Annotated in this window: 59 protein-coding genes (1 of these 59 cut by a window edge); 39 read left to right on the top strand and 20 right to left on the bottom strand. The window is 66.2% G+C overall.

From position 1 onward, the window contains the following. The 3 genes from HUX88_RS27175 to HUX88_RS27165 all read left to right on the top strand — a co-directional run. A protein-coding gene (locus HUX88_RS27175; protein WP_117010083.1) for an EAL domain-containing protein crosses the window boundary here: on the top strand, positions 1–1,603 show its 3' portion. The gene continues 602 nt to the left of window position 1, outside the view; only the last 1,603 of its 2,205 coding nucleotides appear in the window; the start codon falls outside the window, past its left edge; it ends in the stop codon at positions 1,601–1,603. Positions 1,604–1,626: 23 nt separating this feature from the next. Then, on the top strand, positions 1,627–3,402 hold the full coding sequence (locus HUX88_RS27170) for a DUF885 family protein (RefSeq protein WP_176363771.1): 1,776 nt from the start codon (positions 1,627–1,629) through the stop codon (positions 3,400–3,402). 104 nt (positions 3,403–3,506) lie between these two features. Then, positions 3,507–4,847: a DUF945 family protein gene (locus HUX88_RS27165; RefSeq protein ID WP_176363770.1), complete on the top strand. Its 1,341-nt coding sequence runs from the start codon at positions 3,507–3,509 to the stop codon at positions 4,845–4,847. Between the two features lie 10 nt (positions 4,848–4,857). Here the strand turns inward: HUX88_RS27165 and HUX88_RS27160 are convergent, their stop codons facing one another. From HUX88_RS27160 to HUX88_RS27150, 3 genes are all read right to left on the bottom strand, one after another. Further along, positions 4,858–6,198 (bottom strand): reverse transcriptase family protein, encoded by a 1,341-nt coding sequence (locus HUX88_RS27160; protein WP_176363769.1) that lies wholly within the window; start codon positions 6,196–6,198, stop codon positions 4,858–4,860. A gap of 210 nt (positions 6,199–6,408) precedes the next feature. Next, positions 6,409–7,293 (bottom strand): NAD-dependent epimerase/dehydratase family protein, encoded by an 885-nt coding sequence (locus HUX88_RS27155; protein ID WP_176363768.1) that lies wholly within the window; start codon positions 7,291–7,293, stop codon positions 6,409–6,411. Between the two features lie 102 nt (positions 7,294–7,395). Then, positions 7,396–8,091 (bottom strand): PEP-CTERM sorting domain-containing protein, encoded by a 696-nt coding sequence (locus HUX88_RS27150; RefSeq protein WP_176363767.1) that lies wholly within the window; start codon positions 8,089–8,091, stop codon positions 7,396–7,398. A gap of 182 nt (positions 8,092–8,273) precedes the next feature. Here HUX88_RS27150 and HUX88_RS27145 point away from each other — a divergent pair, with 182 nt between their 5' ends. From HUX88_RS27145 to HUX88_RS32795, 9 genes are read left to right on the top strand one after another with little or no spacing between them, the layout of a single operon-like run. After that, complete coding sequence (locus tag HUX88_RS27145) at positions 8,274–9,131, top strand: urease accessory protein UreD (protein ID WP_176363766.1); 858 nt, start codon at positions 8,274–8,276, stop codon at positions 9,129–9,131. A 9-nt stretch (positions 9,132–9,140) separates the two neighbouring features. Next, positions 9,141–9,443, top strand: a complete 303-nt coding sequence (locus HUX88_RS27140; protein ID WP_117010090.1) for an urease subunit gamma — start codon at positions 9,141–9,143, stop codon at positions 9,441–9,443. Positions 9,444–9,454: 11 nt separating this feature from the next. After that, positions 9,455–9,781 carry an urease subunit beta gene (locus HUX88_RS27135; protein WP_117010091.1) on the top strand — a complete coding sequence of 109 codons (327 nt, stop codon included), beginning with the start codon at positions 9,455–9,457 and terminating at the stop codon, positions 9,779–9,781. Position 9,782: 1 nt separating this feature from the next. Then, entirely contained in the window at positions 9,783–11,483 is a 1,701-nt protein-coding gene (gene ureC, locus HUX88_RS27130; protein WP_176363765.1) for an urease subunit alpha, read from the top strand. Positions 11,484–11,485: 2 nt separating this feature from the next. Then, positions 11,486–11,989, top strand: a complete 504-nt coding sequence (ureE, locus tag HUX88_RS27125) for an urease accessory protein UreE (RefSeq protein WP_161092029.1) — start codon at positions 11,486–11,488, stop codon at positions 11,987–11,989. Then, positions 11,989–12,669 (top strand): urease accessory protein UreF, encoded by a 681-nt coding sequence (locus tag HUX88_RS27120; protein WP_176363807.1) that lies wholly within the window; start codon positions 11,989–11,991, stop codon positions 12,667–12,669. The genes ureE and HUX88_RS27120 overlap by 1 nt, the downstream gene beginning before the upstream one ends. A gap of 14 nt (positions 12,670–12,683) precedes the next feature. Beyond that, entirely contained in the window at positions 12,684–13,319 is a 636-nt protein-coding gene (ureG, locus tag HUX88_RS27115; RefSeq protein ID WP_176363764.1) for an urease accessory protein UreG, read from the top strand. Further along, positions 13,316–13,666, top strand: coding sequence for a HupE/UreJ family protein (locus HUX88_RS32800; RefSeq protein WP_229219572.1), 351 nt, complete (start codon positions 13,316–13,318; stop codon positions 13,664–13,666). The genes ureG and HUX88_RS32800 overlap by 4 nt, the downstream gene beginning before the upstream one ends. A 50-nt stretch (positions 13,667–13,716) precedes the next feature. Continuing rightward, positions 13,717–13,887: a hypothetical protein gene (locus HUX88_RS32795; RefSeq protein ID WP_229219571.1), complete on the top strand. Its 171-nt coding sequence runs from the start codon at positions 13,717–13,719 to the stop codon at positions 13,885–13,887. On the opposite strand, the gene HUX88_RS27105 is transcribed toward HUX88_RS32795, so the two are convergent. Further along, positions 13,884–14,510, bottom strand: coding sequence for a 1-acyl-sn-glycerol-3-phosphate acyltransferase (locus HUX88_RS27105; RefSeq protein WP_176363763.1), 627 nt, complete (start codon positions 14,508–14,510; stop codon positions 13,884–13,886). The genes HUX88_RS32795 and HUX88_RS27105 overlap by 4 nt on opposite strands. Before the next feature lie 171 nt (positions 14,511–14,681). Here HUX88_RS27105 and HUX88_RS27100 point away from each other — a divergent pair, with 171 nt between their 5' ends. The 8 genes from HUX88_RS27100 (at position 14,682) to HUX88_RS27070 (ending at position 21,739) form a co-directional block, all read left to right on the top strand. Next, a complete protein-coding gene (locus HUX88_RS27100; protein ID WP_176363762.1) occupies positions 14,682–16,055 on the top strand; it encodes a sigma-54 dependent transcriptional regulator in 1,374 nt (457 codons plus the stop codon). Between the two features lie 247 nt (positions 16,056–16,302). Then, positions 16,303–17,580, top strand: coding sequence for a hypothetical protein (locus HUX88_RS27095; protein ID WP_229219579.1), 1,278 nt, complete (start codon positions 16,303–16,305; stop codon positions 17,578–17,580). Then, positions 17,580–18,023: a hypothetical protein gene (locus HUX88_RS32790; protein ID WP_308937147.1), complete on the top strand. Its 444-nt coding sequence runs from the start codon at positions 17,580–17,582 to the stop codon at positions 18,021–18,023. Before HUX88_RS27095 ends, HUX88_RS32790 begins: the two co-directional genes overlap by 1 nt. Positions 18,024–18,071: 48 nt before the next feature. Next, positions 18,072–18,473, top strand: a complete 402-nt coding sequence (locus HUX88_RS27090) for a hypothetical protein (protein WP_117010099.1) — start codon at positions 18,072–18,074, stop codon at positions 18,471–18,473. After that, positions 18,470–19,147 (top strand): C39 family peptidase, encoded by a 678-nt coding sequence (locus HUX88_RS27085; RefSeq protein WP_117010100.1) that lies wholly within the window; start codon positions 18,470–18,472, stop codon positions 19,145–19,147. The genes HUX88_RS27090 and HUX88_RS27085 overlap by 4 nt, the downstream gene beginning before the upstream one ends. Before the next feature lie 12 nt (positions 19,148–19,159). Further along, a complete protein-coding gene (locus HUX88_RS27080) occupies positions 19,160–19,651 on the top strand; it encodes a hypothetical protein (RefSeq protein WP_117010101.1) in 492 nt (163 codons plus the stop codon). Between the two features lie 21 nt (positions 19,652–19,672). After that, positions 19,673–20,716, top strand: coding sequence for an acetate kinase (locus HUX88_RS27075; RefSeq protein ID WP_176363761.1), 1,044 nt, complete (start codon positions 19,673–19,675; stop codon positions 20,714–20,716). A 66-nt stretch (positions 20,717–20,782) separates the two neighbouring features. Continuing rightward, the gene (locus HUX88_RS27070; protein WP_117010103.1) at positions 20,783–21,739 is read left to right on the top strand and encodes an MBL fold metallo-hydrolase; all 957 of its coding nucleotides are present in this window, start codon (positions 20,783–20,785) and stop codon (positions 21,737–21,739) included. A 98-nt stretch (positions 21,740–21,837) separates the two neighbouring features. Here the strand turns inward: HUX88_RS27070 and HUX88_RS27065 are convergent, their stop codons facing one another. Both HUX88_RS27065 and HUX88_RS27060 read right to left on the bottom strand, forming a co-directional pair. Further along, on the bottom strand, positions 21,838–22,893 hold the full coding sequence (locus HUX88_RS27065) for an alkene reductase (protein WP_117010104.1): 1,056 nt from the start codon (positions 22,891–22,893) through the stop codon (positions 21,838–21,840). Positions 22,894–22,903: 10 nt separating this feature from the next. After that, complete coding sequence (locus HUX88_RS27060) at positions 22,904–23,200, bottom strand: helix-turn-helix transcriptional regulator (RefSeq protein ID WP_117010105.1); 297 nt, start codon at positions 23,198–23,200, stop codon at positions 22,904–22,906. A gap of 128 nt (positions 23,201–23,328) precedes the next feature. Between HUX88_RS27060 and HUX88_RS27055 the strand changes: the two genes are divergently transcribed. Next, positions 23,329–24,390, top strand: coding sequence for a hypothetical protein (locus HUX88_RS27055; protein WP_176363760.1), 1,062 nt, complete (start codon positions 23,329–23,331; stop codon positions 24,388–24,390). A 3-nt stretch (positions 24,391–24,393) separates the two neighbouring features. On the opposite strand, the gene HUX88_RS27050 is transcribed toward HUX88_RS27055, so the two are convergent. Continuing rightward, positions 24,394–24,750, bottom strand: coding sequence for a DUF1304 domain-containing protein (locus HUX88_RS27050; protein ID WP_117010107.1), 357 nt, complete (start codon positions 24,748–24,750; stop codon positions 24,394–24,396). Between the two features lie 115 nt (positions 24,751–24,865). Between HUX88_RS27050 and sugE the strand changes: the two genes are divergently transcribed. Further along, positions 24,866–25,183 (top strand): quaternary ammonium compound efflux SMR transporter SugE, encoded by a 318-nt coding sequence (sugE, locus tag HUX88_RS27045; protein WP_117010108.1) that lies wholly within the window; start codon positions 24,866–24,868, stop codon positions 25,181–25,183. Here the strand turns inward: sugE and HUX88_RS27040 are convergent, their stop codons facing one another. From HUX88_RS27040 to HUX88_RS27030, 3 genes are all read right to left on the bottom strand, one after another. Continuing rightward, complete coding sequence (locus tag HUX88_RS27040) at positions 25,184–26,143, bottom strand: succinylglutamate desuccinylase/aspartoacylase family protein (protein ID WP_176363759.1); 960 nt, start codon at positions 26,141–26,143, stop codon at positions 25,184–25,186. Positions 26,144–26,270: 127 nt separating this feature from the next. After that, on the bottom strand, positions 26,271–26,645 hold the full coding sequence (locus HUX88_RS27035; RefSeq protein WP_176363758.1) for a hypothetical protein: 375 nt from the start codon (positions 26,643–26,645) through the stop codon (positions 26,271–26,273). Beyond that, complete coding sequence (locus HUX88_RS27030; protein WP_176363757.1) at positions 26,642–29,914, bottom strand: winged helix-turn-helix domain-containing protein; 3,273 nt, start codon at positions 29,912–29,914, stop codon at positions 26,642–26,644. Before HUX88_RS27030 ends, HUX88_RS27035 begins: the two co-directional genes overlap by 4 nt. Positions 29,915–30,084: 170 nt before the next feature. On the opposite strand from HUX88_RS27030, the gene HUX88_RS27025 reads away from it, so the two are divergent. The 3 genes from HUX88_RS27025 to HUX88_RS27015 are packed head-to-tail and all read left to right on the top strand — an operon-like array spanning position 30,085 to position 32,191. Then, entirely contained in the window at positions 30,085–30,723 is a 639-nt protein-coding gene (locus HUX88_RS27025) for a DUF1906 domain-containing protein (RefSeq protein WP_176363756.1), read from the top strand. Next, the gene (locus HUX88_RS27020) at positions 30,723–31,013 is read left to right on the top strand and encodes a hypothetical protein (protein WP_117010113.1); all 291 of its coding nucleotides are present in this window, start codon (positions 30,723–30,725) and stop codon (positions 31,011–31,013) included. The genes HUX88_RS27025 and HUX88_RS27020 overlap by 1 nt, the downstream gene beginning before the upstream one ends. A 17-nt stretch (positions 31,014–31,030) precedes the next feature. Beyond that, positions 31,031–32,191 (top strand): acyltransferase, encoded by a 1,161-nt coding sequence (locus HUX88_RS27015; protein ID WP_176363755.1) that lies wholly within the window; start codon positions 31,031–31,033, stop codon positions 32,189–32,191. Here HUX88_RS27015 and HUX88_RS27010 read toward each other — a convergent pair. From HUX88_RS27010 to HUX88_RS27000, 3 genes are all read right to left on the bottom strand, one after another. Beyond that, positions 32,188–32,652, bottom strand: coding sequence for a hypothetical protein (locus tag HUX88_RS27010; protein ID WP_117010115.1), 465 nt, complete (start codon positions 32,650–32,652; stop codon positions 32,188–32,190). The two genes, HUX88_RS27015 and HUX88_RS27010, sit on opposite strands and share 4 nt — an antisense overlap. Before the next feature lie 80 nt (positions 32,653–32,732). Next, on the bottom strand, positions 32,733–33,602 hold the full coding sequence (locus HUX88_RS27005; RefSeq protein ID WP_176363754.1) for a pirin family protein: 870 nt from the start codon (positions 33,600–33,602) through the stop codon (positions 32,733–32,735). A 17-nt stretch (positions 33,603–33,619) separates the two neighbouring features. Continuing rightward, positions 33,620–34,219 (bottom strand): FMN-dependent NADH-azoreductase, encoded by a 600-nt coding sequence (locus tag HUX88_RS27000; protein WP_117010117.1) that lies wholly within the window; start codon positions 34,217–34,219, stop codon positions 33,620–33,622. A 112-nt stretch (positions 34,220–34,331) separates the two neighbouring features. Between HUX88_RS27000 and HUX88_RS26995 the strand changes: the two genes are divergently transcribed. After that, on the top strand, positions 34,332–35,243 hold the full coding sequence (locus tag HUX88_RS26995; RefSeq protein ID WP_117010118.1) for a LysR family transcriptional regulator: 912 nt from the start codon (positions 34,332–34,334) through the stop codon (positions 35,241–35,243). A gap of 3 nt (positions 35,244–35,246) precedes the next feature. Here HUX88_RS26995 and asd read toward each other — a convergent pair whose 3' ends face one another. Next, the gene (gene asd, locus HUX88_RS26990; protein ID WP_176363806.1) at positions 35,247–36,095 is read right to left on the bottom strand and encodes an archaetidylserine decarboxylase; all 849 of its coding nucleotides are present in this window, start codon (positions 36,093–36,095) and stop codon (positions 35,247–35,249) included. A 157-nt stretch (positions 36,096–36,252) separates the two neighbouring features. Here asd and HUX88_RS26985 point away from each other — a divergent pair, with 157 nt between their 5' ends. From HUX88_RS26985 to HUX88_RS26955, 7 genes are all read left to right on the top strand, one after another. Then, entirely contained in the window at positions 36,253–38,484 is a 2,232-nt protein-coding gene (locus HUX88_RS26985; protein WP_229219570.1) for a TonB-dependent siderophore receptor, read from the top strand. Between the two features lie 126 nt (positions 38,485–38,610). Next, complete coding sequence (locus HUX88_RS26980; RefSeq protein WP_373886850.1) at positions 38,611–38,886, top strand: hypothetical protein; 276 nt, start codon at positions 38,611–38,613, stop codon at positions 38,884–38,886. After that, positions 38,883–41,207, top strand: coding sequence for an adenylate/guanylate cyclase domain-containing protein (locus HUX88_RS26975; RefSeq protein WP_176363753.1), 2,325 nt, complete (start codon positions 38,883–38,885; stop codon positions 41,205–41,207). The genes HUX88_RS26980 and HUX88_RS26975 overlap by 4 nt, the downstream gene beginning before the upstream one ends. Continuing rightward, the gene (locus HUX88_RS26970; protein ID WP_117010120.1) at positions 41,204–42,118 is read left to right on the top strand and encodes a LysR family transcriptional regulator; all 915 of its coding nucleotides are present in this window, start codon (positions 41,204–41,206) and stop codon (positions 42,116–42,118) included. The genes HUX88_RS26975 and HUX88_RS26970 overlap by 4 nt, the downstream gene beginning before the upstream one ends. 210 nt (positions 42,119–42,328) lie before the next feature. Continuing rightward, entirely contained in the window at positions 42,329–42,661 is a 333-nt protein-coding gene (locus HUX88_RS26965; RefSeq protein ID WP_373886849.1) for an H-NS family nucleoid-associated regulatory protein, read from the top strand. A gap of 269 nt (positions 42,662–42,930) precedes the next feature. Next, positions 42,931–43,545 carry an LON peptidase substrate-binding domain-containing protein gene (locus tag HUX88_RS26960; protein ID WP_176363752.1) on the top strand — a complete coding sequence of 205 codons (615 nt, stop codon included), beginning with the start codon at positions 42,931–42,933 and terminating at the stop codon, positions 43,543–43,545. 89 nt (positions 43,546–43,634) lie between these two features. After that, the gene (locus tag HUX88_RS26955; protein ID WP_117010123.1) at positions 43,635–44,264 is read left to right on the top strand and encodes an FMN-binding negative transcriptional regulator; all 630 of its coding nucleotides are present in this window, start codon (positions 43,635–43,637) and stop codon (positions 44,262–44,264) included. Positions 44,265–44,281: 17 nt separating this feature from the next. Here the strand turns inward: HUX88_RS26955 and HUX88_RS26950 are convergent, their stop codons facing one another. Beyond that, positions 44,282–45,241, bottom strand: coding sequence for a DMT family transporter (locus HUX88_RS26950; RefSeq protein ID WP_117010124.1), 960 nt, complete (start codon positions 45,239–45,241; stop codon positions 44,282–44,284). A gap of 81 nt (positions 45,242–45,322) precedes the next feature. Here HUX88_RS26950 and HUX88_RS26945 point away from each other — a divergent pair, with 81 nt between their 5' ends. Further along, on the top strand, positions 45,323–46,678 hold the full coding sequence (locus HUX88_RS26945) for an erythromycin esterase family protein (protein ID WP_176363751.1): 1,356 nt from the start codon (positions 45,323–45,325) through the stop codon (positions 46,676–46,678). Between the two features lie 7 nt (positions 46,679–46,685). Here HUX88_RS26945 and HUX88_RS26940 read toward each other — a convergent pair whose 3' ends face one another. Next, the gene (locus HUX88_RS26940; protein WP_229219569.1) at positions 46,686–46,949 is read right to left on the bottom strand and encodes a DUF1294 domain-containing protein; all 264 of its coding nucleotides are present in this window, start codon (positions 46,947–46,949) and stop codon (positions 46,686–46,688) included. Positions 46,950–46,984: 35 nt separating this feature from the next. After that, positions 46,985–48,037 carry a tryptophan--tRNA ligase gene (gene trpS / locus HUX88_RS26935; RefSeq protein ID WP_176363750.1) on the bottom strand — a complete coding sequence of 351 codons (1,053 nt, stop codon included), beginning with the start codon at positions 48,035–48,037 and terminating at the stop codon, positions 46,985–46,987. A 307-nt stretch (positions 48,038–48,344) separates the two neighbouring features. On the opposite strand from trpS, the gene HUX88_RS26930 reads away from it, so the two are divergent. After that, positions 48,345–48,554 (top strand): hypothetical protein, encoded by a 210-nt coding sequence (locus HUX88_RS26930; protein WP_217916466.1) that lies wholly within the window; start codon positions 48,345–48,347, stop codon positions 48,552–48,554. Between the two features lie 56 nt (positions 48,555–48,610). Then, a complete protein-coding gene (locus HUX88_RS26925; RefSeq protein WP_117010129.1) occupies positions 48,611–50,524 on the top strand; it encodes a CocE/NonD family hydrolase in 1,914 nt (637 codons plus the stop codon). 19 nt (positions 50,525–50,543) lie between these two features. Here the strand turns inward: HUX88_RS26925 and HUX88_RS26920 are convergent, their stop codons facing one another. From HUX88_RS26920 to HUX88_RS26910, 3 genes are read right to left on the bottom strand one after another with little or no spacing between them, the layout of a single operon-like run. Then, on the bottom strand, positions 50,544–51,344 hold the full coding sequence (locus HUX88_RS26920) for a transporter substrate-binding domain-containing protein (protein WP_176363748.1): 801 nt from the start codon (positions 51,342–51,344) through the stop codon (positions 50,544–50,546). After that, positions 51,341–52,600, bottom strand: coding sequence for a TCR/Tet family MFS transporter (locus HUX88_RS26915; RefSeq protein ID WP_176363747.1), 1,260 nt, complete (start codon positions 52,598–52,600; stop codon positions 51,341–51,343). The genes HUX88_RS26920 and HUX88_RS26915 overlap by 4 nt, the downstream gene beginning before the upstream one ends. Positions 52,601–52,621: 21 nt before the next feature. After that, entirely contained in the window at positions 52,622–53,281 is a 660-nt protein-coding gene (locus tag HUX88_RS26910) for an HD domain-containing protein (RefSeq protein WP_117010132.1), read from the bottom strand. 158 nt (positions 53,282–53,439) lie between these two features. Between HUX88_RS26910 and HUX88_RS26905 the strand changes: the two genes are divergently transcribed. The 3 genes from HUX88_RS26905 to HUX88_RS26895 all read left to right on the top strand — a co-directional run. Further along, positions 53,440–53,754 (top strand): hypothetical protein, encoded by a 315-nt coding sequence (locus HUX88_RS26905; protein WP_117010133.1) that lies wholly within the window; start codon positions 53,440–53,442, stop codon positions 53,752–53,754. 93 nt (positions 53,755–53,847) lie between these two features. Beyond that, positions 53,848–54,339 carry a chemotaxis protein CheW gene (locus HUX88_RS26900; protein WP_117010134.1) on the top strand — a complete coding sequence of 164 codons (492 nt, stop codon included), beginning with the start codon at positions 53,848–53,850 and terminating at the stop codon, positions 54,337–54,339. After that, the coding region (locus HUX88_RS26895; protein WP_176363746.1) for an MCP four helix bundle domain-containing protein at positions 54,339–54,628 on the top strand (290 nt) is incomplete at its 3' end. The genes HUX88_RS26900 and HUX88_RS26895, both read left to right, overlap by 1 nt.

Below are 54,628 nucleotides of genomic sequence, written 5' to 3'. Positions count from 1 at the left end.
CGCCACCAATCCCGCCTTCACGCAGATCTCCGGCTACAGCGCGGACGAAGTGGTGGGACAGAGCGTGGCCCTGCTGCACGCCGGCGAGCCGGACGCCAAGTCCTTCGAGCTGATGGCGCAGTCCATCGTCAAGACCGGCCACTGGTCGGGCGAGGTGCTGGCGCGCCGCAAGAGCGGCGACACCTATCCCGGCCTGCTGAGCGCCTCGGTGGTCAGGGACGAACAGGGCCAGGTGATCAACCACGTGGCGGTGTTCATGGACCTGACCGAGCGCAAGGCCGAGCAGCACCTGATCGACTTCCTGTCCAACCACGACGCGCTGACCGGCCTGCCGAACCGCCTGCTGGCGCGCCAGCGCTTCGAGCAGACGCTGGCCACGGCCAAGCGCGAGCACCGCTGCGTGGCCGTCATGTGCCTGGACCTGGACCGCTTCAAGAGCATCAACGACTCCTACGGCCACGACGTCGGCGACAAGGCGCTGCAGGTGGTGTCGAAGTTCCTCAACGAGACCGTGCGCGAGGGCGACATTGTCACCCGCCAGGGCGGCGACGAATTCCAGATCATCGTGCCGGACGACGTCCAATTGGGCGCGACGATGGCGCTGGCGCAGAAGATCCTGGGCGGCCTGCGCAAGGAGCTGATGATCGACGGCCAGCAGATCACCGTCACCTCCAGCATCGGCATCGCCGTGAGCCTGACCGACGGCGACAGCTTCGATGAGCTGGTGCGCAACGGCGACACGGCGCTGTTCCGCGCCAAGGAGATCGGCCGCGACAACTACGCCTTCTTCACCGAGCGCATGGACGCGGAAATCCGCGACAAGCTGGCGATCCAGGGACAGCTGCGCGGCGCCATCGCGCGCGACGAGTTCGAGGTGCACTACCAGCCGCAAATGTGCCTGAAGACCGGCGCCATGCTGGGCGCGGAGGCGCTGCTGCGCTGGGATAACGTCGTGCTGGGCAAGGTGCCGCCGAACCGCTTCATCCCGCTGGCCGAGGAATACGGCCTGGTGAACTCGATCGGCGAATGGGTGCTGGAGAGCGTGTGCGCGCAGATCAAGGTGTGGCACGACCAGGGGCTGGGCGACATCAAGGTGTCGGTCAACCTGGCGGCAGGCCAGTTCGCCAACGACGCCACCGTGCCGTATGTGGAGAGCACGCTGCGCAAGTTCGGCATCGCGCCCGAGTACCTGGGCCTGGAGATCACCGAGGGCACGGTGATGGGCGATCCGGACAAGGCGGTGGCCGCGCTGCGCCGGCTGAAGGACATCGGCGTCAGCATCTCGCTGGACGATTTCGGCACCGGCTATTCGAGCCTGAGCTACCTGAAGCGCTTCCCGATCGACGTGCTGAAGATCGACAAATCCTTCGTCGACGACGTGACCACCGACGCCAACGACGCGGCCATCGCGCTGTCGGTGATCTCGCTGGCGCACAACCTCAACATGCGGGTGATCGCGGAGGGCGTCGAAACCCGCGAGCAGGTGCGCTTCCTCACCGAGCGCGGTTGCGACGAGATGCAGGGCTACTTCTTCAGCCGCCCCCTCAACGGCGAGGCCTTCACCGCGCTGTTGCGCGAACACCGTAATCTGCTGGACATGTAATCAACCCTTCCCACTGGAGTGTTATGGAAAAGAAGTTCAGCGCCGCCATCGCCGGCGCATGCATGCTGTTAGCCGTCTCCGCCACCCAAGCCGCTCCGGCGCCGGCCGTCAAGCCCGGCCCCGCCGACGCGCAGTTCAAAGCCATCTACACCCAGGAGTGGAAGTGGCGCATCAGCCAGAAACAGGAAGAGGACGAGGACGACGACAACGGCGTGTCCTCATCGCTGCCGCGCATCGACGCCGCCACCCAGAAGCAGCGGCTGGCGTACTGGCAGGGCGTGATGAAAAAGCTAGACGGCATTTCGCAGGACAAGCTGTCGGCATCGGAGCGCATCAACTACCAGGTCTACAAGGCGCAGATCGCCGCGCTGATCGCCGGCCAGGTGTTCCGCGAATACGAGAAGCCGCTCAATGCCGATACGGCCTTCTGGTCCAACATGGCGTCCGGCGCGCGCAAGCCGCTGACCGATGAAAAGCAGTACCGCGACTATCTCAAGCAGCTGGCGGACACCCCGCGCTACTTCGACGAGGAGATGGACAATATGCGCGCCGGCCTGGCGCGCGGCTTCACGCCGCCCAAGGTCACGCTGATTGGCCGCGATTCGTCGATCACCTCCGTCACCGACGCCAAGACCCCGCAGGACACGGTGTTCTACCTGCCGTTCAAGACCATGCCGGCCACCATGCCGGCGGCGCAGCAGGAGGCGCTGCGCGCCGAGGGCGTGAAGGCGATCCAGGCCTGGGTGCTGCCGTCGTACGCCAAGCTGCTCAAGTTCATGCGCGAGGAGTACGTGCCGAAGGCGCGCACCGACCTGGCGGCCGAGAGCCTGCCGGACGGGAAGGCCTACTACCAGTCGAAGATCGTCGAATTCACCACCACCTCGATGAGCGCGGACCAGATCCACAAGATCGGCCTGAGCGAGATGGCCAAGATCCGCGGCGAGATGCAGGACGTGATCAAGCAGACCGGCTTCGAAGGCGACCTGCCGGCCTTCCTGCAGTTCCTGCGCACCGATCCGCGCTTCTACGCCAAGACGCCGGAAGAGCTGCTGATGCGCTCCGCCTGGGTGGCCAAGAAGTTCGACGCCAAGGTCGGCCAGTACTTCGGCTACCTGCCGCGCCGCCGCTTCGCCGTGATCCCGGTGCCGGACGACCAGGCGCCGTTCTACACCTCGGGCCGTGGTGGTCCGGGCGTCTACCTGGTCAACACCTACAACCTGCCGGCGCGCGCGCTGTACTCGATGCCGGCGCTGACGCTGCACGAATCGGCGCCGGGCCACGCCTTCCAGATGCCGGTGGCGATGGAGCAGAAGGGCCGTCCACCGTTCCGCAACGCCTACATCTCGGCCTATGGCGAGGGCTGGGCGCTGTACTCGGAGCGCTTGGGCGTGGAGATGGGCATGTACGAAACGCCGTACGAGGTGTTCGGCATGTTGAGCTACCAGGCGTGGCGCGCGTCGCGGCTGGTGGTCGACACGGGCATCCACAGCAAGGGCTGGACCCGCAAACAGGCGCAGGACTACCTGCACGACAACACCGCGCTGTCGGACCACGAGATCGAGACGGAGGTGGACCGCTACATTTCGTGGCCGGGCCAGGCGCTGTCCTACTACCTGGGCGAGATGAGCATCATCAACGCGCGCAAGAAGGCCGAGGCGGCGCTGGGATCGAAGTTCGACATCCGCGCCTTCCACGACACGGTGCTGCAACTGGGCTCCGTGCCGCTGCCGGTGCTGGAGGCGCGCATCGACACCTTCATCGCCGAAGGCGGCAAGAGCCCTTATCCCAACCTGGACTAAGCTCTCCCAGATGTAATGGGGGCCGTGACAAAGTGTGTATTTCCGAACCGAGGTGGTTAGGTAGAATCGCGGCCCTACCATAACCACTTTCTTCGGGCAGCACGTTGAAAAAATCGATACTCGCAGTAGCCATCGCCGGCGCCTTGCTGGCGCATACCTCCATCCAGGCCATCGAGCAGATGCCGCCGGCCGTCGTACCGGCGCCGGTCGCGCAGGCTGCCCGGGTCAAGTCCTCCTTCATCGAAGCCGTCGCCGCCGCCGGCAAGGAAATCAGCGCGGCCGTGGGTGCTCAGACGGACACCGTGAAGCGGCTGGAGATTTTTTCGAAACTCGAATTTTCGCCGGCGCTGCGCCCCAAGCTGAAAGAGGTGTTCGGCAACGAGCATATATTCGCGATGCAGCGCGCCGCCGGCCCGAAAGGACAGGTCGCTTACGTGGCGAAGCTGGCGCCGCACACCTATCTGGACGAAAATGCGGTGGCGTTTTCGTGGGCCGAACTCAATGCCAGGAGCGTCGTCAACAAAGCCGGCACCACGATGGGCACCATTGCGACGTGGCCCTCGTTGTCCATCCTCGGCACTGCGACCAGCGGCACGCTTGAAAAGATGTCGATGGACTTCAAGCAGTCGCGCGTGAAGGACGGCCTTTGGTACGGCAACGGCGTGATGAAAGTGGGCTCGGTGGTGGTACGCGGAACGGCGCCGGGAAGTTCGGAATTCAAGGAGACCTTGCGGCTGGACGACATGTCCGCGGCCTTCGGCGTTGCGCTCCACGGCAAGAAGGCCGATGTGAACTACGGTTTCTCGATCAAGTCGATCTTGTTTGGCGGCGCGCCCATCGAGCACGCCAATATCGGCCTGCGCGTGGTGAATTTGCCGGCGCAGGCGCTGGAGGACGTCGATCGCGAATTGAAAAAGGTGCAGGGCAGCGGCCTGCCGGAAGATGCCCAGACAGAGCTGATGCTGAGGACCATGAAGGCCTTCGGCAAGAACATGGTGACGAGCGGCGCCAGCGTGGTGATCGACGATATCAGCGCCAGCTATCGCGGCAATACGGCGTCGATCAAGGGCCGCATCGATTTCGACAAGGTGGTGGACGCCGATTTCAGCTCGCCGGTGGGTTTTGGCAGGAAGATCATCGCGCGCCTTGACGTACGCCTGCCGGTTGCCATGGTCAACGACGTGTCGCGCCTGATGGGCGCCAAGCAGGTGGATGCGTCGGCGCCGAATGCCGCCGAACAGATCGAGGCGGCGGGCAAGAACATCGCCGCCGTTGTGATCGGAAAACTGGTGAACGAAGGCTTCGCGGTGATGGACAAGGGGGAACTGCGCTCGGCCATCGAAATCCGTCAGGGCAAGCTGACCTTCAACGGCAAGGCCGTTCCGCTGCCGGGCATGCCCGACGGCGACCTGGTAAAGGCCTTCGACGCCACGCAGAAAAAGTGAGCGGACGCGCTCAGGCCGGCCACGCGATGGCGTCGAACAGGCGCCTCAATTTAAGCGCCCGGTTCGCGTTGACCATCCCCACGTAGGAAATCCTGCCGGCCAGGTAGGCGCGGAAGTTGGGATGGCTGTCGCGGTTCTGGGTGGCCTGACCATGCCGCGCGCAGTTGGTCAGCGTGGCTTTGAGCCTGTCGTATTCGTCGCGCGCGATGTTGGGATGGGTGTTGACGACCACGCCCGTCACCTGCTGGCGCGTCCCTTCGCGCATCAGCCGCGTTTTGCGCGGGTGAACGCGGAAGCCTTCTTCGAGCGTGATCGCGGCGACCTGGATATGGAACCGCTCCGCGGTGCGCGCAAAATCCTGATCTCCCGAAAACGCCAGGTCGTCGGCATAGCGGCTGTACGACGCGCCCAGCGACTGCGCCAGCGCTTGCAGGCGCATGTCGAGCCGGTAGGCGCACAGGTTGGCCAGCGCGGGCGAGCAAGGGGAGCCTTGCGGCAGATGGTGCGACTTCAGGGCCTGGCGCTCGGCCCACGGCAGCGAGCCGCCTTCCATCGGATCGCTGAACACGCCGCGCGGCGCGCGGTTGACGCAGATCCGCGCCAGCGTTCCGGCGACGGTCGGCGAGTAGCCCAGCTTTTCAAACAGCGCGTGGATGCGTGAGTATTGAATGCTCGGGAAAAAATCCTTCAGGTCCATGCGGATGACGATGCGCCGGCCCGCGTGCAGCGCGGCGTGCGTGACGCAGGAGCGTCCGCGCCGGAAGCCGTGTGCGGCCGGATGTGGCGGCAAGCGGTCCAGAAGCTGACGGAGGATTTTCTGCTGGATGCGCCGCAGCCGCGCCTTGGGGATCTCGATCAGGCGCAGGCCGCCGCTGCGCTTCGGCACCCAGCGATAGCGGTAGTGTTGCAGGCGCGATTGCTGGCCGCTCTCAACGCGCCATTGGTCGGCGAACCAGTCCAGCGCGCCCACCGGTTCGTCCAGCCAGGCGGCCAGCGCGCCCACCGTGGGCAGTTCCGGCAGCGCCAGCGCGGCGGACCACTCGGCCTGCGGCGGGCGTATCGGCGGGTCGATGCAATAGCGCCGCACCGCTGGCAGTGCGATGACGGGCCGCTCTTCTTCGTCGTTGTAGTCGTGGCCGAGAAGGTGCAGCAGGATGTCCGCGATCTCGCGCCGGCTGAAGTAATGGAAGTTGTCGCCGGTCCGTTCGCTGAGCGCCGCGCATAGCTTCGGTGCCCACGGCTGCGGTGCGCCGAATACGCGGCCGCATGCCGCAATCAGCTTTTCCACGCTGCCGTCCGAAGCCAGCATCGTGTCGGCCAGCGCCAACGCGGTAAGTTTTGCAATCGTCATGCGTAGTGAAAGGAGCGGAGAGCCTTCAACGAGTCTCGTGATGCGTGAGCTGTCTTGCGCGGTAGCGCAACGGCGCTCATGCGGCGAAGTGCTGAACATTAAACATCCCACGGGGTAGCCCCGTAGAGGCTGTCCCTGCCGAAGCAAAGACAGGCCGGCTTGAAGGATCCGCCCCGCCCACACGGTAGCGGAATTTTATTTAAAAAGCAATCACTGCTTGGCGATCCAGTCGAACACCGACGGGCCATGCGGCTTCCAGCCCAACTGGGTGCGCGCCCGCTGCCCCCGCACGCGGCTGTTGGAGCCCAGGCCATAGGAGGCCATCTCGTAGCCCCATTCCTCCTTGGCCTGTTCCAGCGGCCAGTCCTGCGGTTCGCCCAGACCCAGCGCGCGGGCGATGGCCGCGCTCATGTCGCGGAACGACGCCTCGCCGCTTTCGACGAAGTAGAACGCGCCGGCCTCGGTCTTTTCCAACGCCAGCAGATACAGGTCGACCACGTCGTCGATGTGGACGTTGGACCAGATGTTCAGGCCTCGTCCCACGTGGCGCACGATGCCGCTCTTGCGGGCCTGCTTGATCAGGCGTGGCAGCTGCACGCTGTCGCGCGGCAGCGCGCCGTCGCCGTAGATCAGCGTATTGCACAGCACCGCCGAGCGCACGCCCTTGCCGGCGGCGGCCAGCACCAGGTCGTCGATGGCGACGCGCGCGGCCTTGTCGGCGGTGGGGGCGGGGAGTTGGTCTTCGAAATAGATGCGGTCCGTGGCCTCGCCGCCGGAGGCGTCGCCGACGATGCTGGAACCGCTGGTGTGCAGGAACACCTTGCCGCTGCCGGCCAGCGCGTCGACGAAGGCTTCGACGGCGGCGCGGTTGTCGCTGCTGGCGGCGTTGATGACGGCGTCCGCCGCCCTGGCCTGGGCGATCAACAGGTCGCGGTCGTCGAGGGTGCCGACCACGCCGGTCACGCCGATCGAGGCCAGTTCCTCCAGCTGTTCCGGCTTGCGTACCAGGCCGACCACCTGATGGCCCGCGCGCACCAGGCCCGCTGCGATGGAACCGCCGATAAAGCCCGCCGCGCCGGTGACGAATATTTTCATACTGTGCTCACTTAATCAAATAGGGGAGCAAACAGTATGGGGACGGGTACCGCGCGCAAACAGGCCGCGCGGCGCAAAGCTCCCTTGATTACGGCGCAATGATCAGGCTTGAGCCTTGCGCTGTTTGCGCTTGGCGACCACGCCCAGCAAGGCCAGGCCGCCCAACAGCATGGCGTAGGCGTCGGCTTCCGGCACCGGCGCGGCGGCCACCGCGAAGGACAGGTTGTCGGCGTAGCCGTCGTTGTACGAGCCGGCTTCGCGGGTCATGGTCAGCGTGATGCCGACATTGAGCGCACCGACCGGGATGTAGCCTTGCGTGTCGCGCAGCAGCAGGCCGGTTTGGTTGCCGCGTTCCGAATTGGAGACGGGACCCAGGCTGGCGCTGGACAGCACGGCGCCGCCGCTGCCGAAGAAGGTGGCGGTCAGCTTGGCGTTGTCGTTCTGCGACGAGTAGCCGCCCAGCCAGGCCGACAGATCGTAGCGCGAGGCGCCGGTGTTGATCGCTGCGCTCAGCGAAGACAGGTCGATGGTCTGGGTGGCGGTGGACTTGGCGTTGCTGTCGCCGCCGGCGAAGAAGTAGGTGCCGCGGTCGGACGGACCTGGATCGGCCGGGAAGGGGAAGCCGCCGCTGGCGCCGTACTGCACCACGGTGAATGCCGACGTGGTGTTCCAGCCGGTGGTGTTGCCGGTTTCGGCGTTACCGTTGGCGATCAGGTTGGAGCCGAAGCCGGTGGCGTGTGCGGCCGGGGCCAGTGCCAGGGCAACCGCCGCAGCGGCTGCAAAAGTCGGGAAGCGCATTGCTAGTCCTTGGTCGGAAATGAAAAATGGTGCTTATTTTACAAGCAAAAAAGACAAAAGTAAAACTTGATGCATCAGACGTGCACCATCATGGTGCGCAAGACTCGCTTTGGTGCGAAATAAGTCTTTACATCGCCTGTGGCGCGCGATTCGGCTGGCATGACGATTGCATTACGTTAGCCATGCCCGATACCACCGCATCCAGAGAACTCGCCGCCGGCCCTGGCGCATGGCAGGCCAGCCTCACGCTCGGTTTTGCCGACGATGGCGGCACCACGCGCCTGTTCGACAACCGGCACTATGGCCCGCTGCGCGTGCAGAAGGCGCTGTACCCGGAGGACGCCAAGGTGTGCCACGCCATCGTGGTCCATCCGCCGGGCGGCGTGGTGGGCGGCGACCAGTTGGCGATCGACGTCGGCGTGGGCGCGCAGGCGCATGCCTTCATCACCACGCCGGGCGCCGCCAAGTGGTACAAGGCCAACGGCAAGGTCTCGCGCCAGCACGTGCGCCTGGCCGTGGGCGCGGGCGCCGCACTCGAATGGCTGCCGCAAGAGACCATCTTTTTTGATACCGCTAACGTGGTGCTGGACCAGCACATCGAACTGGCCGAAGGCGCCACGTACATCGGCTGCGAGATCCTTTGCATGGGCCGGCGCGGCTCGGGCGAAAGCTTCAACACCGGCACCGTGGCCCAGCGCAGCAGCATCCGCCGCGACGGCAAATTGATCTGGTGGGAGCAAGGCGCGATGTTGGGCGGCCGCCTCGACAGCCCGCTGGCGCTGAACGGCAGGACTGTCTGCGCCACGCTGATCGCCGCCGGCAAGCCGCTGCCCGCCGCCGTGCTGTCCGAGATCCGCGCCGATATCCAGGCTGACGGCGACCACGGTTTCGGCGTCACGCAAACCAAGGGCGTGCTGGTCGCGCGCCACCTGGGCGACGACAGCGAGACCGCGCGCCGCCTGATGCTCACCGTCTGGCGCCGCGTGCGCCCGCACCTGCTGGGGCGCGCGGCCGTCACGCCGCGCATCTGGCAAACCTGAGAGACACCCATGGACCTGACACCAAGAGAAAAAGACAAACTGCTGATTTTCACCGCCGGCATCGTGGCGGAGCGCCGCCTCGCGCGCGGCCTGAAGTTGAACTACCCGGAAGCGGTGGCGCTGATCACCTGCGCCATCATGGAAGGTGCGCGCGACGGCAAAACCGTCGCGCAGCTGATGTCCGACGGCACGCGCATCCTTACGCGCGCCGACGTCATGGAAGGCATCCCCGAAATGATCCCCGACATCCAGGTCGAAGCGACGTTCCCCGACGGGAGCAAGCTGGTGACCGTCCACAACCCCATCCCGTAAAGGAGATCGCCATGATCCCAGGTGAATACATGCTCGAAGAGGGCGAGATCGGCCTCAATGAAGGCCGCGCCACCGCGACCGTCGTGGTGACCAACCAGGGCGACCGGCCGGTGCAGGTCGGATCGCATTTTCATTTTTTTGAAGTCAACACGGAGCTCAAGTTCGAGCGCTGGAAGGCCTACGGCATGCGGCTGAATATCGCCGCCGGCACCGCCGTCCGTTTCGAACCGGGCCAGCAGCGCACGGTGGAACTGGTGAAGCTGGGCGGCGACCAGAAGGTGTTCGGCTTCAATGGCAAAGTAATGGGCAAGCTGGACCCCAATCCACCTAAAGGCTGACATGGTTACAATCTCGCGCCGCGCCTACTCGGAAATGTTCGGCCCCACCAAAGGGGACCGCATCCGCCTGGCCGATACCGAACTGTTTATCGAAATCGAACACGATTACGCCACCTATGGCGAGGAAGTCAAATTCGGCGGCGGCAAAGTGATCCGCGACGGCATGGGCCAGTCGCAGCGCGTGGCCGCCGACGTGATGGACACGGTGATCACCAACGCGGTGATCGTCGACCACTGGGGCATCGTCAAGGCCGACATCGGCCTGAAAAGCGGCATGATCGCCGCCATCGGCAAGGCCGGCAACCCGGACATCCAGCCAGATGTGACGATGGCCATCGGCGGCGCCACCGAGATCATCGCCGGCGAAGGCATGATCGTCACCGCCGGCGGCGTCGACACGCACATCCACTTCATCTGCCCGCAGCAGATCGAGGAGGCGCTGATGAGCGGCGTGACCACGATGATAGGCGGCGGCACCGGGCCGTCCGCCGGCACCTCGGCCACCACCTGCACGCCGGGGCCGTGGCACCTGCACGCGATGCTGGGCGCGGCAGACGCCTTCCCGATGAACCTGGGCTTTCTCGGCAAGGGCAATGTGTCGCTGCCCGAGCCGCTGGAAGAGCAGGTGCGCGCCGGCGCCATCGGTCTGAAGCTGCACGAGGACTGGGGCAGCACGCCGGCCGCCATCGACAACTGCCTGTCCGTGGCCGACCGCATGGACGTGCAGGTCGCCATCCACAGCGACACGCTCAACGAAGGCGGCTACCTGGCCGACACGCTGGCCGCGTTCAAGGACCGCACCATCCACACCTTCCACACCGAGGGCGCGGGCGGCGGCCATGCGCCGGACATCATCGCGGCGGTGGGAGAATCGAACGTGCTGCCGTCGTCCACCAATCCGACCCGCCCGTTCACCGTCAACACGCTGGACGAGCACCTGGACATGCTGATGGTGTGCCACCACCTGGACGCGGCCATCGCCGAGGACGTGGCCTTCGCCGAATCGCGCATCCGGCGCGAGACCATCGCGGCGGAGGACATCCTGCACGACATCGGTGCGATCTCGATGATGTCGTCCGATTCGCAGGCCATGGGCCGGGTCGGCGAGGTGGTGATGCGTACCTGGCAGACCGCGCACAAGATGAAGGTGCAGCGCGGGCCGCTGGCGCCGGACTCCTCGCGCAACGACAACTTCCGCGTCAAGCGCTACATCGCCAAGTACACGATCAACCCGGCCATCACGCACGGCATCTCGCACGCGGTGGGTTCGCTGGAGGTGGGCAAGATCGCCGACCTGGTGTTGTGGAAGCCGGCCTTCTTCGGCGTCAAGCCGTCGACGATTCTGAAGGGCGGCATGATCGCCGCCGCGCAGATGGGCGATCCGAACGCCTCGATCCCGACGCCGCAGCCGGTGCATTACCGGATGATGTTCGGCGCCTTCGGCGGCGGCTTGAAGAAGTCGTTCACCTTTGTCTCGCAGGCGGCGTTCGACGCCGGCATCGGCGACCAGCTCAAGTTGAACAAGACGCTGATCGTCGCCAAGAATATGCGCTCGCTGCGCAAGTCCGACATGATCCACAACGGCGCCACGCCGAAGATGACTGTCGATCCCGAAACCTATGAAGTGCGCGCCGACGGCGAGCTGCTGGTCTGCGAAGCTGCGGCCGTGCTGCCGATGGCGCAGCGCTATTTCCTGTTCTGACCATGCTGACACTGCACACAAAAATCCCCCACGCCGACGCCATCGCCGCGCGCCTGGTGCTGCCATATGAATTGCGCGAGAAGTGCCGCCTGCGGGCCACGCTCGACACCGGCGAGGACGTCGCCGTGTTCACCGTGCGAGGCACCGTGCTGCGCGACGGCGACCTGCTGACCGGCGAGGACAAGCGCGTGGTCAAGGTGGTGGCTGCGCCGGAACCGACCTACAAGATCACTTGCGCCGACGCGCACACCTTGCTGCGCTGCGCCTTCCATCTCGGGAACCGCCACACGCAGGCGCAGGTCGGCGACGGCTTCCTGCGCATCCGCGCGGACGCGGTGCTGAAGGAGATGCTGGCCGGCCTGGGCGCGACGGTGGTGGAGGAGAAGGCGGCCTTCGAGCCGGAGTCCGGCGCGTATGGCGGCGGGCACTCGCACCATCACGACGGCAATCCGCTGGCGCCGATTCCGCTGCGGCAGAAAATCCACCGTCCCGGCGATCCCAAATGATGCAGGCCTCCGCGCTGCTCAACCTCCTGCAATTCGCCAGCCCGGCCTTGCCGATCGGCGCGTACAGCTATTCGCAGGGGCTGGAGGCGGCGCTGGAAACCGGCATCGTCCACGACGCCGCCACCGCGCGCGCATGGATAGTGCGGCATCTGCACGAGGTGGTCGCGCAATGGGAGGCGCCGGTGTGCTGGCGCCTGATGCAGGCCTGGTCGCGGCGCGACTGGCGCGGCGCGGCCGAATGGAGCGAACGCTTCATCGCCTCGCGCGACAGCGCCGAGTTCCGCGCCGAGACCATCCAGATGGGCTATTCGCTGACCAAGCTGGTGGCGGAACTGGGCTTCGTCGATGCCGAGATGCTGGCGCGGTTGCAGGGCGAGGCGGAAGTCGCCTTGCCGACAGCCTTCGCCTGCGCCGTCGCCGCGCTGGACATTCCGCACGACGCGGCCTTGCTGGCGATGCTGTTCGCCTGGGCCGAGAACCAGGTGCTGGTGTGCGTCAAATCCGTGCCGCTGGGGCAGGTGGCGGGCCAGCGCATTTTGCTGTCGCTGCGGGCCGATATCGAAGCGGCCGCTCGCTACGCGCAAACCGTCGCCGACGACGACATGTGCAACTGGGCGCCCGGCCTGTCGCTGCTGTCGATGCAGCATGAAGTGCAGTACAGCCGTTTATACCGATCCTGAAGAGAGAACCAAACATGACACCAACTTCCAATCCCCTGCGCGTCGGTATCGGCGGCCCGGTCGGCTCCGGCAAGACCGCCCTGTGCGAGATGCTGTGCAAAGGCATGCGCGATCATTTCGACATGGCCGTCATCACCAACGACATCTACACCAAGGAAGACATGGAGATCCTGCTGCGCGCCGACGCGCTGCCGGCCGAGCGCCTGATGGGCGTGGAGACCGGCGGCTGTCCGCACACGGCGATCCGCGAAGACGCGTCGATCAACCTGGAAGCCATCGCCCGCATGCAGGCGGACTTCCCCAATCTTGATCTGATACTGGTTGAATCGGGCGGCGACAACCTGGCCGCCACCTTCAGCCCGGAGCTGTCGGACCTGACGATCTACGTGATCGACGTGGCCGGCGGCGAGAAGATCCCGCGCAAGGGCGGTCCCGGGATCACCCGTTCCGATCTGCTGATCATCAACAAGACCGACCTGGCGCCGCACGTGGGCGCCGACCTCGATGTGATGGCGCGCGACGCCAAGCAGCAGCGCGGCGCGCGGCCGTTCGTGTTCACCAATCTGCGCAGCGGCGACGGCGTGGCCGCCGTCATCGATTTCATCCGCGAGCAGGGACTGCTCGGACAAACCCCCAAGGAGATCCAATGAAGCACAAACGCATCGCGGCGGCGGCCGCACTGATACTGCTTAGCGCCGTCGCATCGGCCCATCCGCAGGGAGGCGGCGCGCACACGCATGGCTTCTTCGACGGCTTCGTCCATCCGTTCACCGGCCTCGATCACCTGTTGGCGATGCTGGCGGTGGGCATGTGGAGCGCGCGCCAGTCCAATGCGCGTTGGCTGCCGGCGACCTTCCTGGGCATGGTGCTGGTGGGCGTGCTGACCGGCGTGGCGGGGCTGGCGATTCCAGGTCTGGAGACGGGTATCGCGCTGACGGTGGCGTTGATGGGCGTGTTGATCGCGGTGGCGGCCCGAAAATATAATATACACATCTGACGGCGGCGCTGGCGCGGTGATGGTGGGCGCGTTCGCGCTCCAGCACGGCAATGCGCGGCCACGAACTGCCCGAGGCGGCAAGCGCCATGGGCCTGTTGGCGGCCAGCGCGCTGCTGGTCTACGGCGGCAGGATGCTGGGCCGCGTCAGCCCTGCGCTGGCATTGAAGCTCTCCGGCGCGGCGATCGCCGCCACCGGTGTGATGCTGGTGGCTGCGGCCTAAGCCTGGTCGCGCGGATCGGCGCGGCGCTCCTGCAGCACGATGGGCGCCGCGTTCTTCGGATACAGGCCCTGGTGGCCTTCGAAGCCGGCGCGGATGGCGGCCATGTCGGCCTCCTGGTCGCCGGTCAGGAAAACGTGATCGACCAGGCCCAGCGTCTTGTTCGGATAATCGATATACACCAGCACCAGCGGCACCTTGGCCTCCAGCGCCAGATGGTAAAAGCCGCTCTTCCAGTTCGGGCGATAGCCGCGCGTAGCTTCCGGCGTGATGCCGACCCAGTACCAGTCGGCCGCGTTCATGCGCTGCGCCTGCAGCTTGATGGTGCCGCTCGGCGTGCCGCGTTCGACCGGCTCGCCGCCCAGCGCGCGGAACCATTTACCCAGCACCGGCAACTTGAACAGCGAATCCTTGGCCAGCCAGCGGAACGGCAGGTTCAGCGCCCATTTGCCGAACAGGCCGACCATGAAGTCCCAGTTGGAGGTGTGCGGATAGATCACGCAGATACCGCGCGGGCCGGGCAGCGGGCGATACAGCATGCGCCAGCCGAACAGGCCCAGGACGCGCAAGGCGGTGCGCTGGCTCCAGCTCGGCAAGTCCGCCGGCTTCAGTTGAAAGTCGCTCATGTGATGCTCCTGTCTTTGTTTTTAACTTATTTTCACTATTGACAGGCTGGCATACCCCTCGTCAAAAAAACTGCGCAGGCATTCTATATTGATGCCGATGGCGCGGCAAGCTTCTTGTGTTGGCTTAAACGGCAAGCTTGAACTTATCTCATCTTTCCTCGTCCAACCCGGATGACGAAAAAAAACCTACTTTGCCTGGCGGTCGGAAGCACCGCCGTACCTGAGGTTATCAACGCCGCGGTGGAGGAATGGGAGGTATACGAAGCGGTCACGCTGGCCGAGGCGCGCCACCACCTGAAGGCGCGCCCGCTGGTGCTGGGCGTGCTGCTGGTGGAGGCGCACGACGAGCCGCTGCGCGCCGCGCTGGACGACTTCCTGCACGAGCACTGGCATATGCACTGGGTGGCGGCGCTGCACGCGCCGGCGCTGGAGTCGTCCGCGTGGCGGCAGCTGGTGCACGACCATTGCGGCGATTATCACACCTGGCCGCTGGATATCCCGCGCCTGCGGCAGACGCTGGGCCATGCATACGGCCTCGCCACGCTGTGCCGCGCGCCGCCGGCCCCGCGCCATGGCAAGCAGGAAGCGGCGTTGACGGGACAGTCGGCCGCCATCGCCAGGCTGCGGCGGCAGATCGGCAAGGTGGCCAACGCCAGCGCGCCGGTGCTGATCTGGGGCGAAAGCGGCAGCGGCAAGGAGCTGGCGGCGCAGGCCGTGCACGCTCACTCGCCGCGCCGCGACGGCCCATTCGTGCCGATTAACTGCGGCGCCATCCCGGCCTCGCTGATCCAGTCCGAATTGTTCGGCTACGAGCGCGGCGCCTTTACCGGCGCGGCGCGCGAAAAGCGCGGCCTGATCGAAACGGCGCAGGGCGGCTCCATCTTCCTCGATGAAATCGGCGACCTGCCGATGGAGCTGCAGGCCAACCTGCTGCGCTTCCTGCAGGAGAAGACCATCTACCGGCTGGGCTCCACGCGCAGCATCGCGGTCGATGTGCGGGTGATCGCGGCCTCCCACGTCAACCTGGCGCAGGCGGTGGAGCGCGGCGCCTTCCGCGAAGACCTGTACTACCGCCTCAACGTGCTGGCGCTGGACGTGCCGCCGCTGCGCGAGCGCCGCGAGGACCTGCTGCCGCTGGCCGAACACTTCTTCAACACCTATGCCAGCGAACGGGCGCCGCACGTCAAGGGCTTCAGCGGCCGTGCGGCGCAGGCGATGCGCGACCACGACTGGCCCGGCAACGTGCGCGAGTTGCTCAACCGTGTGCGGCGCGCGATGGTGATGGCCGAGGGAAGGCTGATCCTGCCGCAGGACCTGGGCCTGAGCACCGGCCGCGCGCCGGCCGAAACGGCGCCGCTGGACGATGCCCGCATCCGCGCCGAGCGCGACGCCATCGACGCCAGCCTGCTGCGCGCCGGCCGCAACATCACGCTGGCCGCGCGCGACCTGGGTGTATCGCGCATGACGCTGTATCGCCTGCTGGCCAAGCACGGCATCCGGGCGCCGTCGCGTACCTGTTACACCGCGCCGCCGGCGTCGAAATAGGGGCTGGCCGCCGGCGCGGAAGGCGCCGGCGTGTTCCGCTGTCACACCGGTGTGACGGACAGCGATCGGCGATGCGCCGCAGCGTCCGCAAGCGGTGTGGCGGCGCTGGAGAATAGTCCCGTGTTTTCAACAGTTTACGTGTGCGGCGCGGGTGGTGGCACCAAGTTTGCGAAAGAGGGGAGGGCTGGGAGATCGGTCCCCTGGCACCATCCGATTAACCGTACACCTTGTTAGGTAGGGAGCAGCTATGAAGAAAACTTTGATCAGCGCGGCGATCGCGCTGGCGTTTGGCGCAAGCGCGGCTTATGCGCAAACCACCACGCCGCCGACGGCCACCACGCAGTCCGGCGCCGGCGCGCACGCAAGCGACACCGCCACGGCGGTCCAGGACAGCAGCAACAAGAACAACAATAACAACAGCACCGGCGGCAGCGCGGCCAGCCAGATCGGCGCCGCCGCCGCCAACAACGGCGGCACGGCCACCTCGTCGCTGACCAACGCGTACAACACCTCGTCGGCCAACGCCAACAGCACGCTGACCGGCACCGTCAGCGGCAACACGGTGCACGACATCGGCAACAACGCCAGCAACAGCGCCGGCAGCATGGGCGGCGCGGGCTACGGCGGCGTGGGCGGTGCGGCGACGGCCGGCGCGCGGCGACCGGCACCGGCGGCTATGGCGGCGATAGCTACGGCGGCAGCGGCGCGGCCGGCGGCATGGGCGGCAACGTTACCAACGGCAGCGCTCACGGCTCGCCGGCGGTGGGCGGGAGCACCGGCGGCGCTGGAGGTGGCGGCGGCTACGCTTCGGGCGCGGCCAGCGGCGCTGGCGGCGCAGGGGGCGCGGGCGGAGCTGGCGGCGCGGGAGGCCGGTGAAGTGGCGACCGGCGGTGCGGCGCATGGCAGGCGCCAGCGGCGCGGCGGCCGGTGGCGGTGCGGGCGGCGGCAACGGCGGCCTGACCGGCGGCGCGGGCGGCATGAGCGGCGCGCGCCACCGGCAGCAATGGCGGCAACGGCGGTGCGACCGGTTAACGGGGGCAACGCGAGCGACGTGGGCGCCGGCGGCATGGCCGGCATGGGCGGTTCGGGCGCGACGGGCGGCATGGCGGGCAGCGGCTCGGTGCCGCCACCTCAGCAACGGCAAGTACCGGCGGCGGCGCGGTCACCGGCTCGGTCGTCGTCCAATAGCGTCGGCACGCCTGGCGGCACCGAGGTCACCGCGACGCCGGCCCGCGCAGACCACCGGCGGCAGCGGCCGGGCACCGGCGGGGCCGCATCGCCCGCAATGCGACCAGCAGCACCGGCACCGCCACCGGCGGCGCGGGCGGCGCTGGTGCGGCGGGCGGGACCAGCGGCAGCCGGCGCGGCGGGTATGGGCGGCAGCAATGCCGGTAACGGCGCGGCAGGCGGCGCGGCCACCAGCGGCGCGGGGCGGCGCCGGCGCGGGCGTGACGCAAACCGGAAAGTGGTGCTGGCGCCACCGCCACCACGGGCGGCGGCGGCAGGGCGGCACCGGTGGCGCTAATGCGCACCGGTGCCGCGGGCGGCGCGGGCGCGACCGGCGGCAACGGCGGCAGCAGCGGCGCGGCCAGCAACACGAGCGGCGCCGGCGCGGCGGGCGGCGCGGCCACCGGCGGCACGGCCAGCAACGGCAATCCCACCAATGGCAGTTCGACCGGCGGCGCCGGCGGGGCAGGCGGTGCGGGCGGCGGCGGCAACACGGCCGGCGCGGGCGGCAGCGGCGGCACCACCACCGGTGGGGCGGCCACCGGCGGCGCGGCGGCTGGCGGCACGGGCGGCGCCGGCGGCGATGTCTCGGTGTCGGCGGGCACGTTCAACATGTCCAACACCATGAGCAACGTCGGCCAGTCGGCCGCCGGCATCCTGGTCATGTCGCAGAACAGCGGCATCTCCTCGCTGGTGCAGCAGAGCGTCAACGTCCAGTCCAACCTGTCGGTCGGCAGGTAACACGGTGGCGGGGTGCGGTCGCATCCCGCCATTTACAGGGAGTACGGTATGCACAGACCAGTCTTGAGTTTATGCGCCGCGCTGGCGCTGGCCGGCCAGGCCGCGGCGGCGCCGGTGATTCCACCGCTGGCGCAACGGCCCGCGCCATCCCGGCCGGCGCTGCTGCCGGACGCCATCGTCATCACGGCGGCCGATCCCGCCGGCTTTGACGCCGCCCCCGTGCCGGCCGCCACACTGGCCGGCAAGCGCGCGGGCGCGGAGGTGGTCAACAACGATATGCAGCTGAACGGCGCCGTCAGCGGCAATACGGCGGTCAATGTCTACACTGGCGCCAACGCGATCAGCAGCGGCTCGTTCAGCAATGCCTCCGGCCTGCCGGTGGCGATACAGAATTCGGGCGCCAATGTGCTGATCCAGAACGCCACCATCATCAACGTGAGAGTGCAATGAACACTTATGCACGCATCATCGTACTGGCCGCGCTCGCTGGCGGCCAGGCCGGCGCGGCGGACCTGCCCGGCGTGGCGGGCGGCAGCTACGCGTTGCACGTCACCAGCCTGAAGGAGGCGCGCTTCCGCGCCACCGTGCGCCAGCAATTCGATTTCAGTTGCGGCTCGGCGGCGGTGGCCACGCTGCTCAGCTTTCACTACGACACGCCGGTCAGCGAGCGCCAGGTGTTCGACGCCATGTACGCGCAGGGCGACCAGCAGAAGATACGGCGCGAAGGCTTTTCGCTGCTGGACATGAAGCGCTACCTGGCCACGCTGGGCTTCATCGCCGACGGCTACCAGCAGCCGCTGCACAAGCTGGCCGAGGCGGCGTTTCCCGCCATCGTGCGTATCCGTGAAAACGGTTATGACCATTTCGTCGTCATCAAGGGACTGGACCAGGACCGCGTGCTGCTGGGCGATCCGTCCGGCGGCACGCGCGCCGTGCGGCGCGCCGACTTCGAGGCGCTGTGGCAGGACCGGCTGCTGTTCGTGATCCACAACTGGCCGGGCAAGCCGCGCTTCAACCAGGCGGCGGACTGGCGCGTGGCGCCGCGCGCGCCGCTGGGCGAGGGCATCGACCGCACCAGCCTGACCGACCTCACGCTGCCCAAGAACGGCAGCGGCAACTACTGAACGGAGGCGCGCATGCGCACCAGCTTCCTGAGTCTGCTGCTGGCCTGCGCGGCGGCGGCCCACGCCGGCGATTTGCCGGACCCGACCGACGGCTGGACCGCCGTCGACGACGCCCGGCTGGACCGGGCGCGCGGCGGCTACGAGCTGGGCACGGGCCTGGTGGTGTCGCTAGGTGTCGAACGTTTGGTTTCGATCAATGGCAGTGTTGTAGCGAATAGTCGTTTCGCGATCGCCGATGTGACAAAGTTGAGCGCTGCGGAAGCACAGATGGCCGGCGATGCGCTGGCCGCGGTGGTGGTGCGCAACGGTGCGGGCAACGCGGTCGACGCGCTGCCGGCCGCGCCGGGACTGGGCGCCTTGCTGATCCAGAACAGCGTCAGCGACCAGGCCATCCGCAGCCAGACCACGATCAGCACCAGCGTCAGCAACCTGGCGTTGCTCAAGGCCGCCAACTTCGAAACCCTGTTGCGCGATGCCCTGAGCGGTGCGGTGGGACCGAAATGAACGCGACTCAGGAGGGCGGCGATGCGAGGTGCAAGATGGCAGGGCGGCGCGGTGGCGCTGTGGGTGTTGGCGTGCGCGGCGGCGCAGGCGCAGGGCGGGGCGGCCCAGCCGCCGGCGGTGGCGCCCTTGTTCGAGCAGCCCGGCGTGCTCACGCCGCGCGGCAGGCTGGTGCTGGAGCCGTCGGCGCAGTTCGGCTACTCGTCGAGCAACCGGGTGGTGCTGGTCGGCTACACCATCATCCCGGCCTTGCTGATCGGCCTGGTCGATGTGCGCGAGGTCAAGCGCAACACGCTGACCGGCGCGGTCAGCCTGCGCTACGGTTTGACCAACCGCGCCGAGCTGGAGCTGAAGCTGCCGTATGTGTACCGCTCCGACTCCACCGTCAGCCGCGAGATTTTCACCGGCACCGGCGTCGACAAGGTGTTCGAGACCAGCGGCAGGGGCGTGGGCGACGCCGAGCTGGCGCTGCGCTACCAGCTCAACCAGGGCGGGGCGGACCAGCCGTACTACGTGGCCGGCCTGCGCGTGAAGTCGCGCACCGGCACCGATCCGTTCAGCGTGGTCACCGATTGCAGCAAGCGCTGCGTCGGGCCCAACGCCACCGGCACCGGGCTGCCGCTGGAACTGCCCACCGGCTCGGGCTTCTACGCGGTGCAGCCCAGCCTGACGTGGTTGTACGCCAGCGATCCGGCCATCCTATTCGGCAGCGTCAGCTACCTGCACAACGTCAAGCGCAGCAACGTCAGCCGCAAGGTGCTGGCCGGCGACTGGGAGCCGCTGGGCACGGTCGCGCCGGGCGATGTGCTGGGTTTTAACTTCGGCATCGGCCTGGCGATCAACGACAAGGTCCTGGTCAGCCTGGGCTACGACCACAGCTCGATCGCGCGCACGCGCCAGAACGGCGTGCCGGTGCCGGGCTCGGTGCGGACCCAGCTGGGCACCTTGCTGATGGGGGGGGCGTACCGGCTCAGCGACAAGCGCACCATCAACGTCGCGGTCGGCGCCGGGCTCACGCGCGACACGCCCGATGTGCAACTGTCGTTCCGCATGCCGTTTACCTTCTAGGCGTATCAGCAATAAAGTTGATTTTGCGGTATCGTAGCGTTCTCGATAACCAACTTCAGGGACGCTATGACCACGACCACCTTGACCCGCTCCGCCGCCATGCTCGCACTGGCGGCGGCATGTTCGCTGGCGCACGCGGCCGCGCCGATGGCCAAGTTCCAGGCGCCGGGCTTCTACCGCACCACGCTGGGCGAGTTCGAGGTCACCGTGCTCAACGACGGCACCATCGACCTGCCGGTCGACCAGCTGCTCAAGCAGCCGGCCGCCAAGACCAACGCCGCGCTGGCCCGATCGTTCCTCAAGACTCCGGTGGAAACCTCGATCAACGCCTTCCTGATCAACACCGGCAGCAAGCTGGTGCTGATCGACGCCGGCGCCGCCAGCCTGTTCGGGCCGACGGCCGGCAAGCTGCTGGCCAACTTCAAGGCCTCGGGCTACAAGCCGGAGCAGGTGGACGAGATCTACATCAGCCACATGCATGGCGACCACGTCGGCGGCCTGAGCGCCAACGACCAGCGGGTGTTCCCGAACGCGGTGGTCCGCGCCGGCAAGCTCGACGCCGACTACTACCTGAGCCAGAGCAACCTGGACAAGGCGACCGGCGACGGCAAGGAGGATTTCCGTGGCGTGATGATTTCCTTGAATCCCTACGTCAAGGCGGGCAAGTTCCAGCCCATCGTCGCCAACAGCGAGCTGGTGCCGGGGATCAAATCGTATTTCAACGGCGGGCACACGCCCGGGCACATCACCTACGTGGTCGAGAGCGCGGGGCAGAAGCTGGTGTTGCTGGGGGATTTGCTGCACGTGCAGGCGGTGCAGTTCGAGAATCCTGGCGTGGGCATCGCCTTCGACACCGACAGCAAGGTGGCCATCGCCGAGCGTCGCGAAGCGTTCGCCGCGGCGGCCAAGGACGGCTACCTGATCGGCGCGCCGCACCTGTCGTTCCCGGCGCTGGGCCACGTGCGCAGCAACGGCGGCAAGGGCTACGAATTCGTGCCGGTCAACTACGCGTTGCCGCGCTAAAATTTGGGGTCAAGTCTGACATTCGGACACGGTCTCTGCCGTAGCGATCAGCTACCGCAGAGCTCGTGTCCGAATGTCAGACTTGACCCCACAGGGGCTTAGGCCAGCGCAGGATAGTCGGTGTAGCCTTCTTCGGCAGGCGCGTAGAAGGTTTCGGCTTTCCACTCGTTGAGCGGCGCGTCCAGTTGCAGGCGGCGCGGCAGGTCCGGGTTGGCGATGAAGGCCTTGCCGAAGGCGATGGCGTCGGCCGTGCCGGCGTCCAGCACCTGCTGCGCGGTCTGCTTGTCCATCTTTTCATTGGCGATGTACACGCCGCCGAATTCCTTCTTCAGCAACGGCCCCAGGCTGTCCTCGCCCACCGCTTCGCGCGCGCAGATGAAGGCGATCTTGCGCTTGCCCAGCTCGCGCGCCACATAGCCGAATGTCGCGGCCGGATTCGAATCGCCCATGTCGTGCGCGTCGCGGCGCGGCGCCAGGTGCATGCCGACGCGGCCGGCGCCCCAGACCGCGATGCACGCGTCGGTCACTTCCAGCATCAGGCGCGCGCGGTTCTCGATCGAGCCGCCGTAGTTGTCGGTGCGCTGGTTGGTTTTATCCTGCAGGAACTGGTCGAGCAGGTAGCCGTTGGCGCCGTGGATTTCCACGCCGTCGAAGCCGGCCTTCTTGGCGTTCTCAGCGCCCAGCTTGTAGGCCGCCACGATGCCGGCCAGCTCTTCGGTGTCGAGCGCGCGCGGCACCGGATAGGCGCGCTGCGGACGCAGCAGGCTGACATGGCCGTCGGCCGCGATGGCGCTGGCCGACACCGGCGCCTCGCCGTTCAGGAAGCTCGGGTCGGAGATGCGGCCCACATGCCACAGCTGGGCGAAGATCAGACCGCCGGCCTCATGCACGGCCGCCGTCACCTGCTTCCAGCCCTCGACCTGCTCGTCCGACCACAGGCCCGGCGTGTCGGCGTAGCCCACGCCCTGCGGCGTGACGGCGGTCGCCTCGCTCAGGATCAGGCCGGCGCTGGCGCGCTGCACATAGTACTTGGCCATCAGCGCGTTCGGCACGCGGGCGCCGCCGACGGCGCGGGCGCGGGTCAGCGGCGCCATGACGATGCGGTTTTTCAGGGTGAGGTCGCCGATGGTGAGCGGGTCGAAAAGATTTGCCATGATGAGTTTCCTATAAGGTCATTTGATCGATGAAGGCCTGGATGGTGGCTTCGTCGCGTTTAAAATAATTCCATTGCCCCACGCGGTGGGACGTGATCAGCCCCGCCTTGAGCAGCGTGGCCAGGTGCGCCGACACCGTCGACTGCGACAGGGCGCAGCGTCGGTCGATGAGGCCGGCGCACACCCCCAGGCTCAGCGGGTGCTGCTGCTCTGCGAAATACACCTCGGGCTCCTTCAGCCACGCCAGGATCTGGCGCCGCACCGGGTTGGCGAGGGCTTTGTGGATAGCGTCTATGTCCATTGTCATGTAACGATATATGGATCGTCTTTTTCCGATTTCAATATCGCCATCTTACGATATAAAAGAAAAACGTGCTGGCGGCGCGAAAATCATTTATGTTATTGGAACATTGTTCGAAGTTTAATGAGGGCCGTATGACGAGTCATTACCTGGATGTGGCCATCGGGCTGTCCTACACCTTTCTGGCGATGAGCCTGCTGTGCAGCGCCACCCGCGAGGCGATCGCCTCGCTGTTCCAGACCCGCGCCAAGGTGCTGCTGGACGGCGTGCTGACGATCCTGCACGAGTCGGCCGGCAAGCCGCGCCTGAGCGGCATCGGCCCGTCGATCAAGCGCCTGCTGCGCATGGACAGCGGCTTCAATCTGGCCAAGCTCGGGCCCGATTCGCTGTCGGCCGCCGTCATGTCGCACCCGCTGATCACCGGCATGGCGCAGCAGGGCCGCATGCCGTCCTACATTCCGTCGGCGATCTTCGCGCGCGCCTTCGTGTCCACGCTGACGGCCAGGTACGGCAAGGGACATGCGGCCGCGCTGCTGCTGGCCAACGTCGGCAACGAGGGCTTGAGCCGCACGCTGCTGGCGATCATGGGCGAGGGGCCGGACGACCTGGCGGCGCTGGAGAACGCCGTGCGTATCTGGTACGACACGGTGATGGACCGCATCACCGGCTGGTACAAGCGGCGCTCGCAGCTGGTGCTGTTCTGTGTCGGCCTGTTCTACGCCGGCGCGATGAACATCGACGCGCTGCAGCTGAGCCAGCGCCTGTGGCGCGACAACGCCGCCGCCAGCGCCCTGGCGCAGCAGGGCGCCGACGCCATCGCGGCCGGCGCCATGAAGCCGCCCGTGGCCGCCGCCCCCGGCGCTCCGGCGCCTGTGCCGCTGAGCCAGGTGGTGGAGGCCAAAAAAGACCTGCAAACCGTGCAGGCGCTGCCGATAGGCTGGCCGTCCGCGCGCTTCGACGGCGCGCACGGCAAGGGCGCCGCCGCCTTCATGGGCGCGCTGGCGTTCGCGTTGATGGGGTGGATCCTCACCGCCTTCGCTTCGTCGCTGGGATCGCCGTTCTGGTTCGACGGCATCGGCTGGCTGCTGGCCCTGCGCGGCACCGGCTCCAAGCCGGCGCCGACCGGCCCGGCGCCGGTGGTGGTCGACACCATCGTGCTGCCGAGCCTGACCGTGGCCAAGGCCGCCGGCAGCTGAGCCTTAAGCGAAGTGCAGGGCCAGCGCGACGACGGCCGGCAGGGTCTGGATCAGCAGGATCGAACGCTTGACGGTCACGCCGCCCCACACGCCGGCCACCGCCACGCAAGCCAGGCCGAACACCGTGAACGCCGAGGCGATCGCCGCATCCGGATGTACGAAGCCCACCACCAGCGCCGCCACCAGGAAACCGTTGTAGCAACCCTGGTTGGACATGGCCGGCTGGACGATGTCGGCCTTCTCCTGCGTCAGCCCGAACACGCGGCGCCCGCGCGACTGGAACAGCACGGTTTCCAGCAGGACGATGTAGACATGAATCAGCGCCACCAGTCCGGTGACGATCTGCGCCAGTAAATGCATGGATGCTCCTCGTTATTATTGAAAGGGCATTATGGCCCGGGGCGGGCGCGGCGGGAAGCCGCCGGCGGAGATTTAACGCCGATGCTATAGTTCCGGCCAATTTTGGAGACACGCGATGACCTGGATTATCCTCATCCTGGCCGGCCTGCTGGAAGTGGCATGGGCGGTCGGGCTCAAATACACCGACGGCTTCAGCAAGCCGCTGCCGACCGTGCTGACGCTGGGCGCGATGGCCGGCAGCGTCGCGCTGCTGGGCCTGGCGCTGCGCACGCTGCCGTTGGGCACGGCCTACGCCATCTGGACCGGTATCGGCACCGTCGGCACGGTGATCTTCGGCATCGTCGTGCTCAACGAACCGGCCAGCGCGCTGCGCGTGGGCTGCATCGCCATGATCATCGGCGGCATCGTCGGCCTGAAGCTGTCGACCGCCTGATCAGAAGCCGGGGTTGGCGCGGGTGAGGTAATACCATTCGCTGTTGGCGCCGGCCGCCGCGTCGGGGAACAGGATGCGGCCGTCGAACTCGGCCAGCACCGGCGTGCCGTCCGCGCGCGTGCCGATCTGTTCGCCTTGCCGCACCGGGTCGAAGCTGGACCAGGCGCGCGTGAAGCGGTCGTCGGCGTGCTGTTTGTCGTAGACCGCGACCATGCTGAGCGCCTCCATCGCCTCGTCCGCGATGGGCGGAGGCGACGGCGCGTCGATCAGGCCGAGGAAGGCGAGGGTGTTGACGATGGCGCGATAGCCGACCTCGGGCGCCTGCGGATCGGCGTGCTGGCCGCATTCGAGCGTGAGCGCGTAGCCGCCGGTGCTGCGCATGTATTCGGTGGTGCCCATGCCGTAGCGCAGCACGGTTTCGAGCTGGCTGTCGTCGCGCAGGCGGCGCTGCACGCCGGCGCCGTAGGTGCGCAGCCAGCCGTCGACGAAGCGGCGCACGCCGAGCCGGCGCGCCATCGCGCGCTCCTGCTGCTCGTGCCGGAACGGCTCCAGCGGACCATCGTTGTCGCGCGGGCCGACCATGACGAACGGTTCGCTGGCGGCGTTGAACGAGTGCAGGTCGAGCAGCACATCATGCCGCGCCAACAGCGGGCACAGCCAGTTGGCCACGCGGTCTTCGAAATCCTGCGGATGCGGATTTGGGAACAGGTTGCGGTTCAGGTTGCGCTCGCCGGAGCGCTCACCCTTGGCGTAGGCCAGCGGATTGGCGACCGGGACGAAGGTGACGCAGCCGTTGCGGATGGTCAGCGCGCCGCTGTCGAGCTCCTGCATCACGCGGGTGATGGCCTTGGTGCCGCAGGTCTCGTTGCCATGCACGGCGCCGGTGACGATCAGCCGCGTGCCGGTGTGCTGGCCGCTGTATTGGTGGGATTTAAACTGGATATTGCTGGCTTCGGTCATGCTAAGGTCCGGTTGGGTTGAGCTCGGCCTTAGTCTATACGGTTTATATTGATTTGTGCTCGTCGGGTGCTGCGCGTCGCAAAAACGGCCGCCAGCATTGTGTTGCGGGTGCTGGCGGCATGGGTGATTAGTTTGGTGGATGGTTGCTGATTTGCGGGTCGTGGCTGAATTCGACACCTTCCGGGCCATCGACCTTAAAGTTGAGGGTGATGTTCAAGGTCAGCTTTTCCGTGTTGGCATCGCTGAACGTCAGCAGTTTGCCGCTGAGGCTAACGCTGGCAGGGCTGAGCTGATCATTGTATTCCGGCACGACAGACATGCCGGTGAAGACGATGTCATATCCGCTGGTGTCAAAGATCTGGTAGTTGATGACTGTGTCGATTTCGGTAATGACCGGTACGGCGGGCGCGGTCACAACATCGTAAGTCCCCGGCTGGGTGGTGCTAGGCTTGACGGAGACCAGAATGTTGACGAACGAGGTCGATGCTGGAAATGTACTCATGAAGTCACTTTCTTTGGTGGGTGGGTGGAAAGATAGTGCAGATAGTCGGCGTCCCGGTAGGGCATCGCGTCAAGTTGTTTCCTGGCGCCGCCGACCTGATCGCTCTGATCCAGGCAGGCGTGCGCCTTTACCCAGGGGGCGAGCAGTTGGAAGTCGCTGCTTCCCGTGATCAGGGGACGCAGGAAGTCGCGGACGGCAGCGCAGTTGTCGAGCGCGTTCGGTTTGTTCTGCAACGCGCCCAGATCGGCGTTGAGCAGCAGCGCATCGATCATCGCGTCGCGGATTGTTATGTCGGCGGGCGCAAGGGCATTGAGTTGTTTGAGCGTGTCGACCGTCGGCTGTAAAATCTCAGTGGCGGCGGCCAATCGATGTTGCTGCATTAGTAGCGCAGCTTTTCGCTGACGCACGCTTGCCACCTTGACCTGCAGATTGAGCCGCTTTGGTTCCAGCTTGGCCAGCTCGAGGAAAACATGTTCCAGCTTTTCCAGGCGGTCGAGGGACTGCGCTGGGTTTTGGTCCTTGTTCGTTTCGATCAGCCGCAATTCCGCGATGTGCATGATGCGCTGCCAAATACGGTTGCTTGGGTCTTTCTCGACCATGCGTTGCATCAGGGTAAACGCCTGCTGGGCATCCTGATGGCTGCCGGCCATGTCGCCACGGGCTTGCTTGAGCTCCGATTGGCGCGACCATGCTCCGGCCAATTGATCGATCCAGAGGGTCTCGTCGGGAAAGCTGGAATGCAGCGCTTGTAACAGCGCCAGCGCGCGCCCATACAGGGACTCTGCCTGTGCCAGCGAACCCAACTGCACCTGCGCTGTGGCCTGCCAGGAAAGGCTGTCCGCCAGGTCTGCCGCCAGTTGCTTGTCCTTGGGCGTTTTCGTGTACGCGCGGGTTTTGAGCGCGACCGATTGTTCAAATTCGCTGACGGCGCGTCGCGCGTCGCTTCGTTGCAATGCCAGGGTGCCCAGGGTGTTGTGCGCGTAGGACTGTTCTATCCAGCCGCCGACGTCGTCGGGTGAAACGGCGGATTGGCGGTTGGCATAACCCAGGTATTCGTCGAAATACTGCTGTGCCTTGACCCAGTCCTTTTGGTCGTAGTGGATCTGACCTAACCAAAAAGCATTTTCGCCCGCGCTCTTCAACAAACCGATATCGGTCGGGTTGGTGTGCAGTTGCCGCTGCAGGATAGTGCGGCCGGCCAGCAGAGCGGTGTTCGCGCCGTTGGTGTCGGAGCGCGCGATGCGGACTTCGGAAATTAGTTGCAGCGATTTCGCGCGCTGCGCCTGTGCCACGTCGTTGCTGGTGGTGCGCGCCGGATCGGACAGGTATTTCAACGCCCGGTTGCTGACGCTGTCGAGCAAGTCCAGCTTGCCCAGCGGGCGCAGCTTGTCGACGAAGTCGCCCAGCATATATCCCATCAATTCCTCGGCCTCGGTGCGGTGCTGCTCGGCCGCCTGCTGCGCCGAGCGTGCCATCAGGAACAGGCCGCCGGCCAGCAGCGCCAGGCCGGCCATGACGATGGTGATCGTCAAGCGCAGCCGCTCGCCGCGCTGCACGCCCTGCAGCGAGGCCTGCACAAACGCCTGCTCCTGCGGCGTGAAGCTGAAGCCGCTGGTCTTGAGCAGCTGGCGCGCCTGGTTCGCCTGCGTACCCGACGGCAGCAGCATGTCGCGCGCGCGGCCGCTGTCCTGCCAGCGCCTCGCTTGCGCGCTGATGCGGCTGCGCACCTGCAGCGCTTGCCGGTGTTCCTCGATCCACGCCACCACGCGCGGCCAGCGCCGCAGCAGCGCTTCGTGCGCGATGCCGAACGCCGGCGCGCCGCCGTGCAGGTCGCTGACGAACAGGTGGGCGTCGACCAGCGCCTGCACCAGCCCGTGGTCCGCCTCGTCGCGCAGCGCCGACCACGGCACGCGGCGCGAGGTGACGGTCGATTCGTCCTCGGCCACCAGCACCAGTTGCGACAGCACATGCGGCAGCGCGGCGATCTGCGCGCCGCCCAGCGCCGAGATGACTTGCTCCGCGCGCGCGCCGATCGCGCCCTCCAGCCCGCCCAGCGCGTGGAAGCTGGCGTGGCTCAGCTCACCTTCGGGACTGCGCAGCCGGTACAGCTCCTGCAGACAGTATTGCAGCAGCGGCAGCGTGTCCGGGCCGGCCTTGGCGGCGTCGATCAGCACCTGGTCCAGCGATTCGCCGGTCTCGGCGTCGACCGTGTAGCGCAGCTGCGCCACCTGCACCGGGTGGCGGATGATCTGGGCGATGTCGGCCGCGCCGGGCGGCGCCAGGTCGAAGTGGCCGCCGCGCAGCTTCATGCCCATCAGCGCGGGATAGGCGCTCAGGTGCGGGTAGAAGTCGTTGCGGCAGGCCAGCACGATCAGGATGCAGCCGGAGCGCGCCAGCTGGTCGAGCACGTGGATGAACGCGGCCCGCTCCTGCTCGCCGATATGCGGCAGCCGGAAGATGGCTTCGAAACGGTCGATGAACAGCATCAGCCGTATCGTCGGCAGGCACGCCTGCAAGTGGTCGATCAGCCCCGGCAGGTCGTGCGCCATGCGCTGGGCCAGCGCCACCGCGCTGGTGTTTTCAAACAGCAGTTTGCCGTCCAGCTCGGCGTCCAGCAGCACGCTGGCCAGCGTGTCGAGCAGGCCGGACTGGCCCATGTCGGCGCAGTCGAGTTGCAGATGGCTGGCGATGGCCAGGCCCGATTCGGCCGGCGCCGCGCCCGCCTTGAGCGCAGGGATCAGGCCGGCCTGCACCAGCGAGGTCTTGCCGGCGCCCGACGGCCCCAGCACCAGCACCATCGCGCACGCCGCCTGCACTTGGCCGACCACCACCTGCACCAGCTGGTCGACGCCGAGCTTGCGGCCGAAGAAGATCGCGGCGTGCTGCTCCTCGAACGCTTCCAGGCCGCGGAACGGCGAGGCATGCAGCCAGCTGCCGTTGCTGACGTCGTCGTCGTAGCTGAGCTCGGCCAGCAACCGGTAGCCGCGCTTGCGGATGGTTTCGATATAGCGCGGCTCGACCGCCGAATCGTCCAGCGCCCGGCGCAGCTGGGTGATGATTTTATGGACCGCGTTGTCGCTGGGGGAGATGTCGCCCCAGCACGCGTCGAGCAATGTTTCGGCGGACACGACCACATGCGGATGCTTGCATAAATGCAACAGCACATCCATGGCGCGCGGTTCCAGCTGGCGGTTCAGGTCGCCGCAACTGAGTGTATTGGTGGCGGGATCGACCCGCCACTGCCCGAAACGAAAGCTTTTGTGATTCACACGGACCTTCTTGGTTCTCAGATAAGTTATTTGTAATCAACGACTTGGAGGCCGGAAGGTTTTCCGAAGGCCAATTCCATGCGGATTGACTACAGTTGTTTCATATCTACATCTTTTGCAAATATTAACATTAACACGGGGAAACCACACCCCTTTCTACCGGAGATGTCATGGTTGTTCTGACCGGCCTGAAAGCGCCATTTGAACTGACGCAGCACGCAATAGCAATCAAGCAACAAGGGATCGATTTCGCGATCCGTTATTACAGCCACCAGGCGGGCAAGAGCCTGTCGCTGGCCGAGGCCCGTTCGCTGACGGACGCCAGCATCCAGATCGGCGCGCTGTGGCAGGCCGGCGGCGACCACCTGAATTACTTCAGCCGCGCCCAGGGCTGCGCCGACGGCGCCGCCGCCTATCTGATGGCGCAGCAGGTCATCACCCAGCCGTCCGGCTCGGCGATTTATTTCGCGGTGGATTTCAACCCGTCCGATGAGGCGATCGCCGGTCCGGTCTGCGCTTACTTCGAGGGCGTCAACCAGGCATTCCGCGCGGCCGGGCCGGGTGAGCCCAAGTATCAGGTCGGCGTGTACGGCTCCGGCGCCTGCTGCGAGACGATGCTGCTCAGGGGATTGGCGGCGTTGAGCTGGCTCTCGCCATCGCCGGAGTACCACGGCTCGCGCGACTATGTCGGCTTCAGCCTCAAGCAACTGGCGTCGGCCAGCCTGCAGGTCGACGACGGCAAGCGCATCAGCGTCGACCTGACCCGCACCAACGACGGCTATCCGGCAGGCCTGTTCCGGGTGCTGTGATGCAAATAATACAATTTACCGAAGCCGTGTCGCTGAAGACGGTCAAGCCGGCCAAGACGATTTTTCTCAACAATACGGGGCAGGACCTGGTGCTGAAGTTCGTCACGGCGCCGGACATGCTGCTGGCGGCCTACACCATCAGCAACGGCGTCAGCGCGGCGATCGACAGCATCCGGCTCGGCACGGTCGACTATTATTCGGGCCACAGCCATAACTTCGCGATCGCGGCCGGCAGCACGGCTGTGCTGAACGTCACCAACAACGTCCTCAACATGGTGATCTCGCCCTGATTTGATAAGATGCGGGCATGAATCCCACCTCCCAGGGCCGCAACGCCGGCCTCGACACCTTGCGCGCGCTGGCCATCGTGCTGGTGTTTGCCAACCATTACATGCTGTTTGTCAGCGGTAGCCCGACCTTCGGCTGGTTCGGCCAGGTCGGCTGGACCGGCGTCGACCTGTTCTTCGCGCTCAGCGGCTATTTGATCGGCAACCAGATCCTGGGCGGCATTCGCCGTTCGCGGCAGTCCGGCGGCGGCGAGCGCTTCTCGCTGGCGCGCTTTTACGCGCGCCGCCTGTTGCGCACCTTGCCGAACTTTTACTTCGTGCTGGCGTTGTATGCCTTGTGGCCGGCGTTCCGCGGCGCCAATGTGCTGCCGCCGTTGTGGAAGTTCCTCACCTTTACGCAGAATATCCAGCTGATGCCGGGCACGGCGTTCTCGCATGCGTGGTCGCTGTGCGTGGAGGAGCAGTTCTACTTCCTGCTGCCGGCCGTGGCGCTGGCGATCGCCGCTTGCCGCAAGCCGCTGCTGCTGGCGTGGCTGGCCGTGATCGGCACGCTGCTGGCCGGCATGGCGATCCGCAGCCATCTGTGGACGCAATATGTGGGACCGGAGGAACAGGGCGGTTTTCATTACTACACGCTGATCTATTACTCGTCGCTGTGCCGTTTCGACGAGCTGGTGGCTGGCGTGGCGCTGGCGCTGGTCAAGAACTATCATGCGAACGCCTGGACTCGGCTCACCTCGCGCGGCAACTGGGCGCTGGCCGCAGGCGCGGCGTTGTTGGCGCTGACATGGTCGCTGTTCCTGGAAGACCATTACGGCTATCCGATGACGGTGATCGGCTATCCGCTGCTGGGCCTGAGTTTTACGCTGTTGCTGGTGGCTGCCTTGAGCCCCGGGTCCCTGCTGCAACGATTGCGCGTGCCGGGCGCGGCCAGCATCGCGCTGTGGTCGTATGCGATCTACCTGACGCACAAGACGCTGTGCGTGCTGCTGCGCGCGCCTCTGCAGGCGGAGGGCTGGGGGCCGAACAGCTGGCAGGCCATCGTGCTGATGAGCGCGGCCAGTCTGCTGGCCGGCTGGTTGCTGCATCTGCTGGTGGAGACGCCGTTCATGAAGCTGCGCGACCGCTACGTGCCGGGCAATTTCGCGCGGCCGGCGGCGCCGGCGGGCGCTGTCGCTTAATTCAGCTCGATCACATCGAACGGCGACTGCATCGAACCCAGGAAGGCCATCACGCTGCGCGCGCGTTCGGCCATGTCCTCATGGCGGGTGGCGGCGATGGCGGCGCGCAGGCCGGGCACCACTTCGGTGATGTGCGGGCTGTCGTACGCGGCCACCAATAGCGCGGCCAGTTCGCTGGCGCGGCCGCGATTGTTGCGCATGCGCTCCTCCAGCATCGCCAGCAGCGCGCGCTGCATGCGCGGCGTGGGATTGGTGATGTAGCCGAACACCAGCGGCGTATTGCCGATGGCCTCGCACAGCCGGCTCTCGATCTGGTCCGGCTTGACGTCGGAAGCGATGTCGAAATACGCGCCATTCCAGCGCGTCCGTTCATACGGATGACCGGGCGGGAAGGATTCGGCCGTCTCGAAGCCGAGAACGTGGCTCAGGTAGCGCAGCCATTTGAGGATAGTGGGCATCATCCCGGCATTTTATCCTGAGACGGGAAACTGATGGGGAGACAGCCGCCGGGCAGTATGCCTGTCCGGCGGCTGGTGCAACCTTACACGTGGGCTTCCTCGCCCAGCTTGCCGGCGCGGAAATCCTCAACGGCGGCGAAGATCTCGGCCTGCGTGTTCATCACGAACGGGCCGTACTGCGCGATCGGCTCGTTCAGCGGCCGGCCGGCCACCAGGATCAGGCGGCTGGCCTGCTCCGCATGCACCGTCACGCCGTCCGCGCCCGCCGTGTTGGCCAGGATCGCCATGCGGCCCGACGCCACCGCCTTGTCGCCCACATTCACCTCGCCGCGATAGGTGAAGATGAAGGCGTTGTGGCCTTCCGGCAGCGCCTGGCTGAAGCTGGCGCCGGCCGGCAGATGGATGTCGAGATAAACCGGCTCCGTCACCTCGCGCTGCACCGCGCCGGCCACGCCGTGGCTGCTGCCGGCGATGACTTTCACGTCCACGCCGTCGGCCGTGGTGAAGGCCGGCACGTCGGCGCCGTTGAAATCGCGGTACCACGGCGCCTGCATCTTGTCCTTCGCCGGCAGGTTCAGCCACAGCTGGAAGCCCTCCATCACGCCTTCCTCCTGCTCCGGCATTTCCGAGTGGATCACGCCACGGCCGGCCGTCATCCACTGCACGCCGCCGTTGGTCAGCAAGCCTTCGTTGCCGGCGCTGTCCTTGTGGCGCATGCGGCCTTCCAGCATGTAGGTCACGGTCTCGAAGCCCCGGTGCGGGTGGCTGGGGAAGCCGGCGATGTAGTCGTTGGCCTGGTCGCTGCCGAAATTATCCAGCATCAGGAACGGGTCCAGCCGGCGCTGCAATGGCTGGGTCAGCACGCGGTTGATCTTGACGCCGGCGCCGTCCATGACGGCCTGGCCGCTGATGATGCGTTCTACGCCGCGAGGGCTGCTTACTTGGTCGGTCATGGCAATCTCCTTGTTTGTTACACCAGTACTGCGTTGATCTCCGCTTCGGCCTGGGCCTGCGCCTTGGCCACGGCTTCCGGACCCATGCCCAAGCCTTCGGCGAAGACGTACTGCACGTCGCTCAGGCCCACGAAGTTCAGGAACATCTTGATGTGCGCCAGTTGCGTGTCGGTCGGCGCGTCGCGGTGCATGCCGCCGCGGGCCAGCGCCACATACACTTTTTTGCCGGTCAACAGGCCGACCGGGCCGGTCGGGCCGTACTTGAAGGTCACGCCGGCGCGGGCGATCGCATCGAACCAGCTCTTGAGTTGCGCGGTGATGCCGAAGTTGTAGGTCGGCGCGCCGATGACGATCACGTCGGCAGCCTGGACCTGGGCGATCAGCGCGTCGTCCAGCGCCACGCGGGCGGCCTGGGCTTCGGTGCGCTGGTCGGCCGGGGTGAACAGGGCTTGCAGCGTCGGCTCGTCGATCACCGGATGCGGATCGGTCGCCAGGTCGCGGCGCAGCAGCGTGGCGGCCGGATTGGCGGCGCGGACCTTGGCGACGATGGCGTCGGCCAGGCGGGTGGATTCGGAACCGGTGCTGCGGGCGCTGGAGTTGATTTGCAAGATGTTCATGGTGTTGCTCCTGTTATTGGGTTTGTGCTGCGATGGAGTCACTTTAATCGTTTCAAATTCATTCCGGAAGCCGTTAAAATGGATAACATTAGTCCACTGATGGAACAATCCCATGGAAATCGACCCTGGCGACCTGCTTTTGTTTGCCCGCATCGTGGAATGCGGCAGTTTCAGCCTGGCGGCGCAGCGCGTGCAGCTGCCCAAATCGACGGTCTCGCGCCGGATCTCGCTGCTGGAGGCGCAACTGGGCGAGCGCCTGCTCCAGCGCACCACGCGCAAGCTGGTGCTGACCGAGTTCGGCGCCAGCCTGCTGGAGCACGCGCGGCGGGTGGCCGACGAAACCGAGATGGCCGGCGCGCTGGCGCAGCACCGGCAGGGCGCGCCGAGCGGGCTGCTGCGGGTGTCGATGCCAGCCGACTTCGCCAACCTGACGATGGGTGGCATGATGGCGCGCTTCATGAACCAGTACCCGGCCATCTCGCTGGAGCTGGACCTGTCGCCGCGCCGGGTCGATCTGGTGGCGGAGAATTTCGACCTGGCCATCCGCATGGGCAACCTGCCGGACGACGCCTCGCTGGCCGCGCGCCGCGTCACCTTGAGCAAGATCGCCTTGTACGCGTCGCCGCTGTACACCTCGCTGCGCGGACTGCCCGAGCATCCCGACGACCTGTTCCGGCACGACCTGCTCAGCCTGCCTCCACGGCTGAACGGCCTGATACGCTGGAAGCTGTTGCGCGGCAAGGTGGAGTGGGAGCGCGAGATGCCGGTGCGCCTGATGGCGAACTCGCCGGAAATCCTGGTGCGTATGGCGGCCAGCGGCGTCGGCATCGCCGCCTCGACCGAGCTGTTCGCGCGCGAGTATCTGCAGAGCGGGGAGTTGGTGCGGGTGTTGCCGGAGTGGGCATTCCCGGTCGTCACGGGCTGGGCGGTGTTCCCCGGCCGCCGGCTGATGCCGGCCAAGACCAGGGTGTTCCTCGACATGCTGGAGACCGCCTTCGAGGACGGCCGCCCAGTGGAGCGGTGAGGCTTACTGCTTCAGCTTGGCCATGGCCTGGCCCAGCTGCACGGCGCCGGCCGGCTGCCAGGCCGGGTTGAAGCTCAGCACATCCTTCGGGAACAGCATCACGACGGTCGAGCCGAGCAGGAAGCGGCCCAGTTCCTCGCCCTTTTTCAGCACGATGTCCTGGTCGTCGTACTGCCATTCGCACACATGCGGCATGCGCGGCGGATTGACCACGCCGTGCCACACGGTGGCCATGCTGCCGACGATGGTGGCGCCGACCAGCGTCATCACGAACGGGCCGTGGGCGGTGTCGAACACGCACACCACGCGCTCGTTGCGGGCGAACAGGCCGGGGATGCCGCGCGCCGCCGCCGGGCTCACCGAGAACAGCTCGCCCGGCACGTAGATCATGCGGGTCAGCCTGCCGTCGCAGGGCATGTGGATGCGGTGGTAGTCGCGCGGGCTCAGGTACAGGTTGGCGAAGCTGCCGTTCTGGAACTTGGCGGCCAGTTCGGCGTCGCCGCCCACCAGCGCCGTGGTCGTGAAGTTGTGGCCCTTGGCCTGGAAGATCTGGTCGTCCTTGATCGCGCCGAACTGGCTGATGCGGCCGTCGATCGGGCAGATGTAGTCGGCGTCGGCCATCGGGCGGGCGTCCGGGCGCAGCGCGCGCGTGAAGAACTCGTTGAAGCTGCTGTAGTTCTCGATGTTGGGATCGAGCGCCTCGTCCATGTTGACGTTGTACTTGCCGACGAACCAGCGGATCAGCCAGGTGGTTTTGCCGCCCCATTTGGCGCCGGCTACGCGGCCGGCAAAATTGGTCAACGCTCCCTTGGGAAGCAGGTAGTGCGGCAGGACAGCAAGACGAGACACGATAGGGTATCCATACAATGAACGATCGCGCATTATAGCGCCGGCCGCCGGCGCGGTTTAGAAAAATGGACTAAACACGCAGCGCAACTTGCCAAATTCCGAACATTTTGATTAAAACAAGGCATAATGCGCGGACTTGTCCTACAACTTGCCCTTCAGAATGATGCCCGCCCGCCAATTTCGCCTGACGCAGATCGCCGCCGCCGTGTTGTCCCTTTATGTAGGCGCCGTCCGCGCCGAGGCCGAAACACCGCCCGTCGAGCAGCCCAAGCCGGCGCCGATGCAGAAGGTGGAGATCAAGGGCGCCGCCGCCAGCTACGACCCGCGCCGCGACGACACGGCCAGCAAGACCGTGGTCACCAGCGAGGAGATCCAGAAATACGGCGACACCTCGGTCAACGACGTGCTCAAGCGCGTGCCCGGCATCACCGTCAGCGGCGCGGCCGGCCGCAGCGGCGGCGAGATCCGCATGCGCGGCCTGGGCAGCGGCTACACGCAAATCCTGATCAACGGCGAGCGCGCCCCGGCCGGCTTCGCCATCGACAGCCTGGCGCCCGAGGTGATCGAACGAATCGAGATACTGCGCGCCGCCAGCGCCGAGTTCAGCACGCAGTCGATCGCCGGCACCATCAACATCGTGCTGAAGAAAGCCTTGAAGTCCGCCCAGCGCGAAGTCAAGCTCAGCGAGGCCAAGGGCAGCAAGTTCAGTTCGCCGTCGCTCAGCCTGCAGATGTCGGACAAGATGGGCTCGACCTCGTACTCGTTCGGCGGCAACGCCTGGCGCTACATGTTCACCCGCGTCAATCCGTCGTTCGACACCGGCACCGACGCCGCAGGCCAGCCCAATCTGGACCGCGCCACGACCTGGCGCGACCAGGGCCGCGCCGACGGCATGAACCTGTCGCCGCGCATCAACTGGACACTCGACAACGGCGACACGCTGACCTCGCAAACCTTCGTCAACCTGAACCAGTTCGTCAGCAACGGCCGCACCCGCACCACGACCGCGTTGGGCCGTGGCCCGGACTACGACCGCATCGACAGCACCTTCAGCAGCCACAACGCCTTCGGCCGTACCGACCTGAACTGGGTGCACAAGCTCGACGGTGGCGCCAAGCTGGACATGAAGGCCGGCGTCAGCGACAACCGCAACACCGCCGATTCCCTCCAGTTCGGCGGCAACAACGGCAAGCCGGCCACGCTGGAACGCACCGTCATCTCGACCAGCGGCGAGAAGGGCTTCAGCACCCAGGGCAAGTACTCGCGGCCGCTGACCTTCGGCGCGGCGCCGGCCGACGGCAAGGGCGAGGCTCCGACCGAGCACGCGCTGTCGATGGGCTGGGATGCCGGCGTGACCAAGCGCGACGACACCCGCATGCAACGCGAGGCCGCGCTGCCGGGCGCCACGCCGGACAACAGCGACGAAGGCTTCTCGGCCAAGGTCACGCGGCTGGCGCTGTACGGCCAGGACGAATGGAACCTGACGCCGCAATGGTCGCTCTACACCGGCCTGCGCTGGGAGGGCCTGGACACGCGCAGCGAGGGCAACACCTTCGACGCCGTGCAGCAGCGCTCCAGCGTGCTCAGCCCGCTGATGCAGACGCTGTACAAATTCCCGAACAAGAAGGACCAGCTGCGCGTGGCGCTGACCCGCACCTACAAGGCGCCGTCCACGGCCAGCCTGGTGCCGCGCAAGTTCACCTCGACGAACAACAGCCCGACCGATCCCGACCGCCGTGGCAATCCGCACCTGAAGCCGGAGCTGGCGCTGGGCCTGGACGCGTCGTTCGAACATTACTGGGGCGAGGGCGGCCTGCTGAGCGCCAGCGCCTCGATGCGCCGCATCGAGAACTACACCCACCAGGGCTTGCTGTACGAGGACGAGCGCTGGGTCTCGACCTCGATCAACGACGGCCGCGCCGAGACCCGCGGCATCGAGCTGGAGGCCAAGTTCCCGGTGCGCGCGGTGCTGGAGCACGCGCCGGCGCTGGACCTGCGCGCCAGCGTCAGCCGCAACTGGTCGCGCGTGGACAGCGTGCCCGGCCCTGACAACCGCCTCGACCAGCAGACCCCGCTCAGCGCCACGCTGGGCGTCGACTACAAGAGCCCAAGCGGCGCGCTCAGCACCGGCGGCAGCTTCAGCTTCCGCAACGGCGGCCTGGCGCGCCTGAGCGGCACGCAGGGCGGCTACACCAGCGTGCGCCGCGACCTGGACGTGTACGCGTTGTGGAAAATCGACACCCAGAACAATCTGCGGATCGCCGTCTCCAACCTGCTGGCGCAGGACTACGTCACGGAAAGCCTGTACAGCGACGCCAACGGCACGCAGAACCGACTGAACGTGGCCAGCGGCGAAACCCAGCTGCGCGTCACGGTGGAAAAGCGTTTTTGATGGCGTGATTCCGAGGTGATATGATTCTGCGGTGTACTTAATTGCCGCGGGCCCCCTCTGAAAAAGCCTAAAGTTACCGAGATCGAGCAGCCGGACGACGACAGCCTGCGTCTGGCGCTGGCCGAGGTGCGCGATTTGCAGCGCACCGTGGTCGTGCTGCGCTCGGAATTGGAGCTGTCCCACCAGGAACGCCAGCACGCGGTGCAGGACGCCTTGTCCTTCGCCCACAGCGAGATCACCCAGTTGCGCGAGACCGTCGCCGCCCTGCGCGCCAGCCTGGAGCGGGTGACGCAGGAAAAGCTCGACGCGCTGCAACAGGCCAGCACGCTCCACCACGGCGAGGTCGCCCAGCTGCACGACACCATCCGCGCCCTGCGCGACACGCTGGAGGCGCGCGCATGAGCGCCAAGCCCGCCATCCGCAGCGTGCCGGCCAAGCCGCCCGCCAAGAGCGAGGCCGCATCGGCCCAAGCGGCGGCGGGCGCCCAGCGCAAGCGGCTGCGCCAGGTCGAGCTGCTGCTGGAGGTATCGCGCCGCATGGCCGCCTACGACACGCTGGACGAAATCCTCACCGCGCTGATCGACGTCACCACCGAGGAGCTGGACGCCGAGCGCGGCACGCTGTTCCTCAACGACGCCGAGACCGGCGAACTGTTCTCCCGCGTCGCACAGGGCAACATCCAGCGCGAGATCCGCTTCCTGAACCACACCGGCATCGCCGGCCACGTGTTCACCACCGGCGAGGCGCTCAACATCGCCGACGCCTACGCCGACCCGCGCTTCAACCGCTCCATCGACGAGCAGACCGGCTTCGTCACCCGCAACATCCTGTGCGTGCCGATCAAGACCTTCAAGGGCGAGATCATCGGCGTGTCGCAGACGCTCAACAAGCGGCGCGGCAAGTTCACCCGCGCCGACCTGCAACTGCTGGAGGCGCTCACCACGCAAGGCACGCTGGCGCTGCAAAGCGCGCGCTTCCTCGAAAGCATGAAGAAGATCCGCCGCCAGGAGATGGAGTTCATCGACGTGGTGTCCGAGGTCACGGCCGACATCAAGCTCGGCTCGCTGCTGCAGAAAGTGATGGGCGAGGCCACGCGCCTGCTCAACGCCGAGCGCTCGACGCTGTTCCTCAACGACGAGAAGACCGGCGAGCTGTGGTCGGAGGTGGGGCAGGGCCTGGAGTCGCTGCAGATCCGCTTGCCCAACACGGCCGGCATCGCCGGCGCCGTCTTCACGTCCGGTAAGACCATCAACATCCCATACGCCTACGCCGACCTGCGCTTCAACCCGGCCTTCGACAAGCGCACCGGCTACTTCACGCGCTCCATTCTGTGCGTCCCCATCGTCAACAAGGCCGGCAAGATCATCGGCGTGACGCAGGTGCTCAACAAGCGCGGCGGCCCGTTCACGCACGAGGACGAGTCGCGCCTGCGCGCCTTCACCGCGCAGATCTCGATCGCGCTGGAGAACGCCAAGCTGTTCGCCGACGTCCAGCAAATCAAGAACTACAACGAAGCCATGCTGGAGTCGATGTCGAACGGCGTCATCACGCTGGATGGCCAGGAGAAGATCGTCACCTGCAACGCGGCCGGCCTGCGGATCTTGCGCACCGGGCCGGACGGCATCCTGGGCCGCCCGGCGCAGGATTTCTTCGGTGGCGCCAACAGCTGGGTGATGGACAAGCTGCGCCAGGTCGAGGAAAACCAGAGCGCCGAGCACCTGATGGACGCCGAGCTGGTGGTGGAGGACGCCACGCTGTCGGTCAACTTCAGCGTGCAGCCGCTGCTGTCGATGGAGAAGAAGGGTATCGGCTGGATGCTGATGCTGGAGGACATCTCCAGCGAAAAGCGCCTGCGCTCGACCATGTCGCGCTACATGGATCCCGGCATCGCCGACCAGATGGTGGCCAACGGCGCCGAAATGCTGGGCGGTAAAAACGTGCCGGCCACGGTGCTGTTCTCGGACATCCGCAGCTTCACCACCATCACCGAGCAGCTGGGCGCGCAGGGCACGGTCACGCTGCTCAACGAATACTTCACGATGATGGTCGACTGCATCCAGCGCGAGGAGGGCATGCTCGACAAGTTCATCGGCGACGCCATCATGGCGGCCTTCGGCATCCCGGTCGGCCACGACGACGACGCCGACCGCGCGCTGCGCACCGCCATCGCCATGATGACCGAGCTGCGCGCCTGGAACGCGCTGCGCGCGCGCGAAGGCAAGCCGCCGGTGGAGATCGGCATCGGCCTCAACACCGACCAGGTCGTCTCCGGCAACATCGGCTCCAAGAAGCGCATGGACTACACCATCATCGGCGATGGCGTGAACCTGGCGGCGCGGCTGGAATCGGCCTGCAAGCAGTACGGCGCCCACATCCTCATCAGCGAGTTAACCTACCGCGCGCTGCGCGGCACCTACCGCCTGCGCGAGGTCGACATCGTGGTGGTCAAGGGCAAGACCCGGCCGGTGTCGATCTACGAGGTGATGGACTACCACAGCGAGGACAGCTATCCCAACCTGGTCGAGGCCATGGGCGTGTTCCGCAACGCGCTGCAAAGCTACCGCAAGCGCAACTGGGCCGCCGCCGGCAAGCTGTTCGACGAGGTGCTGTCGCTCAACCCGCACGACCGCGTGGCCGCGCTGTACATCGAGCGCAGCCTGCACATGGCGGCCAACCCGCCGCCCGACGACTGGGACGGCACCTTCGTGATGGAATCGAAGTGAAGATCCCCCGCAGCACGCTGGAGCAGTGGCAGGTCCTGCAGGCCATCGTCGAATGCGGCGGTTACGCGCAGGCGGCCGAGGCGCTGCACCGCAGCCAGTCGTCGGTCAGCTACATGGTGGCCAAGCTGCAGGAGCAGCTGGGCGTCGAGCTGCTGGAAATCGACGGCCGCCGCGCGCGCCTGACGAAAAACGGCGAGGCCCTGCTGGCCAAGGCGCGCGAGCTGCTGGGCGACGCCTTCCAGCTCGAGCAGCTGGCCACCAGCCTGGCCGAGGGCTGGGAGCCGCAGGTCTCGATCGCGGTCGACAGCCTGTTCCCGGTCGAGCTGCTGGTGCAGGTGCTGCGCGATTTCGAACCCTGGGCCAAGCACACCCGCGTCAACCTGGAGGAGACCGTGCTGTCCGGCTCCGAGGACGCGCTGGTCGAACAGCGGGTCGACATCGCCATCGCCAGCCGCATCCCGTCGGGCTTCCTGGGCGACGTGCTGATGGATATCGAGTTCATCGCCGTGGCCCATCCCTGCCACGCGCTGCACGAGCTTGGCCGCGAATTGGAAGTGGAGGACCTGGGCCGCAACCTGCACATCGTGGTGCGCGATTCGGGCACGCTCAATCCGCGCGACCACGGCTGGCTCAGCAGCAACCAGCGCTGGACCGTCACCAGCCCGCACACGCGGCTGGAGATGATCTGCAACGGCCTGGGCTTCGGCTGGCTGCCCGAGCACAAGATACGGACCCAGCTGGAGCAGGGCTTGCTCAAGCCGCTGCCGCTGCGCGTGGGGCAGCGCCGCAAGCTGTCGCTGTCGCTGATCGTCGCCAACCCCGAGGTGGCCGGCCCCGCCACCTGCCGCCTGGCCAACCTGATCCGCAAAGTGGTGAAGGACGGCATCGAGCACCGGCCGCTGTGCGGCTGAATAGAAAACAGTTAATCCACCGGGCGCTATTCTCTGAAGCGGGCATATTGCCGCGCCGTCGTAAAACCGTCCGATACGCGCTTCAATTGAACAACAGTGGTGGAAAATATTCGTTTTTATAGCTATATTGGTATTTGTCGCGTATATCTCTGGAGAATTGGTGCAAAGTTATGGTAAATTGCGGCTATCAAATCTCACACATTGTCACCAGTGGTTTTTTTAGAATCTAACCTGCCGATAGAAGGAAATAAGATGACGACTTACCAGGAATACAAAGCAAAGATCGCCGAACTGGAAAATCTGGCCGAAACCGCCCGCAAAAATGAAATCGCGCAGGCGAAAGAGAAAGTCACGGCCATCATGCGTGAATACGGCCTGACCGTGGCGGATCTGGGCGGCGTAGCCAAGGTGAAGGCGGTCAAGACCCGCGCGCCGGTGCCGACCAAATACCGCGACGACGCCACCGGCCAGACCTGGACCGGCCGCGGCCGCGCTCCGAAATGGCTGGAAGGCAAGGACAAAGAGCAGTATCTGATTAAGTAAGCCGCACCGTCGGTTTGCCGCGAGCCGGGAGCGGGTTTATATGTTTTTATAAACCCCGCTCCCGGCTTTTCTCTTTTTCGGGGCGCGATACATGCCGAGTCGCCGCGGGTCTTATTCTCCGCTTTGATTGCGGTTCTATATCTCCTGTCGCCACGCGACGTTGCTTTTATGCTGAAAGGCGGCGTTAATTACCCCCGGCCTTAACTCAGCGTTAAGGTTAGTGTCACCTGCCTAGACCAGCCACAGCCATTTCGTGCGATGATAGTGGAATGGCATCAATTCCTCTTTTCCCGCTGAATACCATCCTGTTCCCGGACGGGCATTTACCATTGCAGGTGTTTGAAGTGCGTTATCTGGACCTGATCAAGCGCTGCATCGCCAATGGCGAGGAATTCGGCGTGGTCCCGCTGCTCGAAGGCAGCGAAACGCGCATCCCCGACATGCAGGAAACCCTGTCCGACGCCGGCACCATGGCCCGCATCCTCGAATGGACCGCGCCGTTGCCGGGACTGCTGCAAATCTCCTGCGTCGGCACCACGCGCTTCCAGATCCGGTCGGCCGAAAAGCTCAAGCATGGCCTGTGGATGGCCGAGGTCGACCAGGTCGCCGACGACATGGTGGTGCCCGTTCCCACTGAGCAGCAGGACGTCGCCAACGCGCTGGGCTCGCTGATCCGTTCGCTGCAGAAGAAGCAGATCTCCACCGCGAACATGCCGCTGGCGCCGCCGTACCGGCTGGACGAAGCCGGCTGGGTGGCGAACCGCTGGTGCGAGCTGCTGCGGCTGGACGTGGGCGAGAAGCAGCGCCTGCTGCTGCAGGAGAATCCCGTGCTGCGCCTGGAGCTGATCCAGGATGTGCTGAGCGAGAACGGCCTGCTCGATTAGTGGCCCTACGCGGGCGGCCAGCGCTGGCCCTGTCGGCCGGCGGGTGTTGATGCTAGACTGACATCATTGTCAACGCCACCCGAGCCGCCATGTACCTGCAACCCGCCTTCGCCGAAGACCGTCTCGAAGTCCGCCACGGCCTGATGCGCGCCTTCCCGCTGGCCACGCTGATCCTGGCCGATGCCGACGGCGTCACCGCCGACCTGATCCCGTTCATGCTGTACGCCGACGAGGGCGACAGCGGCCTGGGCGTGCTGCGCGCCCACGTGGCGCGCGCCAATCCGCTGTGGCGCAAGCTGGAGACGGCGACCTCGTGCCTGGTGGTGTTCCAGGGGCCGGAATCCTACATCAGCCCGAGCTGGTACGAAACCAAGCGCACCACGCACAAGGTGGTGCCGACCTGGAACTACGCGATGGTGCAGGCGCGCGGCGCCGGCCGCGCGGTGGACGATCCGTTCTGGCTGCGCCGCCTGCTGGACCGCATGACCGCCTTCCACGAAAGCGGCATGCCGCAGCCGTGGGAGCTGGACGACGCGCCGGTCGATTTCATGGCCGCGACCATGAAGGCCATCGTCGGCATCGAGATCCCGATCGACAGCCTGGTGGGCAAATGGAAGGTCAACCAGAACCGCAGCGCCGCCGACCAGCGTGGCGTGGTGGCGGGCCTGGGCGACGATCCGATGGCGCAGCTGGTGGCCGAGCGCCTCAAACCCGAGTAGCCGGAGCGGCCGGAACGCTAGCCGGCATGCGCCTCGCTGGCCTCGTCCAGCGCATGCACGCGCATCGACCACAGCACGCCGGCCGCCAGCAGCAGCATGGCGGCGATCTCCAGCCCGCGCGGCAGCTGCTGCTTGTAGATAAAGCCGTACAGCAGCGCGAACAAGGTCTCGAACAGGATCAGCTGGCCGGACAAGGTCAGCGGCACCTTGCGGCTGGCGACATTCCACAGATGGTTGCCGATCACCGAGGCGCCCAGGGCCAGCAGCGCGTTGACGATCCAGAACAGCGTCCAGTCGCGGCCGCTGGCCACGGCGCCGGCGCCGGTAACGTCGGCATGGAACAGCGCCAGCGCCACCAGGGCGATCGCCAGCGCGATCAATCCGCTCGACACGCCATACAAGGCCGACCATTCGCCGCTGCTGAAATGCGGATTGCGCTTCAGGTAGCGCGCGTTGTCCACCGAATACCAGGTCCAGCACAGCAGGGCGCCGGCCGCGCACAGCACGCCGAGGATCTTGTCCGGCAGCGGCGCGCCATTGCCCGCGTCGTGGGAGAACACATCGACGTTGATGCAGGCGATGCCGGCCGCCACCAGCAGCAGCGGCAGCATCAACTGCTTGAGCGGCACCGAGCCATGGTCCTTGCTCCCCATCAGCGTGACCGAGATCGGCAGCACGCCGATGATCAGCGAGGTGGCCGCCACGCCGGCGAACTTGACGCCCAGCGCAAGCAGCATGTAGTAGACGATGTTACCGGCCAGCGCATGCTTGATCATCGCGGCCACATCGCCGCGGTCCAGGCGGCGCAACAGGGCAGGCAGGCGCCGCGCCATCAGGCCGGCCGCGATCAGGCCGTAGGCGATGTAGCGGCCGCAGGCCATCTCCAGCGGCGTGAAGGCCGACAGCAATTCCGGCACGATGAACACCATGCCCCACATCGCGCCCGCCAGCAAGCCGCACAAGATCCCAGTCCACATCGCACACTCTTTCCAAAGCACAAAAATAAAAATCGACCTAGAGTATTGCATACCTGCGTGGATTTGTTTAGGGAGACTGCCATGACCGACCAAGCCCTGGCGGTGCTGCGGGAGCAGGTGCTGCCGCTGCGCACCGACGACGACCTCGACGCCGTGCTGAGCAACATCGGCCAGGCGCGGCTGGTGCTGATGGGCGAAGCCACCCACGGCACGCGCGAGTTCTATCAACTGCGCGCCGCCCTCAGCAAGCGGCTGATCGTCGAACACGGCTTCGACGCCATCGCCGTCGAAGCGGACTGGCCGGACGCGCTGCAGGCGAGCCGCTTCGTCCAGCTGAAGGGCGCCGACCAGAGCGCCGACCAGGCGTTGTCCGGCTTCCAGCGCTTCCCGCAATGGATGTGGCGCAACGAGGAGATGGTCGAGCTGCTGTACTGGCTGCGGCTGCACAACCAGCAGGTGCGGGAGCCGGCGCGCCGCATCGGCTTCTACGGCCTGGATTTATACAGCCTGCACCAGTCGATGCGCCTGGTGGTGCGCTACCTGGAGCAGGCCGATCCGTCGGCCGCCGGCCGTGCGCGCGAACGCTACAGCTGCATCGACCACGTCGGCGCCGATCCGCTGCGTTACGGCTACCTCGCCAGCCTTGGCCTGCGCGAGGACTGCGAGAAGGAAGTGGTGCGCCAGCTGGCCGAGCTGACCGCGCAGGCGCAGCGGCATCTGGACGTGGCCGGCGGCGCGGTGCCGGACGAGCTGTTCTACGCGCAGCAGAATGCCCGCGTGGTGCAAAACGCCGAGCGCTACTACCGCGCCATGTTCAGCCGTCGCGACGAGTCCTGGAATGTGCGCGACAGCCACATGGCCGACACGCTGGACGCCTTGCTGGCCCACCTGTCCGCACACAGGAGCGGCCCGGCGCGGCTGGTGGTGTGGGCGCACAACTCGCACCTGGGCGACGCGCGGGCGACGGAAATGGGGCGTGGAGGACAGCTCAACCTGGGGCAGCTGGCGCGCGAGCGGCACGGCGAGGCGGCGGTCTACCTGCTGGGTTTCAGCACCCACGACGGCACGGTGACGGCCGCCAGCGAATGGGACGGGCCGGCCCAGCTCAAGCGCGTGCGGCCTTCGCTGCCGGGTAGCCTGGAGGCCTTGCTGCACCAGGTGACCGAGGAGGATCCGGCCCGGCTGGCGCGCTTCCTGCTGCCGCTGCGCGCGTGCGCGGACGCCCGCGCGGCCTTGCCGGCCACGCTGCTGGAGCGTGCCATCGGCGTGGTCTACCGCCCTGAGACCGAACGCCAGAGCCATTACTTCGATGCCGAGGTGGCGCGCCAGTTCGACGCCGTGATCCATGCCGACTGTTCCAACGCCGTCAAGCCGCTGGAGTTGTCCGCGCACTGGCGCCTGGACGAACTGCCCGAGACCTATCCGTCCGGCTTGTAGTGGGACGTTAGAGGCAGACCAGCAGCCCGCCCGCCGCCAGCAGGTTCAGCGCGGCGGTCAGCCAGAATTTGACGAGGAAGCTGGTCTTGATGGACTTGTGGCGCAGCCAGCGCTGCGCCAGCCAGCCGCCCGGCCAGCCGAAGGCCAATCCTATCAGCAGCAGCGTGCGTTCGGGGATGCGCCGGCGGCGGCCGATGGCGGCCGATTTGTCGATCGCGTAGGCGATAAAGCAGACGATGCTGGCCAGGCCATACGCGGCCGCCAGCAGCAACAGCGCGAGCTGGAAGGGCGGCAGGGCCGGAACGTTCAGAAGTAGCTCAGGCCGAGGGCGGCCTTGACTTCGTCGGCGGTCTGCGCGGCCACTTCGCGCGCGCGCATCGTGCCTTCCTTCAGCATCTGCATGATGTAGCCCTTGTCCTGCGCCAGCTCTTCGCGGCGGGCGCGGATCGGCGCCAGCATCTCCTGCAGCACCACTTCCAGGCGCTTCTTGACGATGGAGTCGCCCAGGCCGCCGCGCACGTAGTGGGCCTTCATCTCGGCCAGCTTGTCTTTTTCAGGATCGAAGGCGTCCAGGTAGATGAAGGCCACGTTGCCTTCCAGGTGGCCGGGATCTTCCACGCGCAGGTGCAGCGGATCGGTATAAACCTTTTTCACGGCGGCGGTGATCTCGGCCGCAGTGGCGCCCAGGTTGATCGTGTTGCCCAGCGATTTGCTCATCTTGGCCTTGCCGTCGGTGCCCGGCAGGCGGCCGATCTCCGGCACCAGCGCCTTGCACTCGACCAGGATGTCCTTGTTGGCGATGCGGTTGAAGCGGCGTACGATCTCGTTGGTCTGCTCGATCATCGGGATCTGGTCCTCGCCGACCGGCACCAGCGAAGCCTTGAACGCCGAGATGTCGGCCGCCTGCGAGGCCGGGTAGGTCAGGAAGCCGGCCGGGATGTCGCGCTCGAAGCCGCGCAGCGCGATCTCGGTCTTGACGGTCGGGTTGCGCTCCAGGCGGGCCACGGTCACCAGGTTCAGGTAGTAGAAGGTCAGCTCGGCCAGTTCGGGGATCTGCGACTGGATCAGGATGGTCGACTTGGCCGGGTCGATGCCGACCGCCAGATAGTCCAGCGCCACCTCGACCACGTTGCGGTGCACCTTGCCGGTGTCGTCCATGTTGTCGGTCAGGGCCTGGGCGTCGGCCAGCATGATGAACTGCTTGTACTCGTGCTGATAGGCGATGCGGTTGCGCAGGCTGCCGACGAAGTGGCCCAGGTGCAGCGGGCCGGTCGGGCGGTCGCCGGTCAGGATCACGGTCGGGCCTTTGGACGCGGCGGGTGCGGTGGCGATTACTTCGGACTGTTCGGTCAGGCTCATCAGGGGTTCCTTTACGTTGCCCCGGTCCGGCGCGACGAATGTAAAAAACGCCACCAGAAAAGGGCGGCGTTGATAAAAATATCACATCACTATGGGTAGACAGTGGCCGCGCGCTAGGAGCGGCGCCAATTCAGGCAGGCGTGAAGTGTGGTGTAAAAAGTCATCCGCGTATGGTTGCAGTTCAGCGCCGGTCTGTCAAGGTGTGAGGCGCCGCAAGGCCCGCTGCGGGATTCGGAACTAGATTGAATGCTCGCGGTCTGACACAAAGGAGATTAAAATGGCCGATAACTTCGATTCCGTCGCGTTTATGGATACCCTGACTGAAGGCGGCATGCCCGAGAAGCAGGCCAAGGCGCTGGCCTCGGCGATGTTCCAGCTTATCGACACCCACCTGGTGACCAAGAACTATCTCGACATGCGCCTGGCGCAGCTCAAGTCCGAATTGATCCAGTGGATGGTCGGTGTGATGGTCGTGCAGACTGGAGTCACCGCCGTGCTCTTCAAGCTCATGCATTAATCTAAACGATAAGGTAGTATTGCCGATCCTGAGCGATACCCCTTACCGGAGCCGATATGCGTGTTCTTGCAGTTGCAGTGCTTTCCACCCTGATGGTCTCCGCCGCAACGGCGCAAACATCCACGCCGCCGATGGCGCCCGACATCCCCGCCAAGTTCGACACCGCCATCCCCAACGCCGACTACGTCAAGCGCGACGTCATGATCCCGATGCGCGACGGCGTCAAGCTGCACACCGTGATCGTCATCCCCAAGGGCGCCGTCCACGCCCCCATGGTCCTGAGCCGCACCCCCTACAACGCCAGCGGCCGCGCCCAGCGCAACGTCAGCCCCAGCGTGCTGGCCACGGTCGGGCAGGGCGACGAAGTGATGTTGGAAAACGGCTACATCCGCGTCTACCAGGACGTGCGCGGCAAATACGGCTCCGAGGGCGAGTACGTGATGACCCGCCCTGTTAAAGGCCCGCTCAACAGCACCCGCACCGACCACACCACCGACGCCTGGGACACCATCGACTGGCTGGTCAAGAACGTCCCCGAAAGCAACGGCAACGTCGGCATGATAGGCTCGTCCTACGAAGGCTTCACCGTGCTGATGGCGCTGGTCGACCCGCACCCGGCGCTCAAGGTCGCCGTGCCGATGAGTCCCATGGTCGACGGCTGGCGCGGCGACGACTGGTTCCACAACGGCGCCTTCCGCGTGACCAACCTGAGCTACATCGCCGGCCAGACCGCCGCCAAGGGCAGCGGCAAGACCCTGGCCACCGGCGTCTACGACGACTACGAGGGCGTGCTGCGCGGCGGCTCCACCGCCGATTACGCCCGGCAGTTCGGCCTGGACCAGCTCAACTTCGTCCGCAAGCTGTTCGAGCACCCGGCGTACGACAGCTACTGGCAGCAGCAGGCGCTCGACAAGATCCTGGCCAAGCGCCCGATGAAGGTGCCCACCATGACCGTGGTCGGCTACTGGGACCAGGAGGACATCTATGGCGCCCACGCGTTCTACTCGGCGGTCGAACCGCAGGACAAGGCCAACGACAAGAACTTCCTGGTGGTGGGGCCGTGGCGCCACAGCGGCGTCAATTACGACGGCTCCAGCCTGGGCCCGCTCAAGTTCACCGGCGACACCGCGCTGGAATTCCGCCGCGACGTGATGCAGCCCTTCCTCGACCAATACCTGAAGGACGGCGCGCCGGCCGCCGACACGCCGCCGGTGCTGTTCTACCAGACCGGCGTCAATCGCTGGCAGCGCCTGCAGCGCTGGCCGCTGGCGTGCGAAACCGGCTGCCCGGCGCCGCTCAAGCCGATCTACCTGAAGCCCGACTTCAAGCTGGACTTCGACGCGCCGCAGCAGGGCGCGGGCTTCGACGAATACGTGTCCGACCCGGCCAAGCCGGTGCCGTTCGTCCCGCGTCCGGTGCACATGAACGACGCCAGCGTGTGGCGCCCATGGCTGGTGAGCGACCAGCGCGGCGTTTCCGACCGCACCGATGTGCTGAGCTACGTCACCGAGCCGCTCAAGGCACGCCTGCAGATCGCCGGCGCCGCCATGGTCAACCTGTACGCCTCGACCACCGGCACCGACACCGACTGGGTGGTCAAGCTGATCGACGTCTACCCGGACGAAGTGCCGTCGCAGCCGGAGCTGGGCGGCTACCAGCTAGGCATCGCGATGGACATCTTCCGTGGCCGCTACCGCAACAGCTTCGAGCATCCGTCGCCGGTCGCGCCGGGCGCCGTGGAGAAGTACCGCTTCGCGCTGCCGAACGCCAACCACGTATTCCTGCCGGGCCACCGCGTGATGGTGCAGATCCAGTCCAGCTGGTTCCCGCTGTACGACCGCAATCCGCAGACCTACGTGCAGAACATTTTCCACGCCAAGCCGGCCGACTACAAGAAAGCGACGCTGCGCGTGTACCACGCCGGCGCCGAAAGCAGCGCCCTGGAGCTGCCGGTGGTGGAGGGGAAATAAGCTAAACGGAATAAACCGTTTAGCGCGGACGCACGCTGTCGGCCAGCACGTCCGCGCGGAAGTGGCGGCGGTAGCCTTCCAGCACCTGGTTCGACTTGCCCAGCTTGTCCAGCATGTCGATCAGCACCCGCTGGTCCGCCGGCGGCAGGGCGCGCGACACGTAGGCGCCGCTGTCCTGCCACGGCAGCTCGGGGATGGCCTCCATGCGCAGCCTGTCCTGCAGGCCGTTGACGCGCTGGTCGCGCCGGATCGCCCCGGCCATCAGCGTCGGCCCCATGATGGTGAGGTCGGCCGAACCGGCGTGCAGCAGGCGCGCCACCGCCACCACGTCCACCTCGGTGAACAGGCGGCCCTGTTTGGCCAGCTCGTTCACCAGCGCCGTGTATTCCTCGCCATAGTCGAAGCCCCGCACCACCGCCACGCGCAGCTCGCGCCGCTCCAGCAGGTGTTTCGCGCTGGGGATGGGCGCCAGCTGGCCGGCCACCGAGATCAGCATCGCCCGATGGCCTATCATCGGCACGAAGGTGCCGGCCAGGTCGCGCGACGGGGTGCGCGAGGCCGGCACCAACAGGTCCGCCTTGCCGGCCTTGAACATGGCCACCTGGCGCGCGCGCGGCACCACGGAGAATACGAAGTTGCAGCCGTTCTTGCCGCCCGCGCCGCGCAGCAGGTCGGGATAGATGCCGCCGACACGCGTGCCCTCGATCTGCACGCTGGCGCCGCTGGACGACACCGGCACGGCGATGTCGCGCGAACAGTCGCCGGCCCATGCCTGCGCCACGCAGGCCGCCAGCAGCGCGGCGATGGCGTGGCGCTTCATGGCTTGGCCGCCCGCATATGATGCTGGTGGAAGTAGCGCTGCGCCACCAGGATGGCCACCGCCTGCATCGCCGCGCACAGGTAGAAGGTGCTGCCGATGCGCCAGTCGTCGGCCGGCAGGTGGCTGACTTCACCGAGGATGGCGGTGCCCAGCAGCGGCATGAAGATCACCCCTAGGCTGCTGACCGATTGCAGTGACCCCATCAACTCGCCCTGTTCGTGGGGCGGCGTCGCCTTCGAGACGATGGCCTGCAGCGCCGGGCCGACCGCGAACGCCAGCACATTGCACAGGATGAGCACATACATCATCCAGCCATGCGTGGCCAGGCCGTACAGCAGGTAGGTGATGGCGCCCGAGCCCAATCCCAGCAGCGACAGGCGCACCTCGCCGAAGCGCTTGATCAGGATGCCCAGCAGGCCGGCCTGCACCACGGCCGCCGTCAGGCCGACGCAGAACATGGCCGCGCCGTTCTGGCCCGGCGTCCAGGCGAAGCGGAAGTGGGTGTACAGCACCCAGGTCGTCTGCAGCATCATCTGCGCGAAGGTGACCAGCGAGAAGGTGACCACCAGGCCGCGGATGTCGGTGCGGCGCGCCAGCTTGAACAGCGCCGACAGGGGATTGATCTTGGCCAGCTTGAACGTCGAGCGGCGCTCCGCCGGCAGCGATTCCGGCACGACGAAATAACCGTAGACGAAATTGGCGGCCGACAGCCCGCCGGCCACGTAGAACGGCAGGTGCAGGTTGACGCTGCCCAGCAGGCCGCCCAGCATCGGGCCGCAGATGAAGCCCAGGCCGAACGCCGCGCCGACCTTGCCGAAGCTCTTGGCGCGGTTCTCCGGCGTCGAGATGTCCGACGCGTAGGCCGACGCCACCGACATGCTGGCCGACGACATGCCGCCCACCACGCGGCCGATGAACAGGTAGGCCAGGTTGGGCGCCCACGCGGTGGACAGGAAGTTGATGCACATGCCGGCCATCGAATACAGCATCACCGGGCGGCGGCCGATGCGGTCGCTCAGGGCGCCCAGCATGGGCATGAAGATGAACTGCATCAGGCCGAACACCGCGCTCATGATGCCGAACCAGTAGGCCTGGTTCTCGCGCGAGCCGGTGAATTCTCCGACCAGCATCGGCAGCACCGGCACGATCAGGCCGATGCCCAGCATGTCGATGAAGACGCAGATCAGGATGAAGTTCAGGTTGCCCGGCGCCGGGGCGGCCGGCAGGGCGGGTGCAGCGGTATCGGGGGTGGCCATGTGATCGGTGAATGAAAAGGGTCAGGGCGCGGCCGGGCTGGCGGCCCACTCGGCGATGAAGCTGTCGCGGAAGGCGGTCAGCTCGTTGAGGCGGGTCTGCGCCAGGTGGCGGCCGGCGGAGGTCTGCATCTTGCCGGGCAGGGTGGCCAGCTTGGTGTCGATGTGGTCCAGCGCATAGGCTTTTTCATCGAGATCGCGGTGCAGCGCCATCGGATCGTCGGGGTGGGCCAGGCCGCTGCCCATGCGCCCGGCCGTGTAGAACAGCCGCGCCAGGCCCACCGCGCCCAGGGCGTCGAGGCGGTCGGCGTCCTGCACGATCTTGGCCTCGATGGTCTCGGGGCGGATGGCGGCGGAAAAACTGTGGCTCTCGATCGCGTGCGCGACGGCGGCCAGCTTATTGGACGGGAAATCGAGTTCGGCCAGCTGGCGGCTGGCCAGCAGCGCCGCCTTGCGCGAGGCCAGGTGGCGTTCGGGATCGTTCTTGGGCAGGTTGACCAGGTCGTGCAGGTAGCAGCCGGCCAGCACGACCAGCGCGTCGGCCTCGGGATAGTCGTCCAGCAGCAGGCTGGCGTTGCGCCAGACGCGGTGCAGGTGATTGGTGTCGTGGGCGCCGTCGGCTCCGGCGGCGGCGCTGGCCAGGCGGACCAGGCGCGGGTGCCAGCTGTTGAGCAAGCTGTTCATTGTTCTCCCGTGATGTCTGTCTCGACGTTCTTTTTTTCAGATCATACAGCCTGATACGGCCCTTGTGCAGTGGAACTTGGCGGCAATTAACAATTGTTTGCTTGCCAAGCGGGACGAAATTATGCAAAATGCAACCATATTTGATAATCACAGGCACTATGATGCGTAACTTCCTGGCGCTTGCACCGATGTTGTTGAGCCTGCTCAGCGCCCCCGCGCTGGCGCTCGACGACACCCCGACCGTGACGCCCCATTTCCAGATCAAGGGGGAAGACAGCCGCCTGGCCGGCGCCCGTCCGAACGCGGCCGCCGCGTTGGCGGCGTCGGCGCCGCGCCGCGCGCAGGCCGAGAACGAGACCCTGCGCCCCGAACGCGAAGCCATGAATCCGCGCGCCGTGACCACCACCGTGCTGCGTCCGCTGCCGTCCGCCGCCGCCGCCCGCCTGGTCGAAAACCCCAGCTGGAAACGTTAACACAATTTATTGCCCGGATGCATTTATTTGGTGCTTAATAACTTGACTTGAGGTAACATTGCCGCCAATCACTTTGGCAATGAAGGAAACCCCATGTCTAATGTAAGCGAACTGCACGCAACGAACCCCGCCGGCGAGTACTTGGCCTTCACCCTGGGCCAGGAAGAGTACGGCATTGACATACAAAAAGTAGCGGAAATCCGCAGCTACGAAACCCCGACCCGCATCGCCAACGCGCCCGACTTCGTCAAGGGCGTGGTCAATCTGCGCGGCATCATCGTGCCGATCGTCGACATGCGTATCAAGTTCAACCTGGGCACCCCGTCGTACGACCAGTTCACCGTGGTCATCATCCTCAACATCGGCCACCGCGTGGTCGGCATGGTGGTGGACCGCGTCTCCGACGTGACCACGCTGCTGCCCGAGCAGGTCAAGCCGGCGCCGGAAATCGGCGCGGCCATGAAGAGCGACCATATCGTCGGCCTGGGCACGCTGGAAGAGCGCATGCTGATCCTGATCGACATCGACAAGCTGATGTCGAGCGCCGACATGGGCCTGGTCGAGACCACCGCGCTGGCGGCGTAATGGGCATGCTGGCCAATATCAGCATCGGCAAGCGCCTGGCGCTGGGCTTCTCCATCATCCTGGCGTTCGCCATGCTGATCACCGGGATTTCGGTGTGGCGCCTGCAGGGCGTGGCCACCGCCACGCGCGACATGATGCAAGTACCCTTGGCCAAGGAGCGCATGATCTCCGACTGGTCCAGCAAGATCGACAGCGCGATCCGCCGCACCACCGCCATCGCCCGCAGCAGCGATCCATCGCTGGCGGCCTTCTTCGCCGACGAGGCCAAGGCATCGTCGGCCCCCTCGGC

Origin of the sequence: Duganella sp. BJB1802 (assembly GCF_013369445.1) — a bacterium.
In the GTDB taxonomy this organism is placed as follows: Bacteria; Pseudomonadota; Gammaproteobacteria; order Burkholderiales; family Burkholderiaceae_D; genus Rugamonas; species Rugamonas vulcania_A.
This window is presented reverse-complemented; position numbering and strand designations above follow the sequence as displayed.

Excerpts from the sequence above, each read along its gene's own strand:
- HUX88_RS27170 (WP_176363771.1), top strand. The coding sequence starts at position 1,627 with ATGGAAAAGAAGTTCAGCGCCGCCATCGCCGGCGCATGCATGCTGTTA.
- HUX88_RS27160 (WP_176363769.1), bottom strand. The coding sequence starts at position 6,198 with ATGACGATTGCAAAACTTACCGCGTTGGCGCTGGCCGACACGATGCTG.
- HUX88_RS27155 (WP_176363768.1), bottom strand. The coding sequence starts at position 7,293 with ATGAAAATATTCGTCACCGGCGCGGCGGGCTTTATCGGCGGTTCCATC.
- HUX88_RS27150 (WP_176363767.1), bottom strand. The coding sequence starts at position 8,091 with ATGCGCTTCCCGACTTTTGCAGCCGCTGCGGCGGTTGCCCTGGCACTG.
- HUX88_RS27145 (WP_176363766.1), top strand. The coding sequence starts at position 8,274 with ATGCCCGATACCACCGCATCCAGAGAACTCGCCGCCGGCCCTGGCGCA.
- HUX88_RS27140 (WP_117010090.1), top strand. The coding sequence starts at position 9,141 with ATGGACCTGACACCAAGAGAAAAAGACAAACTGCTGATTTTCACCGCC.
- HUX88_RS27135 (WP_117010091.1), top strand. The coding sequence starts at position 9,455 with ATGATCCCAGGTGAATACATGCTCGAAGAGGGCGAGATCGGCCTCAAT.
- ureC (WP_176363765.1), top strand. The coding sequence starts at position 9,783 with ATGGTTACAATCTCGCGCCGCGCCTACTCGGAAATGTTCGGCCCCACC.
- ureE (WP_161092029.1), top strand. The coding sequence starts at position 11,486 with ATGCTGACACTGCACACAAAAATCCCCCACGCCGACGCCATCGCCGCG.
- HUX88_RS27120 (WP_176363807.1), top strand. The coding sequence starts at position 11,989 with ATGCAGGCCTCCGCGCTGCTCAACCTCCTGCAATTCGCCAGCCCGGCC.
- ureG (WP_176363764.1), top strand. The coding sequence starts at position 12,684 with ATGACACCAACTTCCAATCCCCTGCGCGTCGGTATCGGCGGCCCGGTC.
- HUX88_RS32800 (WP_229219572.1), top strand. The coding sequence starts at position 13,316 with ATGAAGCACAAACGCATCGCGGCGGCGGCCGCACTGATACTGCTTAGC.
- HUX88_RS32795 (WP_229219571.1), top strand. The coding sequence starts at position 13,717 with ATGCGCGGCCACGAACTGCCCGAGGCGGCAAGCGCCATGGGCCTGTTG.
- HUX88_RS27105 (WP_176363763.1), bottom strand. The coding sequence starts at position 14,510 with ATGAGCGACTTTCAACTGAAGCCGGCGGACTTGCCGAGCTGGAGCCAG.
- HUX88_RS27100 (WP_176363762.1), top strand. The coding sequence starts at position 14,682 with ATGACGAAAAAAAACCTACTTTGCCTGGCGGTCGGAAGCACCGCCGTA.
- HUX88_RS27095 (WP_229219579.1), top strand. The coding sequence starts at position 16,303 with ATGAAGAAAACTTTGATCAGCGCGGCGATCGCGCTGGCGTTTGGCGCA.
- HUX88_RS32790 (WP_308937147.1), top strand. The coding sequence starts at position 17,580 with ATGCGCACCGGTGCCGCGGGCGGCGCGGGCGCGACCGGCGGCAACGGC.
- HUX88_RS27090 (WP_117010099.1), top strand. The coding sequence starts at position 18,072 with ATGCACAGACCAGTCTTGAGTTTATGCGCCGCGCTGGCGCTGGCCGGC.
- HUX88_RS27085 (WP_117010100.1), top strand. The coding sequence starts at position 18,470 with ATGAACACTTATGCACGCATCATCGTACTGGCCGCGCTCGCTGGCGGC.
- HUX88_RS27080 (WP_117010101.1), top strand. The coding sequence starts at position 19,160 with ATGCGCACCAGCTTCCTGAGTCTGCTGCTGGCCTGCGCGGCGGCGGCC.
- HUX88_RS27075 (WP_176363761.1), top strand. The coding sequence starts at position 19,673 with ATGCGAGGTGCAAGATGGCAGGGCGGCGCGGTGGCGCTGTGGGTGTTG.
- HUX88_RS27070 (WP_117010103.1), top strand. The coding sequence starts at position 20,783 with ATGACCACGACCACCTTGACCCGCTCCGCCGCCATGCTCGCACTGGCG.
- HUX88_RS27065 (WP_117010104.1), bottom strand. The coding sequence starts at position 22,893 with ATGGCAAATCTTTTCGACCCGCTCACCATCGGCGACCTCACCCTGAAA.
- HUX88_RS27060 (WP_117010105.1), bottom strand. The coding sequence starts at position 23,200 with ATGACAATGGACATAGACGCTATCCACAAAGCCCTCGCCAACCCGGTG.
- HUX88_RS27055 (WP_176363760.1), top strand. The coding sequence starts at position 23,329 with ATGACGAGTCATTACCTGGATGTGGCCATCGGGCTGTCCTACACCTTT.
- HUX88_RS27050 (WP_117010107.1), bottom strand. The coding sequence starts at position 24,750 with ATGCATTTACTGGCGCAGATCGTCACCGGACTGGTGGCGCTGATTCAT.
- sugE (WP_117010108.1), top strand. The coding sequence starts at position 24,866 with ATGACCTGGATTATCCTCATCCTGGCCGGCCTGCTGGAAGTGGCATGG.
- HUX88_RS27040 (WP_176363759.1), bottom strand. The coding sequence starts at position 26,143 with ATGACCGAAGCCAGCAATATCCAGTTTAAATCCCACCAATACAGCGGC.
- HUX88_RS27035 (WP_176363758.1), bottom strand. The coding sequence starts at position 26,645 with ATGAGTACATTTCCAGCATCGACCTCGTTCGTCAACATTCTGGTCTCC.
- HUX88_RS27025 (WP_176363756.1), top strand. The coding sequence starts at position 30,085 with ATGGTTGTTCTGACCGGCCTGAAAGCGCCATTTGAACTGACGCAGCAC.
- HUX88_RS27020 (WP_117010113.1), top strand. The coding sequence starts at position 30,723 with ATGCAAATAATACAATTTACCGAAGCCGTGTCGCTGAAGACGGTCAAG.
- HUX88_RS27015 (WP_176363755.1), top strand. The coding sequence starts at position 31,031 with ATGAATCCCACCTCCCAGGGCCGCAACGCCGGCCTCGACACCTTGCGC.
- HUX88_RS27010 (WP_117010115.1), bottom strand. The coding sequence starts at position 32,652 with ATGATGCCCACTATCCTCAAATGGCTGCGCTACCTGAGCCACGTTCTC.
- HUX88_RS27005 (WP_176363754.1), bottom strand. The coding sequence starts at position 33,602 with ATGACCGACCAAGTAAGCAGCCCTCGCGGCGTAGAACGCATCATCAGC.
- HUX88_RS27000 (WP_117010117.1), bottom strand. The coding sequence starts at position 34,219 with ATGAACATCTTGCAAATCAACTCCAGCGCCCGCAGCACCGGTTCCGAA.
- HUX88_RS26995 (WP_117010118.1), top strand. The coding sequence starts at position 34,332 with ATGGAAATCGACCCTGGCGACCTGCTTTTGTTTGCCCGCATCGTGGAA.
- HUX88_RS26985 (WP_229219570.1), top strand. The coding sequence starts at position 36,253 with ATGATGCCCGCCCGCCAATTTCGCCTGACGCAGATCGCCGCCGCCGTG.
- HUX88_RS26975 (WP_176363753.1), top strand. The coding sequence starts at position 38,883 with ATGAGCGCCAAGCCCGCCATCCGCAGCGTGCCGGCCAAGCCGCCCGCC.
- HUX88_RS26960 (WP_176363752.1), top strand. The coding sequence starts at position 42,931 with ATGGCATCAATTCCTCTTTTCCCGCTGAATACCATCCTGTTCCCGGAC.
- HUX88_RS26955 (WP_117010123.1), top strand. The coding sequence starts at position 43,635 with ATGTACCTGCAACCCGCCTTCGCCGAAGACCGTCTCGAAGTCCGCCAC.
- HUX88_RS26950 (WP_117010124.1), bottom strand. The coding sequence starts at position 45,241 with ATGTGGACTGGGATCTTGTGCGGCTTGCTGGCGGGCGCGATGTGGGGC.
- HUX88_RS26945 (WP_176363751.1), top strand. The coding sequence starts at position 45,323 with ATGACCGACCAAGCCCTGGCGGTGCTGCGGGAGCAGGTGCTGCCGCTG.
- trpS (WP_176363750.1), bottom strand. The coding sequence starts at position 48,037 with ATGAGCCTGACCGAACAGTCCGAAGTAATCGCCACCGCACCCGCCGCG.
- HUX88_RS26930 (WP_217916466.1), top strand. The coding sequence starts at position 48,345 with ATGGATACCCTGACTGAAGGCGGCATGCCCGAGAAGCAGGCCAAGGCG.
- HUX88_RS26925 (WP_117010129.1), top strand. The coding sequence starts at position 48,611 with ATGCGTGTTCTTGCAGTTGCAGTGCTTTCCACCCTGATGGTCTCCGCC.
- HUX88_RS26920 (WP_176363748.1), bottom strand. The coding sequence starts at position 51,344 with ATGAAGCGCCACGCCATCGCCGCGCTGCTGGCGGCCTGCGTGGCGCAG.
- HUX88_RS26915 (WP_176363747.1), bottom strand. The coding sequence starts at position 52,600 with ATGGCCACCCCCGATACCGCTGCACCCGCCCTGCCGGCCGCCCCGGCG.
- HUX88_RS26910 (WP_117010132.1), bottom strand. The coding sequence starts at position 53,281 with ATGAACAGCTTGCTCAACAGCTGGCACCCGCGCCTGGTCCGCCTGGCC.
- HUX88_RS26905 (WP_117010133.1), top strand. The coding sequence starts at position 53,440 with ATGATGCGTAACTTCCTGGCGCTTGCACCGATGTTGTTGAGCCTGCTC.
- HUX88_RS26900 (WP_117010134.1), top strand. The coding sequence starts at position 53,848 with ATGTCTAATGTAAGCGAACTGCACGCAACGAACCCCGCCGGCGAGTAC.